This window comes from Rhodococcus sp. NPDC060176, from assembly GCF_042728675.1.
In the GTDB taxonomy this organism is placed as follows: Bacteria; Actinomycetota; Actinomycetes; order Mycobacteriales; family Mycobacteriaceae; genus Rhodococcus_F.
On record NZ_JBHWYS010000009.1, the window covers coordinates 171451 to 222602 of the forward strand.

Annotated in this window: 69 protein-coding genes, 5 tRNA genes and 1 pseudogene (1 of these 75 running past the window's edge); 9 read left to right on the plus strand and 66 right to left on the minus strand. The window is 58.2% G+C overall.

All coding sequences use genetic code 11. The annotated features are described in order from the left end of the window. On the plus strand, window positions 1-146 hold the final stretch of the coding sequence (locus ACFWEM_RS29390) for a glycerophosphodiester phosphodiesterase family protein (protein ID WP_378539245.1). 919 nt of this gene lie to the left of the window's left edge; 146 of the gene's 1065 nt are visible here — the last part of the coding sequence; its start codon lies beyond the left edge, outside the window; it ends in the stop codon at window positions 144-146. A 300-nt stretch (window positions 147-446) separates the two neighbouring features. Here the strand turns inward: ACFWEM_RS29390 and ACFWEM_RS29395 are convergent. Further along, window positions 447-519, minus strand: a tRNA-His gene (locus tag ACFWEM_RS29395). A gap of 187 nt (window positions 520-706) precedes the next feature. Between ACFWEM_RS29395 and ACFWEM_RS29400 the strand changes: the two genes are divergently transcribed. Then, window positions 707-1678 carry a pseudouridine synthase gene (locus ACFWEM_RS29400; protein WP_378539247.1) on the plus strand — a complete coding sequence of 324 codons (972 nt, stop codon included), beginning with the start codon at window positions 707-709 and terminating at the stop codon, window positions 1676-1678. An 85-nt stretch (window positions 1679-1763) separates the two neighbouring features. Here the strand turns inward: ACFWEM_RS29400 and ychF are convergent, their stop codons facing one another. Further along, entirely contained in the window at window positions 1764-2843 is a 1080-nt protein-coding gene (ychF, locus tag ACFWEM_RS29405; protein WP_030536245.1) for a redox-regulated ATPase YchF, read from the minus strand. A gap of 70 nt (window positions 2844-2913) precedes the next feature. Then, the gene (locus tag ACFWEM_RS29410; RefSeq protein ID WP_378539248.1) at window positions 2914-3465 is read right to left on the minus strand and encodes a CD225/dispanin family protein; all 552 of its coding nucleotides are present in this window, start codon (window positions 3463-3465) and stop codon (window positions 2914-2916) included. Window positions 3466-3557: 92 nt separating this feature from the next. Here ACFWEM_RS29410 and ACFWEM_RS29415 point away from each other — a divergent pair, with 92 nt between their 5' ends. From ACFWEM_RS29415 to ACFWEM_RS29425, 3 genes and pseudogenes are all read left to right on the plus strand, one after another. Then, the gene (locus ACFWEM_RS29415) at window positions 3558-5135 is read left to right on the plus strand and encodes an FMN-binding glutamate synthase family protein (protein ID WP_378539335.1); all 1578 of its coding nucleotides are present in this window, start codon (window positions 3558-3560) and stop codon (window positions 5133-5135) included. A gap of 112 nt (window positions 5136-5247) precedes the next feature. Then, window positions 5248-5442, plus strand: a pseudogene (locus ACFWEM_RS29420) (hypothetical protein); the annotation flags it as partial. Between the two features lie 58 nt (window positions 5443-5500). Next, the gene (locus ACFWEM_RS29425) at window positions 5501-6274 is read left to right on the plus strand and encodes a hypothetical protein (protein WP_378539250.1); all 774 of its coding nucleotides are present in this window, start codon (window positions 5501-5503) and stop codon (window positions 6272-6274) included. 16 nt (window positions 6275-6290) lie between these two features. Here the strand turns inward: ACFWEM_RS29425 and ACFWEM_RS29430 are convergent, their stop codons facing one another. Beyond that, entirely contained in the window at window positions 6291-6635 is a 345-nt protein-coding gene (locus tag ACFWEM_RS29430) for a hypothetical protein (RefSeq protein WP_378539251.1), read from the minus strand. A gap of 878 nt (window positions 6636-7513) precedes the next feature. Between ACFWEM_RS29430 and ACFWEM_RS29435 the strand changes: the two genes are divergently transcribed. Then, window positions 7514-7666, plus strand: a complete 153-nt coding sequence (locus ACFWEM_RS29435; protein WP_378539253.1) for a hypothetical protein — start codon at window positions 7514-7516, stop codon at window positions 7664-7666. Window positions 7667-7715: 49 nt separating this feature from the next. Further along, window positions 7716-7910 carry a helix-turn-helix transcriptional regulator gene (locus ACFWEM_RS29440; protein WP_378539255.1) on the plus strand — a complete coding sequence of 65 codons (195 nt, stop codon included), beginning with the start codon at window positions 7716-7718 and terminating at the stop codon, window positions 7908-7910. A 52-nt stretch (window positions 7911-7962) separates the two neighbouring features. Here the strand turns inward: ACFWEM_RS29440 and ACFWEM_RS29445 are convergent, their stop codons facing one another. The 3 genes from ACFWEM_RS29445 to ACFWEM_RS29455 all read right to left on the minus strand — a co-directional run bounded on the left by ACFWEM_RS29445 (window position 7963) and on the right by ACFWEM_RS29455 (window position 9740). Continuing rightward, the gene (locus ACFWEM_RS29445; protein WP_378539256.1) at window positions 7963-8109 is read right to left on the minus strand and encodes a hypothetical protein; all 147 of its coding nucleotides are present in this window, start codon (window positions 8107-8109) and stop codon (window positions 7963-7965) included. Between the two features lie 12 nt (window positions 8110-8121). After that, complete coding sequence (locus ACFWEM_RS29450) at window positions 8122-8688, minus strand: hypothetical protein (RefSeq protein WP_378539257.1); 567 nt, start codon at window positions 8686-8688, stop codon at window positions 8122-8124. A gap of 83 nt (window positions 8689-8771) precedes the next feature. Beyond that, window positions 8772-9740, minus strand: a complete 969-nt coding sequence (locus ACFWEM_RS29455; RefSeq protein ID WP_378539258.1) for a hypothetical protein — start codon at window positions 9738-9740, stop codon at window positions 8772-8774. A 127-nt stretch (window positions 9741-9867) separates the two neighbouring features. On the opposite strand from ACFWEM_RS29455, the gene ACFWEM_RS29460 reads away from it, so the two are divergent. Next, window positions 9868-10449, plus strand: a complete 582-nt coding sequence (locus tag ACFWEM_RS29460; RefSeq protein WP_378539259.1) for a hypothetical protein — start codon at window positions 9868-9870, stop codon at window positions 10447-10449. A 111-nt stretch (window positions 10450-10560) separates the two neighbouring features. On the opposite strand, the gene ACFWEM_RS29465 is transcribed toward ACFWEM_RS29460, so the two are convergent. The 11 genes from ACFWEM_RS29465 to ACFWEM_RS29515 all read right to left on the minus strand — a co-directional run bounded on the left by ACFWEM_RS29465 (window position 10561) and on the right by ACFWEM_RS29515 (window position 22746). After that, complete coding sequence (locus ACFWEM_RS29465) at window positions 10561-10902, minus strand: hypothetical protein (RefSeq protein WP_378539260.1); 342 nt, start codon at window positions 10900-10902, stop codon at window positions 10561-10563. Beyond that, on the minus strand, window positions 10902-11240 hold the full coding sequence (locus ACFWEM_RS29470; protein WP_378539261.1) for a hypothetical protein: 339 nt from the start codon (window positions 11238-11240) through the stop codon (window positions 10902-10904). The genes ACFWEM_RS29465 and ACFWEM_RS29470 overlap by 1 nt, the downstream gene beginning before the upstream one ends. After that, a complete protein-coding gene (locus tag ACFWEM_RS29475) occupies window positions 11240-11914 on the minus strand; it encodes a hypothetical protein (RefSeq protein ID WP_378539263.1) in 675 nt (224 codons plus the stop codon). The genes ACFWEM_RS29470 and ACFWEM_RS29475 overlap by 1 nt, the downstream gene beginning before the upstream one ends. Beyond that, window positions 11914-12900 carry a hypothetical protein gene (locus ACFWEM_RS29480; RefSeq protein ID WP_378539264.1) on the minus strand — a complete coding sequence of 329 codons (987 nt, stop codon included), beginning with the start codon at window positions 12898-12900 and terminating at the stop codon, window positions 11914-11916. The genes ACFWEM_RS29475 and ACFWEM_RS29480 overlap by 1 nt, the downstream gene beginning before the upstream one ends. After that, window positions 12900-13277 carry a hypothetical protein gene (locus ACFWEM_RS29485; protein WP_378539266.1) on the minus strand — a complete coding sequence of 126 codons (378 nt, stop codon included), beginning with the start codon at window positions 13275-13277 and terminating at the stop codon, window positions 12900-12902. The genes ACFWEM_RS29480 and ACFWEM_RS29485 overlap by 1 nt, the downstream gene beginning before the upstream one ends. Beyond that, a complete protein-coding gene (locus ACFWEM_RS29490; RefSeq protein WP_378539267.1) occupies window positions 13278-13544 on the minus strand; it encodes a hypothetical protein in 267 nt (88 codons plus the stop codon). It abuts the gene before it with no gap. Next, the gene (locus tag ACFWEM_RS29495; protein ID WP_378539268.1) at window positions 13541-14344 is read right to left on the minus strand and encodes a peptidoglycan-binding protein; all 804 of its coding nucleotides are present in this window, start codon (window positions 14342-14344) and stop codon (window positions 13541-13543) included. Before ACFWEM_RS29495 ends, ACFWEM_RS29490 begins: the two co-directional genes overlap by 4 nt. 230 nt (window positions 14345-14574) lie before the next feature. Beyond that, the gene (locus tag ACFWEM_RS29500) at window positions 14575-15189 is read right to left on the minus strand and encodes a DUF2744 domain-containing protein (RefSeq protein WP_378539269.1); all 615 of its coding nucleotides are present in this window, start codon (window positions 15187-15189) and stop codon (window positions 14575-14577) included. After that, complete coding sequence (locus ACFWEM_RS29505; RefSeq protein ID WP_378539270.1) at window positions 15189-16829, minus strand: phage tail protein; 1641 nt, start codon at window positions 16827-16829, stop codon at window positions 15189-15191. The genes ACFWEM_RS29500 and ACFWEM_RS29505 overlap by 1 nt, the downstream gene beginning before the upstream one ends. A gap of 13 nt (window positions 16830-16842) precedes the next feature. Then, a complete protein-coding gene (locus ACFWEM_RS29510) occupies window positions 16843-17739 on the minus strand; it encodes a phage tail protein (RefSeq protein ID WP_378539271.1) in 897 nt (298 codons plus the stop codon). 3 nt (window positions 17740-17742) lie between these two features. After that, complete coding sequence (locus ACFWEM_RS29515; protein WP_378539272.1) at window positions 17743-22746, minus strand: phage tail tape measure protein; 5004 nt, start codon at window positions 22744-22746, stop codon at window positions 17743-17745. A 133-nt stretch (window positions 22747-22879) separates the two neighbouring features. Here ACFWEM_RS29515 and ACFWEM_RS29520 point away from each other — a divergent pair, with 133 nt between their 5' ends. Then, a complete protein-coding gene (locus ACFWEM_RS29520; RefSeq protein ID WP_210377264.1) occupies window positions 22880-23242 on the plus strand; it encodes a hypothetical protein in 363 nt (120 codons plus the stop codon). A gap of 369 nt (window positions 23243-23611) precedes the next feature. Here the strand turns inward: ACFWEM_RS29520 and ACFWEM_RS29525 are convergent, their stop codons facing one another. From ACFWEM_RS29525 to ACFWEM_RS29760, 48 genes are all read right to left on the minus strand, one after another. After that, window positions 23612-24028: a hypothetical protein gene (locus tag ACFWEM_RS29525; protein WP_378539274.1), complete on the minus strand. Its 417-nt coding sequence runs from the start codon at window positions 24026-24028 to the stop codon at window positions 23612-23614. A gap of 62 nt (window positions 24029-24090) precedes the next feature. Beyond that, window positions 24091-24531, minus strand: coding sequence for a hypothetical protein (locus ACFWEM_RS29530; RefSeq protein ID WP_378539275.1), 441 nt, complete (start codon window positions 24529-24531; stop codon window positions 24091-24093). Between the two features lie 251 nt (window positions 24532-24782). Continuing rightward, the gene (locus tag ACFWEM_RS29535) at window positions 24783-25229 is read right to left on the minus strand and encodes a hypothetical protein (RefSeq protein ID WP_210377271.1); all 447 of its coding nucleotides are present in this window, start codon (window positions 25227-25229) and stop codon (window positions 24783-24785) included. Continuing rightward, entirely contained in the window at window positions 25229-25540 is a 312-nt protein-coding gene (locus tag ACFWEM_RS29540) for an HK97 gp10 family phage protein (protein WP_210377273.1), read from the minus strand. The genes ACFWEM_RS29535 and ACFWEM_RS29540 overlap by 1 nt, the downstream gene beginning before the upstream one ends. Further along, window positions 25540-25725, minus strand: coding sequence for a hypothetical protein (locus ACFWEM_RS29545; protein ID WP_378539276.1), 186 nt, complete (start codon window positions 25723-25725; stop codon window positions 25540-25542). The genes ACFWEM_RS29540 and ACFWEM_RS29545 overlap by 1 nt, the downstream gene beginning before the upstream one ends. 376 nt (window positions 25726-26101) lie before the next feature. Then, window positions 26102-26494 carry a hypothetical protein gene (locus ACFWEM_RS29550; RefSeq protein WP_210377277.1) on the minus strand — a complete coding sequence of 131 codons (393 nt, stop codon included), beginning with the start codon at window positions 26492-26494 and terminating at the stop codon, window positions 26102-26104. Further along, window positions 26478-26747 carry a hypothetical protein gene (locus tag ACFWEM_RS29555; protein WP_378539278.1) on the minus strand — a complete coding sequence of 90 codons (270 nt, stop codon included), beginning with the start codon at window positions 26745-26747 and terminating at the stop codon, window positions 26478-26480. The genes ACFWEM_RS29550 and ACFWEM_RS29555 overlap by 17 nt, the downstream gene beginning before the upstream one ends. Window positions 26748-26758: 11 nt before the next feature. Further along, window positions 26759-27565 carry a hypothetical protein gene (locus tag ACFWEM_RS29560; RefSeq protein ID WP_277377264.1) on the minus strand — a complete coding sequence of 269 codons (807 nt, stop codon included), beginning with the start codon at window positions 27563-27565 and terminating at the stop codon, window positions 26759-26761. Between the two features lie 179 nt (window positions 27566-27744). Beyond that, window positions 27745-28104, minus strand: coding sequence for a DUF2190 family protein (locus ACFWEM_RS29565; protein ID WP_277377265.1), 360 nt, complete (start codon window positions 28102-28104; stop codon window positions 27745-27747). A 10-nt stretch (window positions 28105-28114) separates the two neighbouring features. Continuing rightward, complete coding sequence (locus ACFWEM_RS29570) at window positions 28115-28732, minus strand: hypothetical protein (protein WP_378539279.1); 618 nt, start codon at window positions 28730-28732, stop codon at window positions 28115-28117. A gap of 145 nt (window positions 28733-28877) precedes the next feature. Next, on the minus strand, window positions 28878-29459 hold the full coding sequence (locus tag ACFWEM_RS29575) for an HNH endonuclease (protein ID WP_378539337.1): 582 nt from the start codon (window positions 29457-29459) through the stop codon (window positions 28878-28880). 32 nt (window positions 29460-29491) lie between these two features. Next, complete coding sequence (locus tag ACFWEM_RS29580) at window positions 29492-30475, minus strand: hypothetical protein (RefSeq protein ID WP_378539281.1); 984 nt, start codon at window positions 30473-30475, stop codon at window positions 29492-29494. Beyond that, on the minus strand, window positions 30465-31805 hold the full coding sequence (locus ACFWEM_RS29585) for a phage portal protein (RefSeq protein WP_378539283.1): 1341 nt from the start codon (window positions 31803-31805) through the stop codon (window positions 30465-30467). The genes ACFWEM_RS29580 and ACFWEM_RS29585 overlap by 11 nt, the downstream gene beginning before the upstream one ends. Before the next feature lie 18 nt (window positions 31806-31823). Further along, on the minus strand, window positions 31824-32432 hold the full coding sequence (locus ACFWEM_RS29590) for a terminase (RefSeq protein ID WP_257230614.1): 609 nt from the start codon (window positions 32430-32432) through the stop codon (window positions 31824-31826). Further along, complete coding sequence (locus tag ACFWEM_RS29595) at window positions 32407-33480, minus strand: terminase (RefSeq protein ID WP_211921263.1); 1074 nt, start codon at window positions 33478-33480, stop codon at window positions 32407-32409. Before ACFWEM_RS29595 ends, ACFWEM_RS29590 begins: the two co-directional genes overlap by 26 nt. 1372 nt (window positions 33481-34852) lie before the next feature. Beyond that, the gene (locus ACFWEM_RS29600) at window positions 34853-35023 is read right to left on the minus strand and encodes a hypothetical protein (RefSeq protein ID WP_378539287.1); all 171 of its coding nucleotides are present in this window, start codon (window positions 35021-35023) and stop codon (window positions 34853-34855) included. 4 nt (window positions 35024-35027) lie between these two features. Continuing rightward, window positions 35028-35300, minus strand: a complete 273-nt coding sequence (locus ACFWEM_RS29605) for a hypothetical protein (RefSeq protein WP_378539288.1) — start codon at window positions 35298-35300, stop codon at window positions 35028-35030. Continuing rightward, window positions 35293-35910: a hypothetical protein gene (locus ACFWEM_RS29610; RefSeq protein ID WP_378539289.1), complete on the minus strand. Its 618-nt coding sequence runs from the start codon at window positions 35908-35910 to the stop codon at window positions 35293-35295. Before ACFWEM_RS29610 ends, ACFWEM_RS29605 begins: the two co-directional genes overlap by 8 nt. 75 nt (window positions 35911-35985) lie before the next feature. Then, on the minus strand, window positions 35986-36288 hold the full coding sequence (locus ACFWEM_RS29615; RefSeq protein WP_378539290.1) for a hypothetical protein: 303 nt from the start codon (window positions 36286-36288) through the stop codon (window positions 35986-35988). Window positions 36289-36308: 20 nt separating this feature from the next. After that, on the minus strand, window positions 36309-36584 hold the full coding sequence (locus ACFWEM_RS29620) for a hypothetical protein (RefSeq protein WP_378539292.1): 276 nt from the start codon (window positions 36582-36584) through the stop codon (window positions 36309-36311). Then, a complete protein-coding gene (locus tag ACFWEM_RS29625) occupies window positions 36577-36948 on the minus strand; it encodes a cyclic-phosphate processing receiver domain-containing protein (protein WP_378539293.1) in 372 nt (123 codons plus the stop codon). The genes ACFWEM_RS29620 and ACFWEM_RS29625 overlap by 8 nt, the downstream gene beginning before the upstream one ends. A gap of 13 nt (window positions 36949-36961) precedes the next feature. Further along, window positions 36962-37423, minus strand: a complete 462-nt coding sequence (locus ACFWEM_RS29630; protein ID WP_378539294.1) for a hypothetical protein — start codon at window positions 37421-37423, stop codon at window positions 36962-36964. Then, window positions 37420-37686 carry a hypothetical protein gene (locus ACFWEM_RS29635; protein ID WP_378539295.1) on the minus strand — a complete coding sequence of 89 codons (267 nt, stop codon included), beginning with the start codon at window positions 37684-37686 and terminating at the stop codon, window positions 37420-37422. Before ACFWEM_RS29635 ends, ACFWEM_RS29630 begins: the two co-directional genes overlap by 4 nt. 34 nt (window positions 37687-37720) lie before the next feature. Then, window positions 37721-38197, minus strand: coding sequence for a DUF6221 family protein (locus ACFWEM_RS29640; protein WP_378539296.1), 477 nt, complete (start codon window positions 38195-38197; stop codon window positions 37721-37723). Window positions 38198-38207: 10 nt separating this feature from the next. Further along, window positions 38208-39650 carry a glycosyltransferase family 2 protein gene (locus tag ACFWEM_RS29645; RefSeq protein ID WP_378539298.1) on the minus strand — a complete coding sequence of 481 codons (1443 nt, stop codon included), beginning with the start codon at window positions 39648-39650 and terminating at the stop codon, window positions 38208-38210. A gap of 256 nt (window positions 39651-39906) precedes the next feature. Next, window positions 39907-40086, minus strand: coding sequence for a hypothetical protein (locus ACFWEM_RS29650; RefSeq protein WP_378539300.1), 180 nt, complete (start codon window positions 40084-40086; stop codon window positions 39907-39909). After that, window positions 40086-40481 (minus strand): hypothetical protein, encoded by a 396-nt coding sequence (locus tag ACFWEM_RS29655; RefSeq protein WP_378539301.1) that lies wholly within the window; start codon window positions 40479-40481, stop codon window positions 40086-40088. Before ACFWEM_RS29655 ends, ACFWEM_RS29650 begins: the two co-directional genes overlap by 1 nt. Window positions 40482-40630: 149 nt before the next feature. Further along, window positions 40631-41869: a hypothetical protein gene (locus tag ACFWEM_RS29660; RefSeq protein ID WP_378539304.1), complete on the minus strand. Its 1239-nt coding sequence runs from the start codon at window positions 41867-41869 to the stop codon at window positions 40631-40633. A 98-nt stretch (window positions 41870-41967) separates the two neighbouring features. Further along, window positions 41968-42195: a hypothetical protein gene (locus ACFWEM_RS29665; RefSeq protein ID WP_378539306.1), complete on the minus strand. Its 228-nt coding sequence runs from the start codon at window positions 42193-42195 to the stop codon at window positions 41968-41970. A 417-nt stretch (window positions 42196-42612) separates the two neighbouring features. Beyond that, window positions 42613-42906 (minus strand): glutaredoxin family protein, encoded by a 294-nt coding sequence (locus tag ACFWEM_RS29670; RefSeq protein WP_378539307.1) that lies wholly within the window; start codon window positions 42904-42906, stop codon window positions 42613-42615. A 17-nt stretch (window positions 42907-42923) separates the two neighbouring features. Beyond that, the gene (locus ACFWEM_RS29675; RefSeq protein ID WP_378539308.1) at window positions 42924-43091 is read right to left on the minus strand and encodes a hypothetical protein; all 168 of its coding nucleotides are present in this window, start codon (window positions 43089-43091) and stop codon (window positions 42924-42926) included. 84 nt (window positions 43092-43175) lie between these two features. Further along, window positions 43176-43592, minus strand: coding sequence for a hypothetical protein (locus ACFWEM_RS29680; RefSeq protein WP_378539309.1), 417 nt, complete (start codon window positions 43590-43592; stop codon window positions 43176-43178). Further along, the gene (locus ACFWEM_RS29685) at window positions 43589-43732 is read right to left on the minus strand and encodes a hypothetical protein (protein ID WP_378539310.1); all 144 of its coding nucleotides are present in this window, start codon (window positions 43730-43732) and stop codon (window positions 43589-43591) included. The genes ACFWEM_RS29680 and ACFWEM_RS29685 overlap by 4 nt, the downstream gene beginning before the upstream one ends. Continuing rightward, window positions 43725-43997, minus strand: a complete 273-nt coding sequence (locus ACFWEM_RS29690) for a hypothetical protein (protein WP_378539311.1) — start codon at window positions 43995-43997, stop codon at window positions 43725-43727. The genes ACFWEM_RS29685 and ACFWEM_RS29690 overlap by 8 nt, the downstream gene beginning before the upstream one ends. A gap of 107 nt (window positions 43998-44104) precedes the next feature. Continuing rightward, the gene (locus ACFWEM_RS29695) at window positions 44105-44575 is read right to left on the minus strand and encodes a hypothetical protein (protein ID WP_378539313.1); all 471 of its coding nucleotides are present in this window, start codon (window positions 44573-44575) and stop codon (window positions 44105-44107) included. 152 nt (window positions 44576-44727) lie between these two features. Next, a complete protein-coding gene (locus ACFWEM_RS29700) occupies window positions 44728-45297 on the minus strand; it encodes a cutinase family protein (protein ID WP_378539314.1) in 570 nt (189 codons plus the stop codon). Next, window positions 45297-45527 (minus strand): hypothetical protein, encoded by a 231-nt coding sequence (locus tag ACFWEM_RS29705; RefSeq protein WP_378539316.1) that lies wholly within the window; start codon window positions 45525-45527, stop codon window positions 45297-45299. Before ACFWEM_RS29705 ends, ACFWEM_RS29700 begins: the two co-directional genes overlap by 1 nt. Window positions 45528-45789: 262 nt before the next feature. Continuing rightward, window positions 45790-45875, minus strand: a tRNA-OTHER gene (locus ACFWEM_RS29710). Between the two features lie 138 nt (window positions 45876-46013). Continuing rightward, window positions 46014-46087: transfer RNA gene (locus ACFWEM_RS29715), tRNA-Leu, on the minus strand. 122 nt (window positions 46088-46209) lie between these two features. Then, window positions 46210-46282, minus strand: a tRNA-Met gene (locus ACFWEM_RS29720). Window positions 46283-46550: 268 nt separating this feature from the next. After that, window positions 46551-46627 (minus strand) — tRNA-OTHER (locus ACFWEM_RS29725). Window positions 46628-47967: 1340 nt separating this feature from the next. Then, on the minus strand, window positions 47968-48189 hold the full coding sequence (locus tag ACFWEM_RS29730; protein ID WP_378539319.1) for a hypothetical protein: 222 nt from the start codon (window positions 48187-48189) through the stop codon (window positions 47968-47970). Next, window positions 48186-48569, minus strand: a complete 384-nt coding sequence (locus ACFWEM_RS29735; RefSeq protein WP_378539321.1) for a hypothetical protein — start codon at window positions 48567-48569, stop codon at window positions 48186-48188. Before ACFWEM_RS29735 ends, ACFWEM_RS29730 begins: the two co-directional genes overlap by 4 nt. A gap of 41 nt (window positions 48570-48610) precedes the next feature. Next, window positions 48611-48889 (minus strand): hypothetical protein, encoded by a 279-nt coding sequence (locus ACFWEM_RS29740; RefSeq protein WP_378539322.1) that lies wholly within the window; start codon window positions 48887-48889, stop codon window positions 48611-48613. After that, complete coding sequence (locus ACFWEM_RS29745) at window positions 48886-49164, minus strand: hypothetical protein (RefSeq protein WP_378539323.1); 279 nt, start codon at window positions 49162-49164, stop codon at window positions 48886-48888. Before ACFWEM_RS29745 ends, ACFWEM_RS29740 begins: the two co-directional genes overlap by 4 nt. A 274-nt stretch (window positions 49165-49438) precedes the next feature. Then, window positions 49439-49801, minus strand: coding sequence for a hypothetical protein (locus tag ACFWEM_RS29750; RefSeq protein WP_378539324.1), 363 nt, complete (start codon window positions 49799-49801; stop codon window positions 49439-49441). Between the two features lie 397 nt (window positions 49802-50198). Then, window positions 50199-50684 carry a hypothetical protein gene (locus ACFWEM_RS29755; protein ID WP_378539325.1) on the minus strand — a complete coding sequence of 162 codons (486 nt, stop codon included), beginning with the start codon at window positions 50682-50684 and terminating at the stop codon, window positions 50199-50201. Continuing rightward, a complete protein-coding gene (locus tag ACFWEM_RS29760; RefSeq protein ID WP_378539326.1) occupies window positions 50677-50925 on the minus strand; it encodes a hypothetical protein in 249 nt (82 codons plus the stop codon). The genes ACFWEM_RS29755 and ACFWEM_RS29760 overlap by 8 nt, the downstream gene beginning before the upstream one ends. Between the last annotated feature and the right edge of the window lie 227 nt (window positions 50926-51152).

The following is a 51152-nucleotide window of genomic DNA, read 5'->3' on the forward strand; positions in this document are numbered from 1 at the left end:
TCCCGTGGACCGTCGATGATCCCGCCACCATGCACGCCCTGATCGACCTCGGTGTCGACGGAATCATCACCGATTACCCCGACCGTCTCCGAGCCGTTCTGGCAGAGCGCGGTATGCCGCTACCTGCGCCTGCGGTCAAGAAGTAGCCTCCACCGCGCGCCGAAGCAGGTACCTGAACAGGTACTACGGCCGATGTCCCCGGGGTCCCGTCGGCCGCATCCTGGACAGGTACTTGCTCGGGTGATCGGAGGTGAACTCTGATGATGTCTTTGAAAGATCAGTTGGACAACTGCGAATACCTACTTGCCGACGCGGAAATGGCGGGTGACTGGAATGCTGTTCGGCGATTCAGGGAATACCGACTGAGGCTCGTTCGACAACTCTGCAGGCAAAGGGCTGCCGGTCTCTGCGCCTAGAGGCCTCACCTCAGCCGTATCTGAACTGAGTCCCTCTGGGCGGTTACGATCCGCCGTCGCCCGAGTCACAGTCGGGTGCTCTCACCAATTGAGCTACAGAAGGTATGGACCGCAGCGCTTTTCGACTGCGATCTTTCTCTGCCGAACCATACGGACCCGCCAGTCGTCCGCGCTACTGATTTTCGACTCGACGATCTAGGCCGACCACCGCTGCGAGTTCGGTTCCGCGTCCCCGCGGGGACGTCTCCGTAGAGGCCACGCCGCATCACCGCTGACCAGCTGTCGATGGGATGATGACCTGCGTGTCCATGTCCCCACCGCTGCCCGTCAAGAACGGGGTAGGCCCGACGCGCCTACGCATCCCGCCCTCTGGGCCGTGGGCGACAATCGCTGAGTACGTCGTGGCCAAGTTCGACCATCTGGACGCCGAAAACCTGTATCGGCGGTTCGAGGACGGCGAGTTCGTGGATATCGACGGCACCTCGATCCGCCGGAGCACAGAACTCAGCGCGCACCGGTTCGTCTGGTACTACCGAGAGTTGCCAGCAGAGGACCCGGTGCCGTTCCACGAGGAAATCCTGCACGTCGACGACGACCTCGTCGTCATCGACAAACCACATTTTCTCCCGACCACCCCCAGCGGGCGCTACCTGCGCGAGTCGGCGCTCGTCCGCCTGCGGGTCCGCCTCGACAACCCCGATCTGACCCCGATCCATCGGCTCGACCGCGGCACCGCGGGCGTGGTGATGTTCTCGGCTCGCCCCGCGACGCGCGGCGCGTACCAGTCTTTGTTCGAGAGGCGTCAGGTCACGAAGGTCTACGAGGCGGTGTCGGCGCGACCGCCCCGGTGGGGCCAGGATGCATCGGGGTTCGCCGAATCCGACGGTCCCCTCGTCTATCGCAACCACATCGAAGCTCGGCGCGGCGAGTTGCGGGTTTTCGTCGACGACAGCCGTGAACCTAACTCCGAGACCATGATCGAGGCGCGAGGGACGGGCGTGAGCGCGTCTGGACGTACTGTGCTGCACACGGTTCTACGTCCGCGCTCCGGACGGATGCACCAGTTGCGGGTGCATTTGGCGGCTCTCGGCGCCGGGATTCTGGGCGACCGGAGATACCCCGACCTGCTGCCCGACGCACCGGACGATCATTCCCTCCCACTCCAATTGCTCGCGAGGGAACTCGAATTCACCGACCCGTTGACGGGGAGAGCGCGGCGGTTTGTCACTCGTCGGACGCTCAGCGAGATGCCAGTGGGGTGAGGACCAGAAGCCGCAGGGCGATTGTGCAGCCGCGAGGATAGTTATCGCTGCGGCTGCACAATCGCCCTGCGGCTGTACGGCGGAATTAGACGTTGAAGCGGAACTCCACCACATCGCCGTCGGCCATGACGTATTCCTTGCCCTCCATGCGAACCTTGCCGGCAGCCTTGGCCGCGGCCATGGAACCCGCCTCGACGAGGTCGTCGAAGGACACGATTTCAGCCTTGATGAAGCCACGCTCGAAGTCGGTGTGAATGACGCCCGCAGCCTGGGGCGCGGTGTCACCCTTGTGGATGGTCCAGGCGCGAGCTTCCTTCGGACCAGCCGTCAGGTAGGTCTGCAGCCCGAGGGTGTGGAAGCCGGTGCGCGCGAGGGCGTGCAGGCCGGGCTCGGTCTGACCGATCGAGTCGAGCATTTCCTGGCGATCTTCCTCGTCCAGCTCGAGGAGTTCCTGCTCGACCTTCGCGTCGAGGAACACGGCGTCGGCCGGGGCGACGGAAGCGCGCAGTTCCGCGACCTTCGCCTCGTCGGTGAGCACCGACTCGTCGGCGTTGAAGACGTAGAGGAAGGGCTTGGTGGTGAGCAGGCTCAGCTCACGCAACAGGGAGAAGTCGAGCTTGTCTTTGACGCTGAAGAGCGTCGTGCCCTCGTTGAGGAAGGCCTGAGCCTTGAGTGCCTCGTCGTGGGCCGGCTTGAGCTCCTTGTTCTTGCGAGCTTCCTTGTCCAGACGCGGGAGAGCCTTCTCGAGAGTCTGCATGTCGGCGATCACGAGCTCGGTCTCGATGACCTCGATGTCCGAGGCCGGGTCGACCTTGCCGTCGACGTGGATGACGTCGTCGTCGGCGAAGACGCGCACTACCTGGCAGATGGCGTCAGCTTCACGGATGTTGGCCAGGAACTTGTTACCCAGGCCTGCGCCCTCGGATGCACCCTTGACGATTCCGGCGATGTCGACGAACGACACGGTCGCGGGGAGGATGCGCTCGGAGCCGAAGATCTCGGCGAGCTTCTGCAGCCGCGGATCGGGCAGCTCGACCAGGCCGACGTTGGGTTCGATGGTCGCGAACGGGTAGTTCGCTGCCAACACGTCGTTGTTGGTCAGTGCATTGAAAAGGGTGGACTTGCCGACGTTGGGCAGTCCGACGATTCCGAGGGTAAGGCTCACGGTCTGTGGATTCTACGGCCTCGCAGCGACGTGACGGGTACTCGCCCCACCGTCACGTCGCCGCAGGTGATCAGTTGTAGGTATACGAGTCCACGGACGACACGATCGCAACCAGGAAGATCACGTAAAACGCGATGAACAGCACCCAGCAGATGACGGCTATCAGGAGCGAGATCTGCCCGAGCTTCTTCACCCGCTCGGATGCGTACTGCGCGCCCTGGTGATCGCCCATCGCCCACTTCGGGTAGATGTCGTGAAGGTGGTTGAACGCGGCGAACGCGATAGGCCAGAAGAAAAGAATCGACGCGACAGCCCACCCGGCGTTGGACTTCGGCGGACCGTACTGCGGCGCCGCGTACGTGGGAGCAGCGCCGTACTGCTGGGCCGCGCTGTACTGCTGACCGGTCGGATACTGCTGTCCGGCTGAGTACTGCGGGTCGGTCGGGTACTGCTGGCCCGGATACTCCTGGCCTGCTGAATACTCCTGGCCTGCTGAATACTCCTGGCCTGCTGAATACTCCTGGCCTGCTGAATATTGCTGCCCGGCTGAATACTGCTGGCCCGACGGATATTGCTGCTCCTTCGGATCCTGCGGGTCGGTCGGATATTGCGGTTCGGTCATCATTCCCCCAAAGTGTCGGATTCGGTTCTCTAACGCAGAACCTAGTGGAGACTTACCGCTGCCGTGTCACAGTGAGCGCCTACGCTCTCGAGGTGACTCGGATGCTGATCGTGCTCTTGATATGGATGGTGGGTCTCGGCTCTGCCGCCCTCGCAATTTTCGTCTCGCCCGGATGGTGGGTGATCGCTGTCGTCACTCTCGCGCTGGCGGCCATGGGCACCTACGACCTCACTCAGAGGTCCCACAGCATCCTCCGTAACTATCCGGTCTTGGGGCACGCGCGATTCCTGCTCGAGAAGATTCGACCGGAGATCCAACAATACTTCGTCGAATCATCCACCGACGGAATGCCATTCGATCGGGAAACGCGAGATCTGGTTTACGAGCGCGCCAAGGGGACACTGGCGGAAGAGCCCTTCGGAACCGAGCGTGACGTCAATGCGATCGGCTATGAGTTCATGACGCATTCGATTCGAGCACGGACTGCCCCCGACACGGTTCCGCGAGTTCGCCTCGGCGGACGCGATTGCACGAAGCCGTACGACATCGCTCTCCTGAACGTCTCCGCGATGAGCTTTGGATCGTTGTCCGCCAACGCAATCGAGGCCCTCAATGCCGGCGCCGCGAAAGGCGGCTTCGCCCACGACACCGGAGAGGGCGCGATCAGTCCGTATCACCGCAAACACGGTGGCGATCTGATCTGGGAAATCGCCTCGGGATACTTCGGATGCCGAACCGAGGACGGCCGATTCGATCCTGACCGTTTTGCCGAGCGCGCCGGCTCCGATCAAGTGAAAGCAATTTCGGTCAAGCTCTCACAAGGTGCCAAACCCGGCTTGGGTGGCGTGCTTCCCGGAGTCAAGGTCTCCCCCGAAATCGCCGAAACCCGAGGGGTACCCGTCGGCCAGACCGTGATCTCACCACCCTCGCACACCGCGTTCAACACCCCGGTCGAACTGGTCGATTTCATCGCGACCCTGCGAAAACTGTCGGGAGGCAAGCCGGTCGGGATGAAACTGTGTGTCGGCTCGCGTCGTGAATTCCTCGGCATCTGCAAAGCGATGATCGAGCGCGGCATCACGCCCGACTTCATCATCGTCGACGGTTCCGAGGGCGGCACCGGCGCAGGTCCGGTGGAGTTCGAGGACCACATGGGCATGCCGTTGACCGAGGGCCTGATGCTGGTGCACAACGCCTTGGTGGGAACTGGTCTGCGCCCCCTCGTGAAAGTCGGCGCCTCCGGAAAGGTGGCGAGCGGTTCCGACATCGTCAAACGCATCATCCAGGGCGCAGACTTCACGATGGCGGCTCGCGCAATGATGTTCGCAGTGGGCTGCATTCAGGCCCAGATGTGCCACACCAACCGCTGCCCGGTCGGCGTTGCCACTCAGGATCCGGCACGCACCCGCGCACTCGACATCCCCGACAAGAGCGAGCGCGTCTACCGCTTCCAGAAGGCAACTGTCGCCAGCGCTCAACAGATGATCGCGTCGATGGGCATCGATTCCTTCGACCAACTGCAACCGGGAATGCTCAACCGCCGCGTCGACGGTCTCACCACCCGAACCTATGCCGACCTGTTCGACTGGCTGATGCCGGGAGAACTGCTCGAGTCCCCGCCGCAGAGCTGGCTCACCGATTGGATCGACGCCGACGCTCACCGATTCTGACGCCGGTCGACTCCCGCGCCTCAGATCGCGCGGATTCGCCCTTCTGGTCCTACAGTGACAGATGGTCCGCTGTGACGGCGGCCACACGTGCACTAGTGGACGGAGTTCGACGATGAGCTTGACGACTGCGCCGGAACCAAATGTCGAGTACCTGAAAACCGATCCTGACCTGCCACCTGTCGGTGTCATCGACAAAACACCCATTTCCACGACTGCGCGCGTCGTCTTTCTCGTTCTCGGACTGGTCGGCGCGGGCGCCTGGTACATGATCGCGATTGTCCGCAGTGAACACATCAGTGCCGTGTGGTTGCACAAGTTCCAATAGAGGTATGCATGCGACAAGCTTTCATACTGAGCGACCTCTGATGACTGAATCATCTGATATGAACATCACCATGAACAGGGCATACATAGGCACCCAATCGACGGTCACCTACGACCCAAGATCGGAAACGGTCACGTTTGAACATCGCGGTCGCAGCCTCCCCAAAAAGAAACGCCAAGCATCCCCATGGACGGTCCAGGTAGGATCAATCGAGGGAATTTCGTGGCGTGAAGCCACAACCACGAAACCCGCCGAAATGCGACTCTTGTTACGTGGACGAGTCGGCTATGACAAGGACAGCCAAGCTGACTTCAACTACATATCAGGTGATGAACCGATTCGGGAACTTGTCGACGCGATTAATGCTGCCGTGCAATCCGCCTCACCAGTAGCGCCACCAGCTGTCGCCGGTGATGCACCCAAAAGGCCAGCAAGTCGACCTGCTGCAAAAACGGTAACAGTTGGCAGCGTGAAACCTCCACAACCAATCACTGAGTTCGGTGGGGTTCAGCTATTCCAAAAAGTTCTAGTGCATCAAGGGCAAAGGTATGCAGTTGCAGGTGCCACGGCTTTTGTGGAGGTAGGCGGTACGCAACGCCGAACTACTGCAACGAGGATGGCAGTCGGTACAGCGATACTTCCAGGGGTTGGCACCATTATCGGCGCTATGGCAAAGAAGAAAACCAACAAGATCTTCTTGACCGTGGAGTTGAGTGACGGTAAATTAATCTTTGTTGAAGCCCACTCTCGGAATGAGGCGGCGGCGCGCAAGTTCGCCGCGTCTGTGTCAGCAGCGGGACGGGCAGGCCACTGAACTAAGGTTGACGCGTTCATTCCCATTCGACATCAGGTGCGCTCACACCAGTAGTATCAAGCAGCTCCTCAAAACTCGCTTTCGGGTTCGCCGCACACAGCAGCACCACGGCCTGCGCCGTCTCCGCCCTCAATATCGGATCATCACCACGCGCATAGGTGGCGAACTCACTCATCTCGCCGGACTCCGTGACATCGAATGTCAGATATGAGTGACCCCAGGAGAAATGTGCAGTGCGGATTGGGTCTTTGCCAGGTATCCGGACTTTCGGCGGAGAGAGGGTGTCGAGTCGCCATCCGAGATCTGTGAGGGCTGTGAATGGGTAGTTGCTTAGGATGCGTGTGTGTGCAGGAATGATCATGGACTGATGATGCATCGGGTCACCGACAAAGAGTTGACCGCGCTTCGCGCTATCACCCTACGGGCGATGGTCTTTTGAAGATCGAAGATCGTTAACCTATCGCCCACTGCGCGTCTTTTCAGTGCAGTGGGCTAGGCCGTCCCAGGGCCATGACTGGGCGGGGTTTGGGGCAGCGCCCCATGATCTATTCCGGTGGAACCACTTCGTGGCTGTTCTTCGGGGTGGTTGTTCAAGACTCGGTAACGCTTAGTGGTAAGTGTAGCTGAGGTTCTATTCATGACTGTTATCTAGATCGCTAATAAATGCAGGTCAGAGGCCGTCCTTCATAGTCATGCATGATCATGAATAAGAAACCGTTACAGATTTGTGATCATCGCAGGTGTTGACATTCCCGTCGAGACACAAAAATAGTGCCCCACCCACACGAAGCAGGCAGGGCACATCGAACTAGTTCCAGCGATCAGTTTGTGGATCCGCCCCCAAGCAATCAGGCGTCCGGATCGTCTCGCCGCACCGCCGGCAGTAGTGGGTTCGATGCCCACCGTTGTGCGCCGTCTTGCAGCCGCATACTTCCCACCCGACGAGGCATGTGTTCGCCGCCAACAGGTGCCCGTTCGGACACTGCTTCGGGGATCGTTCAGTTGACAGCACACCGAAAGTTTCGCACACCTGTTCGACAAGTGGTAGCGTCGAATCCGTTGGCAGGAGACGGAAGGGAAGCCGTCAAAGATCGCCGCACCACAACTGAATAGTTCGATGCCCACCTGACTCATTCGGCAGCACAGGTGGGCATCGGCATTGCTCAGGCTGGATCACCCCACTGGCCATGCACCCGATCAGGTGCTAATGTTGTGTCAACACCAACAAGGGAGAACAACATGAACGCCTACCGAATCACCGACAACACCGGCACCGAATTCCTCGTCATGGCCCGCAACACCACAGCCGCCACCACCACAGGAACCGAAATCCTCGCAGACTTCACCACCAACTACGGTGAACGCAAAGTCGCCACCGTCTCCCCCATCTAGCCGGGAGGCCCCTCCGGGGGCCACCCCTGCTCGCCCGAAAGGCCGCATCGTGACCGCCCGCTACATGTCCATCAAAGACATCGCCGAACACGTCGGCCTGACCGTCAACGCCGTCAAGGCACACCACCTGCGCGGGAACCTCCCTGAGCCCGCAGTGCAGATCGGCCTAGCCCACAGCGTCGGATTCGGATGGTCAGTTGAAGCGATCGACGCATGGAACGCTGTGCGGCCCCGACGATCCTGAAACGACAAAAGACGCCCCACCCTCGCAATGAGGATGGGGCGTCAGTCGTTTCTTACTCCGCGGACTCCACGGGTGTTTCCGGGTGCTTCATGATGATCAGTTCGGCGTCCGGTGAGTCTTTCCAGCGGTACGCCCAGCGCCCGTCAGCGAGTTTTATGGTGCCGGGTTGGCCGGTGTCGGGGTCAGGTTCGAAAGCCATGCCCTGATTGTCTCAGGTCGGACTGATCGCAATTGTTCCGCTCGAATACTTCGACCCGTTGCTCGGTGTCGCATCCACAGCGGCCTGCGAACCAGCAGCCCCGCCTATCTGCACCGCCACGCTCAGTGCTGCGGAGGTTCCATTGATTACAGTTGCGACAGGGGTGACCCCAGCAGGCCACGTGTGCGCGGCCGTTTGCGGTCCTGTTGACACCATGCGGATGAGCAGTGCGTTCGCCACTGTCGTGGTGACAGCAGGTGTGGTGTGAGGTGTTGCGGTCGCTGAGTCGTTGGACGAGATGCTCGACGAAGCGTTGACACCAGCCTGGCTGGTCACCGTCATGGCGATCACTTCAGTTGGGCTGTTACCAGTGAATCCGCTCGCAGAAGTCGTGATCGTCGCAGGATCCCCCGCCACCTTCGTGCGTGTCCACACCTCCAAATACGCGCCGTCATACCAAGCGCCATTGCCCATCCGCTTCGTCCAACCAGACGGAGTTGAACCCATCTGACCCGAGGTGGTGGCCATCGCGATGACCCAAAGGTCTCCGACGCTTGCGTCAGGCAACGTGATCGTCACCGCCGACCCAGTCGTTTTTGAGAACGTAGTGAAAGCGGAAACCCGGATGCCCAGACTGCCGCCTCGAACGAAAATGTGTGGCATCAGGCAAGACCCTTCAACTCAGCAGTAACACCCTTGCCCGGAGTCGTACCAACACCAGTGACATTGATCGTCAGGAAATCTCCAGCCGCAAACGCCCACGAACCTGTAGATGTACCGCCCGCAACCTGATTCGCTGCAGCGATCGTGGTCGAAGTACCAGACACCGCCACACCATTTTTACGAACCTCAACCACCAAGTTCCCTGAAGCATCCGCAGTCTCGCAATGGAACAGCACCTCGGAGAAGGTCACTGCGCGCCGCAGTTTGATTCCTGCCGGCACATCCCCGAGGCCGGTTGCTCGGTTTCCGGATTGCGCCACAAACGTGATGTCGTACGGCACAGTTCCCGTTGTTGGTGTGCGAGTGTCCGATAGGCGCATATCATTGCCCGCAGCAGCAGTCGAACCAGTCGTACCAATCGCCAAACTCGACGTACCAGCACCAATCGCCGAACGCGCCGCCGCGGCATCCGAAGCCTTCAACACATTCCGGCCAACCGTAGTCGCATCCACAATGTCAGCTGAAGATGTTGTCACCGCACCAGTGCGCCCATTCACAGACGACACAGGCGACAGCGGATACACCTTCTCCGACCACGAAGACAACGACGATGCAGGCTCCGCAATCAACTGCCACTCAGTGCCCGTATCAGTGCGATTGCACCAGTCGCCGCGCTCGCCAGTCAAAGCGAGCATCGCAGCCTGAGACACCACATTGCCCAGGAAGTCCGTCACAGCCATCGCAGGCAGCTGGGACTGCAGCAGTTTCCCGTTGTTGTCGAGATCCGCTTTCGTATCGAGATCAGCGTTGATGCCATCCACGATCGCACCAAAAGTTGAACTCACATTGTCGAACGCAGTCTGAGTCGCAGTCGAGATCGGCTTGTCCGGATCAGATGTGTTGCTCACATTGTTGATGCCGAGTTGGGCCTTGGTGACGACGCCTGTGAATCCGCCGACACTGATCACACCGGAAGCCGCATTCTCGGCGTCTTGAGCTGATTGTGCCGCCGCAGCAGCAGAATCTGACGCCTCCCCTGCCTTAGTTGTTGCGACAGTCGCAGAGCCTGCAGCCTCACTGGCCTTAGTGGTCGCCGTGCCCGCTGCCGTTCCTGCTGACGTTGCAGACGCCGAAGCCTCGCCCGCCTTGGTTGTCGCCGTAGAAGCGGAACCAGAAGCAGCAGTGGCAGAACCAGCCGCCGCAGTAGCCGACGAAGCAGCATTCCCCGCAGAAGTAGACGCCTCCCCCGCCTTCGTCGAAGCAGTCGAAGCGGAACCCGATGCCGCTGTAGCCGAAGCGCCCGCAGCAGTAGCCGATCCCGCAGCCTCCGAAGCCTTCGTAGACGCACTTGATGCCGCGCCCGCCGCAGCAGTGGCCGAGCCAGAAGCCGCAGACGCTGAACCAGCAGCCGCAGCAGCAGCATTCGAAGCATCAGACAACGCCGGCACAGCACGAACAATGTCCGCGCCCTCCGCCATGTCAAACACCAAGTTCGTTCCAGACACCGAAATGTTGTCGATGCCGTTGCCGACTTCACCCTTCGGCCCGCGGATCTCGACGCCTTCGCCGATGGCAGGCCAGCTAGTGCCGTCCCAAATGTATCCGAGGCCTAGCCCGTCGCCTTTGACGATCCACAGGTCGCCACGAGTATTCCCCGATGCCGGCAGCGCCGAATAGGATGGTTTCGTTCCGAGGATGGTGATGGATGTTCCGTCACGGCCTTGCACCGGCACGAGTATGCCGGAAGGTATTGCGGTGGAACCGATCAGGATTCCGCCACCTGCCCCGTTAACTACGGTAATCACGCGGCTCCACCCTTTCTACCGCCCCGAACAGGATCACTGTCTCTGTGGTGGGGGTGGTGTCTTCTTTGAAGATCAGTCGGTATCCGCGTTTGTCTGGGATGAGGTCTGCCACTTCCGATTCGATCTTGATGTGTGCTGCGTCAGCTTCGATCACGAAGGGGTATTTGACGAAGTCTGTTTCGCCGCCGATGAGGTAGTACAGTTCGCTTCCGAGTGGGAAGTCTTTGGGTGTTGTTTCGTCCGGTTCGGTGTAGTGGTACACCCATTGGAAGTCGCCGCCGGTGGGGAAAATGAGTGGTTCTTTTTGTGGTTTGATGCCTGCCATTAGGGTGTGTCCTTTACGATTTCGTATCCGCCGGCAGTCTGCAATGCCCACCAAGCCGCCTCATCAATCGACACCTCATGCTGCAACGCATACGAACCAGGCATCTCCACATTCAACGCCGCAGCCTCAGAAGTGCGCATCGGCACAACCTTCACGCACGGACCCATCGACCCAAACCCAGGCTGCACCCAAATCACAACACGCGAATGCACCGCCGCCGACCACTTGCCGTCTACCAGAACACGCCGATGCTCCGCCAACGGAGGATCCAACTCATACACCTGGGCGGGCCCTGGGCAACCGCCCCAATCAGATTCAATCAAAGTCGCTGTAGCCATCACTCGTCCTCGTCATAGAGATACTCAATTACCGTGACGCAACCATTTGCGCCTCTGCCTGCCGGAATACTTGGGGCTTGACCGCCGCCGCCGCCGCCTGATGGGAACCCGCCGGCTGCACCAGATGCGCCGCCTCCGCCTGACTGAAGTGTCTGCCAAAACGCGGGACTGCTTGTACCACCAGGAACAAGAGCAGACTTACCACCAGTGGCACTCCCGCCACCAGATCCGCCGCCGCCACCCGCGAGTAGCGAGTAGCGAGGATTGAAAGCATTGCCGCCAGCCGCACCGGCTTGAGATCCATCGCCGCCAGGGAATGGCGATTGGCCACCCTTGCCGCGAGTTGTGGTCGTAGCACCCTTGCCGCCCTCAGTTTCGAGGATGTCTCCGAATGCCGACCGGCCGCCGTCGCCGCCGTTGCGATCCGAGGAATTGCCACCAAGGCCGCCCGTTCCGACAGTGACCTGCACCGTGTCAGGTAAATCCATCGCCGCGATCCGGCGCTTCGGGGACTTCACAGACGCCCCACCGCCACCGCCGTGACCATTGCCGTTCGCCGCTGGCCAACTCCCACCCCCGCCTCCGCCACGAACAACCAGTTCGATCGAATACAACTTCGGATCCTTCGTCCACGCCCCCGAGGTCGTGAACACTCGGGTGATATTGCGGGACATCAGAACTTCCGTTCGATGATGAAGAGCTTCCCTATGCCGCCGTTGCCGCCGTTTCCGGTCTGGTTGAAGCCGCCACCCATGCCGCCACCCCCGCCTCCGCCGGGATGTGCTCCGTTGCCGCCGTTGAGGCTTCCGAAGTTTCCACCTCCGCCACCGCCACCGCCGGTTGCGATGATATCGGCCGGCGCAGTGCCACTCAGGCCGGGAAGCCCGCCGGGCGACGCGCCACCCGTCCCGCCGATTCCGCCAACACTGGAAGCGCCACCCCCCCCGCCGCCGCCACCACGAAGCTCGCCAGGGTAATTCGACCATCCACCAGCAGTATTCGGCGTGAAACCGCCAACTCCACCGAGGCCGCCAGCAATAAGGCCAGAGCCTCCAGCAGGAGTGGGGTGGTCATTACCGTTAGCGCCGAGACCGCCCTGTCCACCGCCCGCGATGAGGTAGTTCCCGAACAGCACGTTGCCGCCACCGGAACCAGCAGCTTCGCGACCGCCACCGACACCCGCCTGGTAAATCGTGATATTCACCGACGAAGGCAACAGGTTCGCAGGGATTGTCGCTGAAATTTCGCCGCCGCCGCCGCCACCGGAACCACCCTGCCGGTTGCCGATCTGCGTATCCCACTTACCACCACCGCCGCCGCCACCCGCTCCAATCAGAATCAGGTCGACCGACACAATCCCCTCGGACGGGTAGTAGACGCCCGAAGTGGTGAACACGAGGGCCTCACCCTGCAGGATCATCTGCCGGTACGCGTCTTTCAGTTGCGTGATCTCAACTTCGTGCGAATTGGTGATCGAAATCTGCTCCGCCAAAGGGGACTGGATATTTGTGCGAAACGCACCCTGCGCACCAGTCCAAGGACCAGTCGTCTGCCCCTTGACCAGCGCCATGACGCCGTCTTCAGTTCTCGGCACATCCTGGCCGTAACGCGAACCAACGACATACGCCCCATCCGGAGCGCCAATACCAGGAGTAGTCACTACACACCCCCAAGACCATTCACGCGGGTCCGCAGCACCGCATTCTCCGCTTCCAGCTCAGCCAACCGCTCACGAGCAGAACGCTCCGCATGCAACTCCGCACGCAACGACACAATCTCCCGCAACGCCTCATCCAATTGCCCAGCCAAACCGCGCACCTGAACCGAAAGCGTATCCACCCGAGCATCATTCAAGATCCGTGCAGCGGCCTCGATTCGCGCCTGACGTTCAATCCTTCGCTCCTCCATGCTGGACAACCACACAGCAATCGGAGCCGCAATCTCTTTGAACCTAGCCATGATGACCGCGACAGTGGCGAACACTGCCGCAACCACACCCGCCCAGATCACCAAAGGATGCATCTCGGGCGGATTCACTCACACCGCCCGATGCTTCGCCATGACCGGCACAGGCTCAGCAGCCAGCCACGGCACAAAGCGATCGATGAACGCATTCACCTGAGGCAACGCCATCACCTTCGCAACAGCCGTGGTGACAGCGATAACCTGCCCGCCCACCACAGTCAACGAAAGGCCCGACGTGACCAGAACGACCGGAATCAACGTGAGCAGCGCAACGCCGACCTGAAACCCAGTCCGCACCGTCGCCCGCCACGGATACGCAACCTGCGTGACCTCACTCATCCAGCACGCCCCTTAGCCGTATCCGAACAACCAGGCACACCGGACTTCTCACCAACCGCAGCCATCAAGTCGTACACAGTTCGATTTCCGCCCTGCAGGAATCCTGGATAGCCTTCATGGTCATTCCGTGCACCAGTCAACTGCTGACGCACATCCTTGATGTCACTCAGCCCCGGACCCACATACACGGCCAAACACTCGAAAATGATTTCCTTCAAACGGTCTTCCGAAATAGCCAACTCATTCTCCTCACCAGAATCGCCGCCACCAGCAGCGAACAACAACGGCCACGTCTTCGCGCCGACCAACCCATCAACCAACGAGAAACCCTGCGCACGCTGAAAATCCATCACAGCCTTGTTCGTAGCCGCGTCATAAATCCGCGTCACCGGAACCTTCAACCGCTCCTGAACCCGCGCCAAACCGTCAATCCACGCGCTGGACTCGCCCGCGCGACCACTGATTGACTGCTCAGGCCCCGAATACCAGCCGTAGTAATACCCACCAGGCAACGGAAACGCATTCGGATCCAGCTGCCCCACAATCGGACCCGGCAGATACCAGAAATCGTGGAAAATCCGGTCATTCCACGCCCGCGCCCAATACGTGGTCCCGCCACGCACTACAGACCCGAAAATAACCCCGCCAGGGTTGCCCCGAGATTCCGCGTTCACGCCGTCGATCGTGCACGCAACATGCGAATCCATGCCGCCGCCACCATGCATCAAACCCAACTTCACAACAGCATCCGCAGGCACAGCCGCAGCCGACGACGCGTGAACAAGGCCGAACTGGTTCACACCCGCACGCCCGTACTCCCACGAACCCACTCGGAGCGCCTCAGTCGACCCATACCGTGTGTTCATCGGCCGGCCCAAACAGCCAGCCACAGCCGCATAAGCCAAACCAGAACAGTCCGTCGACGCACCCAAATTCGAATCCGAGAACTGTCCGCCATACCCATAACCAAGCCCGTTGCGGGCCCTCAAATAATTCTTAGTCGCTTCTACCCGATCCCGAGTAACAGCCATCACAAACCCCTATTCTGCGGCGCATTCAAAATCCCCTGCCGAGGCTTCTTCGACGCCATCTCCGCAGCAATCACACGCCGCTTCTCCGACAACGGAATCGGAGCCAACAAATACCCATTAACCCCAGAAACCGTATGATCAGCCGGGTCAAACAACTCCGAAGAGTCAACAACCTCAGCCGAATCCGACTCCGCCGCAGCATCCTTCACAACACCGTGATAGCGCAGTTGCTCCGCAACGAACTCCTGCTCATGCCGCGTGTACTCCCCCATATCAGGCAGCGCCACCGGATCCAGCTCAGGCTCATCAATATCAACCCACTGCATCGCACCATTCAAATAATGCTGCTGACCACGGTGCGGAACACGAAGTTTGAGCTTCGGCTGCGGAAGCTGGCTGACATGAATGTTCCCGTTCTCGTCAGCCAACTTCACCAAACTCGGCGCATACACAATCGCCAGCGAATCCCACCGCTTCGACCACGCAGCACGCTGATCAGGACCAGGGGTGTACTCCTGCTTCCCGGCAAACGGCAGCTGCACCGCAATCCACTGCAGCACCTGCTCAGGATCAGACTGATCACAATTCTCCAGCGTAGGAATACGATCCGACACTAGACCACCCCCAATTCTTGAAGCATCCCCAGAAAGTCCTGCAAATCTTCAGCCATACGAGCAATCGGATCCTCGGCTTCACGCTGGCCGATCTGAATCTGCCACGTCGGCGTAGTGTCCCGATCCCACGCAAGCGTCAACTCCGAAACACGTTCCACGAACAAACGTCCCGGCTTCATCCCCAGAACTGAGAACGCCACACGATCGCCGAGGAAGAAATGCCCGTGACCAAGTTGACCGATACGCCACGGCGCACCGTCAGCGACAGTCAAAGTGACACTGTTCGTTTCACGTGTCGACCACATGCCGGACCGCATCGCCAACAGGAACGACAGCGTGTACGCCTTGTCCGCCCCGTCAGCCCACCGCTCGTGATAGTGGTTCTTGCCGAGACGTTGCGCTCGCTGCGGGCTCTTCCACTTCCCGAATGCCATGAACACATCCGTGTACAAAGGCTTCAACACCGCGTCCGCCACGCCACCTAAAGGTGGTACTCCCGGAATCATTGCGGTGAGGTCGCCGACCATCTGCACAGTCGCAGAGATCAACTCGTTGATGCCGGGCATCGAATGCCCACCCGCAACCACGCCAACATCAGTAGCCGGCCTATGGCTGAACTCGGACGCTTGAATGCCCGTGTGCTCACCCTCGCGGTAAACAACACCCGGCATCGACGGAATCGTGCCCTTGTAGCCCGGAGTCAGATACTCGCCAGGAACATTCGGATCATCAACCTGCTCAACATTCTCAGTTTTGCCATCCGCACCGATATTGATCAGTTCATGAATGAGACCACTGAAGATGTTGCCGCCGAACGATGTACCCGTATTCCAACCCGACTTGTCGATCAAATCCCAGACAAGGCAACCGTGACGCACATTCGCGCCCGGCCACGGAGGCGGATCACCCGCCAAGAAGCGCCGCGGCTCCCAAGACAACTGCGCATCCGCAACAATCTTCTTCGAAACCTCGTGCATGTTCTTGAAACGCGAATGCACAAGCGCACCCACCGAATGATCCGGCGTCAGATCAGGTTTGACGACATTCCACCACGTCGACTGATCGAAGTTGAACCACTGCCCCGGATCCATCGGATCGTCAGGCAGCATGAACAACGACGATTCGAGCCGCATAAGATTCACCAGCAGAGTCGTCTTCAGCGCCCAACGAGCGCGCCCGAAGCACACCCACAATCGCGGAAACTGAATCTCAGCTGGCAGAAACGGATTCGACCACGCCAGAATGTGTTTCAGCTCTTCATAGTCGTTCTTGAAGAACACTCGAATAAACTTGCGTCCCTGATCATCTTTGATGATCTTGAACTCGTCCATCCGGCCACCCCAGCGGGAGCCGTCCTTGTCTACCGTGATGTGCACATTCGTCGTACCGCGGCCGTCAACGTCGACCAGCCACTTCGACATGAAATAGTCAAGCGGCATCTCCAACGAACCGATCCCAGTCTCGTTATCGAGATACTGGAAGGATGCGTTGTTCTCGCGTTTCACAATGCCGCGGAGATTCCAATCCCCATCCCACAACCGGACAAGAGGAGGAACCAGCCGGCGTTTCTTCTCGGCCTTTAGGCGATTGGTGATCTCGGCGAACGCTGCATCGTAGTCAGTAATCGAAGGTGCCGTCATCGAACACCCCCAATCATTGAAGCCCCCACGGACGAGACCACGGGCGCGGATAACGCACCTGAATTCCCATACCGGCCGCAGCTAACGTCATCCCCACCGGTAACTGAATCTTTTTCGTGTACGGCGGGATTGGGTAGCAGAACGTGACGCCGTCCATCTGTTGCCAGTACGGGATCTTCAGGCGTGACGTGGCCTGATCAGCTTCCTCATCGGTGTCATACACGATCGTGTCGCCGGCCGTGATCTTTGGCAGCCACAGCTTCCGGTCTGCATCAATCTCGGCGCGCTCGTAGCGGTCGTCACCAAAACTGAAGTCCGGCAACATCGGTTTCGCCGCGCCATGCACGACGTATTTCAGCCAGATCGGGACATCCGTCGGATTCGACACCGACACAGTCCCGTAATTGATCGAGCCGTTGAGAGTGCTCGTTGGCGACTCCCACAGGTCGGTCACATCGTTCTTCTCGTACCACCACGGATCGTTTGCGACACAGGTCATTACAACCTTTTCGATCTGTGTCCCATTCGGATCGTGCTCAGGTTTGAACTCTGGATGCTGAGACATCCGCAATTTCAGATAGCGCCGCGAATCCTCAGTAGTGATCCACAGCTTGCAGTCCTGCTCATACGACCAGCCCTTACGCCACTCAGAGTCATTGAAACTCCAGTTCTTGTCACCATCATCATGGTGTGCGTAAACTCCGAATACGATGTCGCGTTGCAGGTTTCGCTTGCCCCCATACGTTGAACCCGTCTGGAATGCATGCGAATTATGAATCGTTTTGACTGGAGCATCGTAGATACCGTCCACATCAGTACCCAGGACAATGCCACGATCGCCTTGTCCTGGGCCTGCCAATGTGAACCAGTTGCCACGAATGTCCTCCAGCTCGACAAGAGTGTCGGGCATTCGTTACCTTCTTCGTGAAAACGTCAGAGACTGCTTCCTGCGATCAAGGCGGTCCTGCCGCAATGCCGCATCAATATCCCTGGTTTGATAGGTGACGTTCGGTCGGTCAGCATGCTCGACCAGGCGATCTACCTGCGACATCAGCCCAGAGAGATCCAGAGACGCACCGTCGCCACCACGGTTCGTTGCGCCACGCATCAACGCGAAGTCACGAGACAAATTCAGTCGCTCGTCCGCCGTCAGCATCCATTCCTCAGCGCCCGACAAATTCAACGCAGCCGTGCCGTGAGGAACCGGACCACCGCCATCACGCAGGACAGTCGGCATGTTCAAAGCGTCAGCAAGTCGCTTCTGCCAATCATCGCCAGCCACAGAAGCAATAGCCGTCTGCCAACCAGGCGCGCCCGGAGTTGCCGGCAACTGCGCGTCAATCTCGGCCTGAGAGAACGACGGAGCCGCAGCCACAGGCTTCGGCTTAACCCCCATCAGCCCTTCCCAGTCCGTTGTGATCCAACGAGACTCCGAAAGCGCACTAGGAAGTTGTTCGAATGCGGCGTCAACCAGAATGCCGACAACGTCAGTGCCGTAGCTCTTTACGCGATCCTTCAGATTGAAGGTCTTCGCGCCGTCCCCCGTCTTCGCCTTTTCGAGAGCGTTCTGTGCCGAGAACACGGCTATGTCGGCTTTCTCACGATCGATCGATGACGATGCACTGTCCGCGTATGTCTTGTCACGAGCCAGCTGCGCATCAACTACAGCGATTTCAGCGTTCCGTAACGAGATCGCATCATCAGTCATCGCGCCCTGAAGCTCAGGCGCAGGACCAATCGCCTTACCCGCACCCGTACCGTCACGCTTTTGCTCAAGCTCACGAACTTTCAGTTCCGCCCGCTGAACCTTCAACTCAGCTTGCTGCCTGTCAGCGTCAGTTTTCTTCTCGTTCGCGTTGACCTTGTCCTGAGCTTCCTTCGCCTGAATGACCGCTACACGAGCCGATTCCAGCGCCAGAGCATCCTTCTCAGTCCACGGCTCCTTCGCCACACCACCCGAGTACGACGCGCCAGAGCCGCCTGTGAGAGCCATCTGCAATGCCGGCGAAAGCGCCGAATCCGGGAGATGGAACTGTGCAGGGAACTGACTGTCGTCATAGCCGGCAGCGTTACCGCCGAACGTCGAACCGGAGTTACTGCCACCGTTCTCGACATCGACCCGAGACCCGTCCTTGAAGAACAACGTGCCAGCCATATGTTCCTGGCTGACACCGATCCGGAAGTGGCCTTCACTGCCACCAGGCTGCATGCCCTGAAGGTCGCCGCCGAGGATCGAGTATGTCGTCCATAGACGCCGCGGTTGCTGTCCCATGCCTGTTGCTGCGATGTGAGACATGTACATCGAGCAGTCCCACGGCCCGTAGTCGTAACCGATACCAGCCTTGGCGCGGGCAAAGTTGATCATGTTGTCGAGACCGTCAGAGCCGATAGCCCCACCATCCGCGAACTTCCCGACTTTGCCTTGCGCTAGCGCAGCGCGGAATCGGAAGACACCTTCTTGCCCGCCCAGACTGTCAACATCCGCAGTGGTGAGCATGTGCTCGCCAGGCATCGCCAGAATCGGAACAGAGTCCTTACCTGGAATGCCGCCTTCAATCGGTCCACCAAGGGCTCGCCCACTTATTTGCTGCTGGCGAGCCATCTCCGCCCATGCTTCAGGCGAACCGGGCCCATAGGCCAGGGCCACATCTCGGATTGAGTTGTACTGAACGCTGATCGTGACGGTTTTATCCTTGATCCCAGCCAGATCGTCCTTGACCTGCTGCGAATTCGCCAATGCCTCAGCGATTTTCAGAACGACATTCGGATCAGCGGTGGACTTCGACAGCTCAGCAAGATCCTGAGTGGTGATCGCCTTACCCTCTTTGAGCTTTGTGAGGATCACACCCACCTGCGGAGTTGCTTCAAGCCCACTCAGCATTGCGATAATGTTCTCGGACTCTTGCGCGTTCAGTTTGAAGCTCTGATTGTCGAGAGTCAGGAGTGTTGAGATGACGGACGGGATTCCGATGTACTTATCGGCCATCCGTTGCGCCTCATCGCCAACGATCCCCATCGTGGCAATCTGATCCAAAAACGTCTGACGCGAGGCCGCAACAACCGCGGTCGCATCAGCCTGCGCACCAGCAAGATCGCCAACATTCTTCTTCGCTTCGTACGCTGCCTGAGCATTCGCCAAAGTTGCCTGCTGCTGAGAGTTAGTCGCGTCCAAGAGGCGTCGGCCAGTCTCAGTGCTCACGTCAAACGCGCCGTTGACAATCGCACCGACGCCAGCTGCATCCGCGAACGCTGCCTTTGTAGCGTCACTCGCTTCCGCAAGGCGGGATTGCGCCTGCTCTAGCCCAACAGTTCCACCGTTGAAGATGGTCAGCGCATTCGAGAGCGCGGAAAGTTTCTCTTCGGCGCTGCCTGCCATGCCGCCCAGCTTCTGCATTGCATCGCTGAACTGACTGGCAGGTGAACGACCCTTCTCTAGAGCCGCAGCGGCATCCGAAGCGCGCTGCTGGGCAGCAGCAAGGTCGACGTTCGACTTACCGATCTCAGTGCCAAGGTTCGCAGCTCCCTGGCCAGCGGTGTCCATTCCGCCCTTGAGTGCGCCCAACGATTCCATCATCGACGAGTTCGCCGCGCCAGACGCACCCATGTTGCGGTTCCAGTCTTGGATCTTTCCGTTAACTTCGTCGTACTTGCCGGGAGCCCCACCTAGTGCGTCAGTAAGGTCCTGCAAAGAGATGCCAGCCGCTTTGTAGTTCTTCTCTGAATCTCGGTACAGTTCAGAAGAAGTGAGCGACCTCTTGAGATTGTCGTCAATGACTTGGTTCGTGCGACCAAGTGCGTCAGCCTGATTCAGGTGTGCCGCAACAAGGTCAGTCTCAGCGATCCCGTAATCCCTGGCAGACTTGATTGCGCCACTATCCGCAAGTTCAGATGCCTTCTGCTGATAGGTCCGTTCTGTGATCGCGCCAGTCTGCTCATCCAAAGTCCCGATGAGGCTCTTGATTGACTCCTCATGCTCAGCGGCCGCTTGCGCAGCCTTCCGCTGATTCATCGAATAGATCGACAGTGCTGCAACGACACCCATCACAGCGAGACCAGCAGGACCACCCAGAGCGCCCATAAGTCCACCAGCAGCAGACTTCATTACCGATCCCGCTGCAGCAGCAGTACCGGCCGCCCGACTGAAGGACGACGCGCCGACCGCAGCATTAACGAACGCACCTTGCATCCGGGCGATAGTCGAAGAATGATTGCCGAGGCTCTGAATCGATGAACCAAACGAGCCCATCGCGACCCGGCCCATATTTGCTGTGGTAACCACGCCACCAGTGGCGGTTGCAATAGTCCGCAAACCTGCATACCCACTCTGCGCAGCCGGACCGATCCCCTGAATGCGAGTGCCCAAGCCATGTGCGGCAGAAGCCATGCGCCCCATGTCGGAAACATTCCGCGCCATGAAAGCAGAACTGGCCATCGACGCAATCTTGAACGCCACCAACCCGGTCACCACTGCCTGAATTGGGCCCGGCAGTGAACCGAAGGCACCAACAGCAGAAGCGACGACACCAACGATCGGGGTCAGCACTGCGAGCGCGGTCGCACCAACGCCAGTCGCCAGCGAAAGCGCGCCCTGCAGCGTATCGAGCGCGCCACCTGAAGTGGTTGCGCCTTCGGCGATCTCAACAAGCCCGTCGCGAATACTCAGGGCCATCTCGCGCATCGAGTCGCCGGCGCGAACAACATTGTTGAACGTCCCCGACAGCATCGGCAGATTCGTCAAGGAACCCGAGATGACCTCGTTGAAACCCTGGACCACGCCGCCCGAGTTACCAAGCGCCACATCGAACTTGTCCAGTGCACCATCTGCCAAACCAACGGCCGTGTTGCCGAACGAGGTAAGTGGCCCGTCAATCAGGTCATACAACTGCAGCTGCAGTCGCTCGGATGTGTTCTCGATCTTCTCGAACACGCCAGGCAAGCCCTGATTCTGCGCAGCAGCGAGTTCAGCCGCGGCACCCTGCCGGCCGATAGCCTCCCGCATCAAGTTCCAGCCATCGGATCCCTGCTCAGCGGCGACGCCAGAAAGGCGCATGGCATCCGAGCCGAAAAGCGTTGCCGACGCCTGCTGATAAATCTCGGGAGTCAACTCGGCAGAAGCGTCCTTCAACTGCCCGAACAGTGACTCCATGCCAACGAAATTGCCCTGCGTGTCATACACAGTGAGGCCGAGAGTTTCCATCGCAGCCTGAGCTGGCTTACTCGTGTCAGTCAAAGACAGAAGCGTTGACTTGAGCAGCGTTCCTGCGTCAGATCCCGTGATGCCGGCATTGGCGAGAACACCCAGAGTTGCAGACGTTTCCTCGATCGAAAGCCCAAACTGGTTCGCGACGGCACCCGATTGCTGCAATCCCGCGGCGATATCAGTGATCTCAGCGCTCGACGCGTTCGCGGCATTCGCCAACACATCGGAAGCTGTTGCGGCATAACTTGCATCAAGTCCGAACGCCTGCAAAGCCTGGGACTGAATTGTTGCCGCCTCAGCAGCATCAATCTGCGCTGCAGCGGCAAGCTGCAAAGTGCCTTTCGCTGCTTCCATCGACTGGTCGACAGAGAACCCGCCCTTGGCGAGTTCCGTCATCGCAGCAGCAGCATCATTAGCTGAGGTGGCGGACAACTCAACATCGTTGCCGAGTGCCATCGCCTTCGCCTTGATGGCGTCCATCTGCTCGCCAGTAGCGCCGGAGACACCAGACATCGCGTTCAGAGTTCGCGTGAACTCGTTACCTTTGTCAATGATCGACCCGAACGACACAGCAGCACCTGTGAAGGCGAGTACTCCGGCGATCTTTCCCGCGAAGTTCGATGCGGCCTCGCCTGCACCTTCAAGGCCTTGTTCGAACTGAGAGTTGAACTCGGACAGGTCTGCTGCGACCTCGACATCAATGCGACCACCAGCCACGGCCACCTCCTATGGAAACGCCGGTAGCCCGAAGACTCGAAGTCTTCGGGCTACCGGAAATATGAATATTCAGTTGTCGCTCAGCGCGTACAGAGTTATCTGGCTTGAGAAGACCGCATGAGATGATCTGAATATGAAAATGAAACTTGCCTACGTACTGGCAGCAGTAGCTGTAGCGATTACTGGGTGCGGATCAGAGCAGGAACAGCCCGTTGAGCAGGCCCCCACGGCGACGCAAGATCCTGCGACCGCCGCTGCAGAAGCTGCGTGTATCAAGCGGATGAGCGATCTCGCAGAGGCGGCGAAAGATCCTGTCTATTCCGAGGTGACTACTAGTGACCATGGGAACGGGCTCTATTACACAACAGGTCGCCTGCAAGGGGTGTTTTCATCGACGGTCGGTGCGTTCGACTACTCCTTCAACTGCGCCACCACCCGAACCGGCGGCACCTATAACGCCAACCTGGATGTCGACTACACAAGCGGAAATCCGTAAATCCTCGGGATCAGCCGACCTGCCATTGTGTCACCAGGTTCGCCAAACTCGGTTTGGGCTTCGGCGGCTCAACCACAGCACGCTTCTCCAAAAACTCCGCCACCAACAAAGACGTATCCGACACAGACCGCTTACCCACCGGAGGTAACACAGGCAGAGGCGGAGGCTTAATACCCTCACGCTTCCGCCTGTCCCGCTCCCTCTGAGCATCCTTGTCATCAGGATCCGCGATCCAATTCGCGTACTCCGAGTTCAACCAGTAATCATCGCGATCCACCAGCATCGCGAGATTCTCAGAATCCCGCTTCTCCGCCTCAAGCCACTCCATCACCGCACGAATCTTCAACGCGCAATCCCGAAGTGGCTCCCTCAAGATTTCGCGGAGGCCTCGACCGTAGTAGCGTTCGCATCCTGTGAGGGCAGCGCTCCATCCATCCCGCGTAGTGAGGCAGGCAAGAGCGCCAACGCTTCCCCCGAAGTCAGCGTCGAAATGTTCCCGAGCTTGTTGATCAGCTTCACAGCCTGCTCAATTGAACAGTCACCGAGATGTCGTGCAATCGCACTACCACCTTCATCGCCTGCGATCAGCTTCATCGCCAACTCGATCTGATCGGCACGCAAATAGGCACCAAACTGAATCGACTCTTCACCGCTATAGCTTCGCCGGATGTCGAACTTCGCATCCTTCAACTTCACCGGAACAGGTGGAAGATCTTCAGTGTCCAACACGGACAGAAGGTCAAAAGCATCATCGACCTCATCTGTAATCACCTCAGGCTCAACCACAATGGGCTCAACCTTCGAAGCAGACTTACGGGGTGCGCCAGGCATACAAACAACTCCTCAAATCAGGGAACGAGCGGATTACTGCTAGTCAGAAGCTGAACCGGAGCCAACGCCAGCAACTCCATCTCAAAGCCATCGATCTTGTCGCCACCAAGCGAACGCGGAGGCGGAGTGAACAACGTCGCCCGCTCGCAATACAGCACCTGCTTGTCGTCCTCGTCTTCGAGGCGCAGCAGGATCGCGAACTCCTCCGAATCGCCGATGACCCACTTGTGGACCTCGTTGGGGGCTGTGCCAGTGGTCACGATCTCGCCGCCCTGCAGCAGCGTGAGCACAGTCGCCTTCGAGTAATCGACAGGCTTCAGCTTCAGACGATCAGAGCGCGGGCCGCGAGCAATCTTGTAAGACGACTGGCGGTAGTTCCAGATCGGCAATTCCTTGGTGTCCTGGCTGGGGTTCTGCTCGAACCCAGCCTCAATGCCGCCGAACGCATCCCACGTCACACCAGGCGCAGTGCCAGTAACAAGAACTGGGGCAAACGGATTAGTCGGCACAGCAGTGCCAGCAGGAGCGCGGAACGCGTCACCATCCTGCCAAACATAAGCCTTATTCGGATCTGCATATGTACTCACAAAAAACCTCCAGAAAAGCCCACACCAAGCGCAGGCAGAAATAAGTGAGTCCCACCCCGAATGCGCCTGGCGCGGCAAACATTCAGGGCAGGACAATTGAGACGCCACACATCGGTGGCGAGTTAGCGGACGATCATCTTCAAGTCCCAACGCACAAGCGCACGGAACAACAGATTCTCGGGGCCACGTTCTTTGTCGACATCCGTAATCGGGCCGTCAATCCACGTAGCCTTCCAAGAGCCGTTCCGGAACCGGCGCTGCGACGACGGAGCCTTGTGCACCAACCGCCCAGCAATGTCAGCAATGTTCCATGCCAACTCTTCCGGATCCGTATCCCCGCCCAAGATTTCAAGTTTCGGAACCCACACATCGCACTGAATCATCGGCCGGCGCAACATCGGATCCTCCCCATAATTACTGGGAGCGGACAAGGTCACGAACGGACCAGTCAGAGGATCAGGGATGTCCCGCGTCGAAATGTTTACCGCAGGAACAAGTGCAGTGAACTCGGCATTGTTGATCAGGAAGTCGCGGATAGCTCCAGGAGCAAACGGTGTGAAAGCAGTCATCAGGCCCTCGATCCCCGAGGTTTGAACCCGGAATACTTGCCGTGCTTGCGGGCAGCGTTCGTCATCGCCGCAATGCCGCGCATCCTCGACGTTCCGTACTCTTTCCAGAACGCCTCCGGATCGTTGTCCTCAACGAACACACGGTCACCTTCCACTACCAGCGCCGAACCCCCAACGAACTCCCCTGTGCGCCTCGGAGCTGTCGCATCGAACTCGGATTTGATCTTCTCCGCGATTTCCTTGCGACCCTCGGTGGACAGTTCCCGAGCCTCCCGCTGCGCGTTGTCACGGTAGATCGTGACCCGCGCCATTAGCTGACCTTGAGGTCAGACTTCACATCCGGCTTCGAGACAGGCTTCACAGGTTCCGGCTTCGACGTCTCCGCCGGCCTCCCCGCAACCTTTACGGCCACAGCCTTCAGATGCTTTTCGTACGTCTTCGAGAATTCATCGGTGAAATGCACACCGTCCTCGTCGGTATAAGACACAATCGCCATAGTCACTCCTGGTAATCAGTTGAACTCCGCACAATCGCGGAAATGTATGCAGGCCTGCGTGACCCACGAACCGGACGCCTAACCCGAGGGCGGCCGACAACCGTGAACACAGTCCCATCAGGGCCGCGGAACTTATCACGCGGCACAGGGTGCGGATTGAGGCCCGGATCAAGCAGCAGCACATAAGAACTCACCACATGGCCGTCCACGAACTCCACGTTGCCAGCATCAACAGATGAGGACGCCAACTGCCTCTGCTGCAGCAAACCTGACCATGGAACCTCGGTCGGGGCGCTCGGACGTCGATTTCCGGTGGACGGATCGAGCGTGGGTGGGTTGTCGCGCAACAGCACCCACGGTTCAGGTAGCCGCCGCATCAGCCCGGCACAATCGTGAAAGCGCCACCGAATTGAACTCCCACCGCTGGATCGAGCACAGCCAGATCATCAGCGGAGAAGAAAATCAGCGACGGATCGACATCCACATACGTGGTGCTGATCTCCGGGTACTGTTCCGAACGGACCCGCAACCCCACTCGCATAGCATCTACAGCGCGGGCCACCGCAGTGACCAGGACACCCGTAACGAGCGCAGGACTCAGTGAGCCCTGCGCGATACGGGTGTCAATGTCCAGCGGATACGCACGCAGTCGAGCCGACGCGAAGTCGATCAACGACTCAACCTGAAGGCGTTCAGCGTCATCGAAGGTTTCCCCCAGACGAAACTGAACGTCTTCAACTGTGATGAGCGGGCTAAGCGGTGCCGTCACTCGATGCCCCTGCGGGCTTCTTGGGGGCCGCCTTTGCGGGAGTTGCCTTCACAACAGGCTCAACCTTCTCGGTCTCGACCGTCTCAGCCTCAACCGTTTCGGTTTCAAGCTTCTCGATCAGGCCACCCGCAGCGAGACGCGCAACATCCGCTTCCGACACATCAAGCGGCACAACCGCATCCTGATACAGGTACTTCAGCTTTCCATCAGCACCATTCACCCCGACAAGGGGCGCAACAACAACATAGGACATACTCAAACCCCTCAGATTCCGGTGATCTTGATAGCAGCACCAGGCTCATTCACATACGGAACACACACACGCCGGCCACGAACACGCCACTGATCGTTGTCCTCGTCACGAATCGACTTCGTCTCAACGATGGCACCGGCATAACCTTCACCCAGCTTCTCGTCGCCGATACCACCAAGAGCGTTGGTGTCAATGATCCAAGCGCCAGCAGCGGGCAGATTCGGGGTCGGGAGAATCGTCAGACCCGCAATTGTACGGAATTCGCCCGAGTAAACAGCATTACCCTTGTCCTCGCGGGCCATCAGGGTGGACAGCTTGTCGTCAGATGCGAGGATCGCCCAAGTAGCATCGTCGACAACGATCACGTCAGGGTCATAACCCTTATTCAGGCCGGTGACCTTAGCCTTCGCGAGCATGATGTCACGAAGAATCTTAGGATCAACACCGCTCCAAGTGGATGCGGCAGCCTGAGTGGCCGTGACCTGAGAGGCAACCAACGACAAAGACAACGAGTCAATTGTCTTCACAATCTGATTGACAATCGTGTTGAACGCCTTCTCAACCGGGGAGAAGTTCGACCGCTTGATCTTCTCATCCGTGATCGGCACGTCCTGGCCCCACTTGGTGACCCGAACAGCCTGCGGGGTACCCGAACCGACACCAGCCAGCGGGTACTCAGCGCCAGGCGAAATCGCCTCAACCGGACGATCAGTGTAAAGCGGGTCATCCTGATCGAACACGATCGCGCCACCCGACACATCCTGGCGGGAAGTCAAAATGAAATCAGAGATGAAACGCTGATTCGCAATCTCATTCACCCGAGTCGCCACAGCCGTGGGGCTGTTCAGGAACCGGTTGATCGTTGCAGTGTCCGCAGAGAAAGTGGGCGGACCAGCGGGATAAGTAATAGCCAATTTTCGGCCCTCCAGAGCCTAAAGAAGCCCACCACGAGAACGTGAGGGCTTCGAAGAATGAAATAAGAGAAAAGGAGCGGCACTCAGCGGAGCGCGACACGTACCTTGCCGCCAGCAGCAGCGGAAATCGCAATTCCCACAACCTGATCGAACGTGCCAGCGCCAGCAGTGGCGACAGCGCCAGCAGCAGCAGTAATCACATTCGCGCCGGCAACAATCGGGCCCGTTGCAGTCAACTCGTGAACACCGCCACGATGCACAGTCACCGTCTCGCCGACAGCAGCATCGAACGCCGCAACACCAAACCAGGCAGCAGACGCGGCACCTGCAGGAGCGACAGTGCTGTTACCGGAAATGGCAACCACCTGCCCGCCAGTCACAGCAGCAGACGTAGCGATCGGCACATCAGCGCCAGGCTTACGGATCGGAGTATATTCAGCCATAAGTTTTGTCTCACTTTCGATTCGGAGCAGACCCGTAGACCTGCTCGTAGAGGAGTTGATCCTCAGTTTTGGTCGGACTGGGCTGCGGTCCCGGAGACGGAACCGGAGCAGGAACGCGAGGTGCGTTCGGATCGACAGCAGCCACCGGGGCCACCAACGTCGGCTGCAGGATCGCCCAGTCAGCCGCAAGTTCTTCAGGAGTCGAGCCTTCGAGGCGATTCACCCATTCCTTGGGGACGCCGTTGTTGTAAGCGAAGTTAAGACGCAGATTCTCCTGCGCTTGCTTCTCCGCCGCAGCGGTCGCTTCAGTCGCAATCTTCTGCGCCCGTTCAAGTTCCGACAGCTTCGCATCCTCAGCCGCCTTCGCATCAGCAGCAGCCTTATCGCGCAAAGCCTTCAAATCTCGTTCAGCCTTTTCTGCACGCGCACGTTCGGCATCGAGCGCCTTCTTGCCGGGGTCACCGAGACCCTCGGGATACTGAGGTTCAGCCGTCGCGGCCGGAACAACAGGAGCAGTCGGCACAGGAGCTGCAGGCACAACAGGTACAGCCTCAGGAGTGACACCAGGAACCGGCGGCACAACATTCGGATCAGAAACAACGGGAACAGCAGGGGTAACTTCAGACATAGGTAGAACGCCTCCATCGCGGGGGAATTGGCCCGCACCGGATCGCCCGGACGGGAATAAGAACAGCCACAGACCGTGGCCAAAAGAATTTGGGTACAAAAATGGCCCCGGAGCAGAAAGCTCACAGGGCCTCAAAGATTGGGATCTAGCCAGTTAGGCATGGAATCGAATCGTTCTTCCGGGAGTTGCACGAGTGGTGCGCCAGTTGAACATTCGCGTACGAGTGTTCCCCGCCCCGCGACAACGGGATGATGTGATCGAGTGTCCTACTTTGCCTATGCGGCCACTCGATCTCAGGATCAATTGCTGTGTCACAGAGTTGGCACACACCACCATCTCGTTGCCACACCACCTGAAGGTCGACATCCTCGACAAATGCATCAAGTAGACGGGCGCGGCGGCGCTGGTTCTTTGCGCGGACCTTCTCGGGATGCTCCAGTCTCCACGCCTTGTACTGCGCGGAAATCTTGTCAGGGTTGGACTCTCTCCACTGCTCTAGTAGCCCCCGGTGGTTTGCAAGTAATTCAGGATCCGATCGCACCTTCTCCCAGTGTCTTCGGGAGGCTTTGGCCTGTCTCAACTTAAGCGCCGGATCATCCTTGTGCCTTGCGTACCATTCACTGGCACGAAGACGGTCACCAACCTTCTTGCACTCTGAAGAACATCGGGATGGAACAGGACCAGATCGTGCAGGTTTCGGGAAATCCTTACCGCAAACTGCACACACCAGCAATGTCAAAAATCAGTCTCCTCACGTCGCTACTGCATGTAGCCGTAAAGTTTGAGCAGCCGAAGTGCATCAGCACGATCCTCGGCAAGCGCTAGAATGCTTTCCGGCATCAACCTGGGTGTACTCGCCTGAAAGTAACGTCGTCCGCGGACATCAGTCGATCTGCGGGCAGACCCCGCGTTCGACATTGCCCGGTAAGCGACACCTCTACGAGTCACACCTTCGTGAGTCGCGAGCAGCTCCTCGCCGAACACCTGCGCCGTGGACATCCCCCGACGTGCATTCACAACCTGACTAATGTCAGCACCATCGCGAATCGCCTGAGCGCCAGCAACAGTGAACTGCCGGTTCTGCTGCTCCACAGAAAGGGACTCGAAATACTCGTTCGGATCGGTGGTCAGATCACCGGAGCGGTTTTCCGTCGATGGGATATGCCGGCAATCGCATCCCGGGTGCCTAAGGAACCCCACGTTGTACTTGTAAAACTTGCCCGCCAACACTGTGCACCGCGGACACGACGGCGGATTGAGCATTCGCACGTACCCGACCCGTCGCCTCGACGCGATATGCAGCGACGTTGCAGCGCGAGACGCATCCGCAACCTGCACCTGCAGCCTCACAAGCAACGCAGAAAGCCCCGACGCCCACGCCTGAGCAGTAGACGCACCCTGAGCAACCTGGCCCTTAGCAGTGACCACAGCGCCGTACATCAACGACTCCAGCGCACGCCCATCAGAGGCCACACCGACCAAGCCATCAAGATTCGGCACCGCATCCGGTTGAACGCCAATACCCAACTCGTCCAGCACATCAGCGACATACACACCCGACCCGGCCATCGCCCGACCTTGACCAGAAGCCACCAACTGCATAAGCATCGGCAAATTCCGGTCAAACCACGCATCGAAATCGGAAGGCGGTCGAGAACCCCACATATCGGCGGCGATCCCCAACACCTCAGCCGTAATCCCCCGCTGCTCCGCGTAATGCGCGGCCGCAGCATCAGGCAGCATTCGCCTTCACAATGCCGGCAATCTGATTCGCAGGAGAGGTTTCCTCATCCATCTTCCGCATCTGCTCCCGCTGAGTAGCGCTGTATCCCAGATCGATACGCGTCTGCTCCAACGGAACCAAACCAGACTCATACTTCTTCACCGCAGCATCAGCAACCTGCGCCACAGTCGGTGTCGATGGATCACGCCACACCGTCTCCAACTGGTAATCGCGATCCTCCAACTCAGGCTTCCCTCGCATGAACATCAAGTTGATGCGCTGAACGTCCTCCCACGCCCCACCGAGGAACGTGTGCTTCCGCTCAACCTTCTTCACCAACTGCGACTCCGAAGAGCGCATCGCATCCGCCGAAGGAGGGTTGTCACTGTTGAACCCCATGTAATGAGGCGGCAGCGCAGCCATCTGGGAAGTCAACTGCGCCAACAGTTTGATCGTGCCGTGGAAGTTCGCGAGGTCGGCCTCAGGGAAGGTGCCAACATTGACATCTTTGTTCTCCGACGCCCACAGTCGCCCCTTGATCTTCGACCACGAACTCACCGGATTGCCCTGACGGTCAACGAAGTCGCTCGCCTTCAACCCGAACGCCCACCGGCGCGGCATCGCATGAAACTCAGCCGAAGTCATCATGTCCGTAGCCATCTTGTTCGCCGCATCAGCTAACGGAATGATGTCCCTGAACTCCGTCATCCCATCCGGACGTAACAGACGAGGCTTATTGACCAGCGGCACAACAGGAACAATCCCAAAGTTGTGCTTGTCCTCGAACCCGTCCTGTTTCCAGTCGCCACCGTCTTTGACGAACTCCACTGTCTCAGCAGGCGTGTACACGAGGACATGCTCGACCTTGTCCAGATCTTTCCACTTCTTTATCGCCGCATTCACCTTGCGAGTCTTAGGATCGCGCTGCGCCCACACCTGAAACGGTGACTCGACCGTATTCCGCGGCGGCTTGTCCTTCTCCTCATTCGAGGAAATCAGCACATAGGCTCGCGACAACGCCAACGAATCCAGATGCCCCTGCTGAGACTGCTCATCCATGTCGTTGTACTGCCAACACGCCCACAGATCTGCATCCTCCGTGTCCGAGTCCGCATACCGGAAACCTTCGACATCCAAACGGTTCTCATACGCATCAGCAACCAGACGAGCCCAGTTCAACACCAACTCGACAGCGGTGTCACCAAGCTCTTCCTTCATCGCCTCAGACATGTACTTGAGAGGCTGCTCGCCCTCCAAATAGTTGTCCCACTTCGTCAGATTCGCCAGATCAGCCGTCAAACCCTTTTCAAGAACCGGGATCAGGTCAATAGCGTTCACAGTGTCGGCCATCGGCACAACCACCCACTTTCAGAAAACGATCATTCGGCTACTCGGAGCATCCGACCAACCAGCCTCACGAGCATCAGCCGCAGCCTCATGAGCAAGAATGGAAGCCATTGCAGGATCAATCTTTTGATGATCCGCCGGCTTACCCAACACATACTTCTGACCCGGCTTCGCAACCTTCCGACAATTCGCCATAGCGATCGCCGTAATCGGGCAACCATCCTGAGTGATTCGCCCACTAGCCAGATCCGTCTCAAAACGCCTAATAGCGTGAAACATTCGATCAATCTTGTTCGTCGGCCACTCCGACACATGCCCATCACCATGAGCAAGAGACCAATCACCGATCTCCGAATACCAGTCCTGCGGGTCACAATAGAACCGGCCAACACGCCACGTCGAAAAGATCTCATCCACAGCAGCATTCACCTCACCACGCGGAATCTGATCACCCCAATCAACAGGCTTCCAAATCGTCGGCAACCGATCAGGCCCATACAACGGCGTGAACTGAAAACCATCACGCGTCTCAGCCCGAATCGCAGTCCAGTCATTATTTTCCGACCCGTCGAAACCCAACGAAATCGCAGTTCCAGGAGCAGGATTAGGCAACGCCTCTTTCTTCGACACCAGCGAACCTCGACTCCCACAAACCATCACGAAGCCAAGACCCCTGGCCATACACCAGCCGATTACCGAAGAACCGCTCAGCCTGAGCGGGATCACGCTCCAAAATCTCGGCCGCATCAGCCTCGATCGAATCCAGATTCACCCACCACGAACCCTCGTAGACATACTGGTGAATCTTCCTACGATCACGCTTATTCCGATACGACAACCCAGCCGGCGGCTTCCGATAGAACCGGAAAATGTCCTGCACCTGAGACTCATACGTAGCCTGCGCAACCGAATTCTCGGACGGATCCCAACAGTTCGTGGTCTCCAAGGTCCGACCACCCATACCAGCAGCACCACGACGTTGCGTATCAGCAACATTCACCATCTTATTAGTCTTGGTGTACAGACCGGTTTCATCCTGCAACGCGAAACTAATCGGATTACCAAGACGCGAATTCGCCGACGCAGTCACAACATCGATACGGTCACCATCATCATCGCCAGACTCACCAGCAATACGAATGAAACCCTCACGCGGATACATCAAATCCGACAACGGACCCAACTTGATCATCGCCACCAGCGGGCGATACACATTCGCAACCTGATCCTCAGACGTAGCCGTCAACTGAATCAACGGCGAAGGATGACGCATCCCCATCGGCTCACCAGGCAAATACGGGTACTCCCAACCACACCCACAACCCCAATCGGAGCAGGCATAGCCATCACCCTCACCAGCCCAACCAGCAAACAAACTCGGACCAACAGCCTCCACAGCCACAATCCCCGCCGACCACGGACCCTTACCCGTCTTCTGCGGAGCCACAATCTGCGAACGCCGATACGTAAACGCCTGATTCAACAACGGATTCTCAGGAACCCACTCAGCATCCGACCGAATCCTGTAATGGTTAGCAGTACACCAAAACTGCCAATCAGCCATCTCAAACGGCTTACCACGCTGAAACCCATTCGGGACACGACAATGCTGCCGCACCCACCCATCCTGCAAATCACCCAACGTCGGAAAATCAACCACAAACTCACTGCCCGACATCAACAGCCCGCAACCGACGCTCAGGAGGACCTACCGCAACAACAGGACCAGAACTCTCCTCACGAACAATCCCAACCTCATCCGACGCGATCGACCAACCATTCTCACGCAACCCCGCCGGCGACATCCCCACCTGATCCGCCAAACGAAACATCGCAGTAGCCTCCCCCGGACCAGCATCAGCAGACTCAGCACGAACCTTCCACCGAACCCACATCGCAACCGTCTCCCAACGCCACGACTCCCTAGCCCACGCAGCAGCCTGAGGCGACTCCCACGCCTTCCCCCACACCTCAAGCTCACGAGCAGTCCCAGACCCAAACGGCCAATCAGGCACCGGCCCCGAATAACCCTCAGCCGGCAACACCACACCACCACCCACACCACGCCGATCAGAACGACCAGAAGTCGGATCAGGCTGCGGCCCAGACCTACTACGAGCACCACCACGAGCCACCACAACCACCACCTTCAGCAGCATCGCGCCGCATCAAACCAAGCCAGCATCGCGCCGACCTGAAAACTTTTGAACTATTCGCACCATTGCGCGCCCTCCCCCGCGGTGATTTTCGTTTTCGCGTTTGGGGGTTTGCCCCCACCCCTTGCGTTGGTGCAGGTCAGCTTGGTCGTTCGCTTTGCGTACGGTTTGCGTTTGTGCTGGTCAGAGGCTTGGCCGGCTGCCTGCTTTGGTGCTGTTGCATGCCCGGCAGAGGACTTGGAGGGGTCCTGTTGGTGAGCCTCCGTGTTGGATGTCGTGGATGTGGTCGGCTGTGAGGTCGGTGCTGGGGTGTCCTGGTCTGTTGTGTCCTGGGCACCAGTTGCCTTCGCGTGCTCGGTGTTCGGTTACTGCTGTGGCTCTGCGTTTCTGCTCGGCGGCTGTGCGTGTGCGCTTGGTGGGTGTGGTTGCCCATTGGTGGGCGTCACGCTGCGCCCTGTGCTGCTTGCACTCTGGCTCTGGTTGCATGTGGTGACATCCGGGTTGTGAACAGACGCGTGTGCGTGCTCGTGGCATGGGTGCTCACCTCGCATACTCATCGTGTCGTTGGAGTGTCTGTTGCTGTTGTCTGCGTGGGGCTGTCTGGTTCCCCTGTGTGCGGGGCTCCTGTGCCCTGTGTGTACGTGTGCGACGCGTATGGATGCTGAGTGCTGTTGTGTTGCACCCGTTGGCTGCTGGCCTGTGTGCTGGCCCGCTAGCCGGTGTGCATGTGTGTCCGTGTGGGGGGTGTGTCTTCTCGCCGGCTTCTCCGCGTTTGGTGAGCTGCCTTCCTCGGTTTGCTCACCGTGCTGGCCATGCTCGTGCTGCCAACTGTTGCCCGCGGATTCTGTTTCAGAAAAAATCTGATTAGAAAAAATCTGATTGAGAAGTTTCTGTTTAGATTTGTTTCTGCGTTTTAGATGCGCCGGCAGTTTGTTTCGGCCACCCGAGTTTGTCCGTGATGGTGTCCACCTGATCGAGCGTGGCCTCTGCTTGTTCCGCTGTCAGCCCGTAGCCGATGAGGTCGGCCTTCGCTAGCGTGCGGATCCCGTCACGCATTGTGGTCACGGGATCACCTGCTGCGTTTGAAGTCTCGGCGCATCCACGAGTCGCGAGGGATTCTGATGCGGACGGACTCGGTCATGATGTCGTCGCCTGCCGCGTTGAGCTTCAGTTCGCCGTTGCCGTCTTCGATGATCTGGTCTGCCTTGAGCCATCGTCTGCTGATTTGTCGGACGCGTTCGTCGGCGATTCGTTTGGATCGTGTGGGTCCGAGGATGCGTGTCACTTCGTCGTAGTGCGCTGTGTGTCTACGTACCCATGGATCTGTGTCTGGTTTATTCACTGCAGCACTCCTCGGCCAGGGCGCACTTCGCCGCCGATAGATTCTCGTCTGCGGTGCGTCGAGGATCGAACCATGAGGTTTGCTCGGTACCCCGGAGACGTTCGTAAGCCGCGGCCCTCTGCCATTGCGCCACTCGGACTTTGCGTTCGAGTGCTTCAATCCGGCTAGCCTTCACTGCGAATGTCTGCAACTGCTGTTGCCGGCGCAGCATCGAGGATAGATCCGACGGTGCGATGTTGATGTGGATTCTGGTGTCGCGAACACCTTCAGAGGTAGTGGGCTTCGCGAGAACAGCCTCAACGATCCTCTCAGCATCACCAGACAACGGTGACAGCGAGTACTCCGACCATCTATCCCACGTCGAGCTACCCAACAGAGTTGTGTCCCAACCCTTAACGCTCCGTTCAACTACGTAGCTTAAGGTCACGCCATTGCCTTCGATGATTCGAGCGATAGTTGCATCGTCGGGCTTTACGTTGCCGGCAGCTCGGTCTACTCGGATGACGAAGCCTGGTCGGCGCTGAACCGGATCATGAATAGACGTACGTGACGCAATGTCGTGGGTTGCCTGGAGATCAAGTGCTGTGGTGTATAGCTGGATTGTTGCCATGTGGGGTGAAGTCTCCTGTAGGTGTTTACCCGCGGGTGAGGGAAGTTGCCTCACCAGCAGGTATCCGAGCGATCCTCAAACCAGCGCCGGCAAATCCAACTCGACGTTGTTTCGGTGACTGACCTCGCGTTGCCCCGCCTCCATCAACTGGCACAGCTCAAGACACTGATCATCCGTATCAACGTTCCACCCTTGCCCGATGGTGTTGGCCGGTCCTCGAATCTTCTTCCGCCAGTCAATCACTGTGTAACTCAGCGTGCCTTTGGGTTTAAAGTCGGCTTGCCGCGTGAGCACGGTGAAGTTTTCGGTTTGTGCGCGAACTGTCCACTTCTTCTTCGAGTCGCCAGTGAGAACGATACGTTCGCCTACTGTGGTCATCAATGCTGCTCCTATGCTTGTCATTCGAGGTCTGCCTCTTCCGTCTGACCGATCAACTCCGGGATCTCGCTCAACAGTCCTTTGATGGAATATGTGAGCGGCCCACCGAAAGGCAAGGCCAAGTACTGGGTTGAGTCGACGGTGCCTTCGTCTGTGAAGCGTTGCTGCCCAACGACGAGTGCGTAGTGGGAGACGATCCAGGCTTCTTGTGTGCCTTCGGCTTCGTCGGCTGCGGTGGTGAGTTCTTTGATCGCGGCGTCGAGTTGTTCGTATGCCCGGGTCAGCCGTTCACTCACGGGCACCTCCACCTATCCAGTTCCGCACCTGCGAGTCAGAGCCAGTTCCCCAGAAGTTGCAGCCGTAGCCCTTCAATGTCCCAGCAGGAGCGTGCGCCTCTATGAAGCCGAGCATGACTTCCTCGCCGTCTTCATTGGCTGTGTGCACGTACAACTCAACCGGCCAGAAGTTGTACTTCTGCATCCAGTAGAGGACGGGCATCACTGTGTCGGTGGCATACCCGAGGTCATGGTCGAGGGACAGGCAGTCGATCGGCTGCCGCAGGAGTCGGTGCGTTCGAAGCGTCTCGATCGCGGCTTCCGCAGTCATACGCAGCACCCAGCCGTCGGGCGCGGGACGCTCGTCATCTACGAAGAGCTTCACGGGCACCTCCAGGTCATCGCTTTATGGAGGAGCTAAACGCCGCTAATGCTTCTTCGAAAGACGTTTTGACAATCGCAGACGGCGACGGCAACTCGTGCCCGCCAACATTCACCGCCACACGAGTGTCCGGCCGGTAGGTAAACTCCGCCGTGCCAGGTTCTCGCGTGTAATAGTTTTCGCCGAGGTAGTTGATGACCTTGCGGTCTTCGCTGATACAGAATCCGTTGCCCGGCTGATCCTCAGCGTTGAGAGGGGTGGATGATCGAACACCCAAACCTTGAGACCGCACAATCGCGTGTGCAGCATCCATCACCAGATGATCAATCACATCGGGGTCGAACCGTGCTTCGTCCAGCTCGTCACGGTATGTGGTGAGCGCTTGCGCTGTGGTGGGTTTCAACTTGCTCCCTGCCTGGTTTTGGGCACAAAAAAGCCCCACCAACCCGAAGGCTGGCAGGGCAATTTCACGATTCACGCAGTCAGTTCAACGCTCGCTTGTTCTTCCCATTCAGCTGCAGCCTGCAACAGGAACTCTGTCACTGGGGCAACCACATCCACTTGTACATCGATTTCGCCTGTGCCGTCTCTTGGTGTTGTGGTGATCGGGAAGGTGAGGTCGCCGGATCCAGTGAAGATTGTGGTGCGGCGTTTGTTCCAGCGTTTCGGCCCGATTTTCACTATCAACTCGATTGGGTAGTTGATGGTTGACAGTTCGGTGTCGGGGTTTGTTTCACTCATACATCCATCATGACAAGTGAAGGGACAGACCGGTTTACAGCGGCCAGTCCGGATCGAAGTCAGGATGATCCGAGTAAGCGGCCGTCAACAACTCCAACGCCCGCTCAAGTCCGTTGCTCTCACCGTTCAGTATGTCTTCGTACCCACCGTATGTGTCATGAGCCCTGATATCGGCGTCTTCGTAGGCCTTCACAATCGCCCGCTTGGCTGCCACCTCGCGAAGAATTCGAGCAGGATCATGACGAGCAATATGCGTACCGTCATCCTCGTCCACAGCGGGCAGGCAACCCTCATGATCCATCGTCACGTACCGGCCATACGAGACATACGGCTTCTTCTGCGCCGGTCCAAGCCACTCTTCGGAGCGGGAGTTCGCCCACACAACCTCATTACCGGTTTCGTTGTCGTACTCGGCGCGGTACAGCCATTCCGCCTCAGAACCACCGGCCTTCAACGCTACTGCTTCGTCTTCAGCCAGCCGCGCTTCGAGGAACTCAACAATCTCAGACAAACTCACTCCCCTATTTATGTTTCCACCACGAATGATCATTACGCTCATCAGCCTTGAACACCGTATTCACATGCGGACCGAACGACAACCGATCCGCGAACCGAGTCCACGCCACAAAATTGAACACACCCATATCGCCAACACCCAACGACTCGGCATCCTTCTCATGAAACAACCGCGCCTCATGATCGAAATACTCACGAATCATGCTGTGCAGGAACTCCATCACCGTTTCACGTGACCCGCCCGTTAGGCCGGCGTTCAGCAGCGGTCGAGACGGATTGTCGCCGAAGAAGTCCTGCAGAACAGTCGCTTTGTGGTTGTCGATCATCCACCGACACCCAACAACCTGATTCTCAGACCCGACATAGAGCACACCGTCTTCCATGTGCCGCCAGGGTTCGTTGAGCATCTCCACGTCAGTTCCGTCTGTGCACCACACCCATCTGGTTTCTGGATGGTCTCGTAGCCACTGCCAGATGCTCAGCCATCGCTGAAAGTAGATCGGGATGTGGCATGGCACTTGCGCGAGTTCGGCGGAGTCGAAAGTGAGCTCTTCATTGTGCAGAACCACTTTCCGGATGTCTGGTGAGACTTCACTGATGCTGTGGGCCCAGGATTGGAGCAGTGCCGAGTCTGGTTTCCATGTGGTGCCGCGCTGCGTGTCAGTCACGCCAGTGAACAGTGTGGTGATGACAGTGTTTCGCGGTTGCCGGTATTCGATGTAGTCGGCGCATCCGTTGTCTCTGCGCCTGTTGCAGATTTCTGCGTTCTTCGCGACAAGCGCCTGACGCTCCGCTGCTGGTACAGCTCGTTCCACGGCCTCATGCTCATCTAGACTGTGAATCATCCATTCAGAGCCGATAACGTCCGCGTACCGCCATGAGGTCAATCCAGCGTTGTGGATTCGGTTTGACCAGTCCACGTGCTCATATCCCCAGACGCCGAAGATTGGGTCCATGCCACCGATCCGTTCGACCACGGCACGAGTCACATAGAGGAGGCAGCCTCGAACACCTGTGTAGGCAACATGTTCAAGGTCTCGATAGACCTGCTTGATGTCGCCGAGTTTGCGTGTCGTCAAGTCCTCGAACAGATACATCAAGTGCGGTTCCGGGCTGTCGATGTACGGCTGAAACCAATTGTCCACGATCGGATAGCAGTCGTCATCGAATAAGAACAGTTCGTCGCATCCGGTCTGCATGAGCAGTTCGAGGCACTTGTTTTTGGCTTGCGCGATTCCTGCCTGTTTAGGGAATCGGTGGTCTGCTTTGGGGACTGGTGTGGTGGATGCGTCGTCCACGATGACGATGTGGGCGTTTGGTGTGTGTTTGCGGATGTATTGGAGCGTTGTGGCGAGTGTTTCTGTCCGGTTTCGGGTTGTGATGCCGATGCCGATTGTTGGGGTTTGGTTTGGGATGTAGGTGATTCCGTCGATTGTTACTTCAGGCATGCACCCTCCAGTGTGGTTGTGTCGCAGCAGCATGAGTTCGCTGAGCAACCCTCCCCCTCATGCCACATCGGCCGCGGACGGTTAATCACAGCCAAGATCTGCTCGTTCCTCTCTGCCTTGCGGGCACTGATCACATACGGCGGGCAACCTGGTTCCAGCGGGATGATCGCCCCATCTGGCCAGATTCCTTCGATACGTCCGCCTGTTGCGTATGGCGGATTCTGTTCGTTAACTTCCCGATTCGAAAACACGCCCATCAACCCCTCCCTGCCATCCGATACGCCCACCACGCATCGGCCAAGATCTCGTCCATCTGAGCCGTCATGTCCGGAATTCTGAAGACGTCCATTAGTTGTGCCATGGATTCGCGGAACACTCGCGGGATTGCGACCGCCTCCACCACAGCCGAAAGGTCACCCTCAAACGGATAATCCATCAGCGCCCCCGACTTGGCAGCGACATCTTCCACTGAGCAAGTTCCTCAATCACCCGCCGGTGCACACGGTCATCGACAAACGCAGCAGAAATCCACGTACGTCGACCATTCGGGGATCGAACAAACTTCACCTGGTCGAGGCGTCCCAACCAACGCTCACCATCATCGACTGTTAGCCACATCAGCCCACGAATACAAGACTCTTGCAGCATTCGAGCAACGGGATCGGACCATGGCAGCACCACAACCTCAGGCTCATCAATCCGCCAACCCGCTTGTACTACCCGCACCAAATTCCAGTTCTCATCCCACAACCGAACCCAAGGCAACTCCTCCCCGCGTTCGATGGTGGTGACGCCGGCACTATCTACAACAAACACGTCATGCGCGTTCACGTTTCTCCCTTTGTCAACGAAAAAGGGTTGACTCCGAAGAATCAACCCCACAGATTTGACTAGACATCACGGCTCGTCATACCAACACCAAAAGAGGGTGAGCAGAACTGTCAACGTCCACACCACAGCCGCTAAAACCATCCCAGCGATCACAGCACGCTCAGATCTGACCAACGTCGCTCCGTATGCTCACCAACCAGCATCCCCAACATCCCCGGCTTCGACCACACCCCATACTGATTCAGCATGTACTCGGAGGATCTCTCCGCTTCGAGGGCAGGCATCCCGAACAGAGTGCGGCCCTCGAACTCATTCGTGTAGAAGTGGTGGTAGTGAGCCATGAACCAGAGTGGGACATTCCCCAATGTGTCAGTCCGACCGAGAATCTGACGTTCAATTGCGGACTTCGTGCGGATTTCCGTTGATCCGCCCTTACCCTTCTCGATGTAGCCGTGTGAGAAGTAGCAGTCAACCCCTGACAGGTTCACCAGGACTGCTGGATCACCGTCGCCAATTGTCCAGTCGATGTGTGGCCCGCCGAACGCCTCAGTCTCGGAAAACAGTTTTTGCACCTGCCGAGCGATATGAGTCGACGCATTGTCACCCTGCGAAGTAACCGGGTCCTTGGATCCGTTCCTAGTCCACTCGCCGTGGTTCGATATGACCGATGACGCGCTGATCGGCAACCCCAGTTCCGCTACCTGCTTCAATGTCCACACGCGGAGATCGAAGTCGAGTTCCAACTGCTTCGACAGGTTCAGTTCGACTGTGTGCGGCTGATTCCCGTAGTTGTTGCACACACCTTCAGTCTCGTCACCCATCCATGCCACATGCACAGCGGATGGTGATCGGTTCTGGTTTATCAGCGTTCGGATCGCATCACAGTGGCCGGTCACACCCCGCTTCCAGTTCTCGACCGCCTGCCCGGTGTTCTTCTTCCCGAGTTGTGGGTCCGCGATGAACATGATGTACGTGTTCGGGTATTTGAGGCCGGGGGTCGCAGGCCGGACGATGGTACGGAGTGAGTCGCGCCATTCAGCTACAACCGATTCCGGTACCCGCTCTGTCGAGACTCGTTTGAATCGGGCACTGTACTTCCATGCCTGCAAGTCGATTACGTCACGGTCGCCGTTGTCAGTGCGTTTCGACTGCTGCCACTGCGATAGTCGAATCGATACGGTGTCGTCGATGATTTCGAAGTGGTTGGGGTCGAGGTTGAACTTGTGGAAGATGGGCGTCCAGTCGGTGCCGATGTCTTCGAGCATGGTGACGTTTTTGAATTCGCCGCCGTCACTGTTGAGTAGGCAGTCACCCTTGGTGAGTGTTGGTTCTGGTGGCGGTGTTTCGGTGTCGTCATCTTCACGTATCAGCTGTGCGAGTGCACCCATCTAGTCTCCCCTTGCTTCCAGCAGATCGAGAACGTCCCGCCATTCCTCAATCAATGCGTTGATCGTCTCGGCAGGCACCTCAGTCACGAGCCCCTCGCTCACACCCATATGCTGTCCCGCTTTGTTGTACGCTCCACATACTTGTCCATGAGCCTGTCGATGATTCCCTGATTAGTTTCGTTCCTACTTGCACTGATCTGAGCGACATTTCGATATCCCCACCAGTACTTGCGCGGCTTCATCAACGCGACCAGGCCGATGAGTTCACTGCCAATGTAGGCGGCATGCAACGTCTTCAGTTTCCATCCTTCAGGCAAGTCACTCACAGCAGCATCTCCCCTGGATGTGATCCTTAACCGCGGTCAACCCACCCGTAAACCCAGCCCGTACGCACACTTTGAAGAGTCGCGCCATGCTCCCTGGCCATGTGGTGAATGCGTCGCGGTCGTCGTCATCGAGTGTGTCGAGCCACGCCCCAGCCTTACAAAACATCAGACCGCCTCGTAGATCTCGGAGAACTTCTCGTTGTCGTACACGCGAAAGTTGCCTTCAAGATCGCGAACGACCCAAGAACCGTTCGGGGCTCGATCTCCATTCGCAACTAAAGAATTGACTTCCTAATTGAAGGACGGGGCGTCAGGTGCATTGCTGCCCTTGCCTATAGCGACCAATTCTTGGATCGAGTCATCAGTCACCCGAAGTGCATCGACTTCGATTGGATGTGTCTTGTAGCGGTACATCAGCTACCCCTTGTCTTCGGTGTCGGTGCGGTCCTCAACACCCGCAGACCGGTGAACCTCACGTTCCGCCGGCGCAACCTTCAACCCATTCAACTTGTCTGGCGAATACCCGTGATAATGCTCCCCGTTCACCTCAACGACGGGTGCAGACTTGTATCCCCATGCCTCAAGTTTCGCCGCAGCTTCAGCGTTCTGGGACACGTCGATCACAGTGTGTGATGTTTCGTTCTTGATGAGCTTGCGGATGATTGCCTTACAAGGTTGGCATCCGGGTTGTGTGTATACGGTTACGTTCAAAACTATTGATCTCCTTGCTAATCGACCGTTATGGCCATGAGAAATGAGAATGGGAACATCACGCCGACTGCGATGCCTGCTGTGACTAATCCGGCGACAACCCAGAACGGGCTCGTTGTACCGGCGAACACTGCAACGGTTACGCCTGCAACCATCAGGGCGATGGATCCGAACGTCGCTGCCACCCAGCATCGTGTTCTCGTGTTAAGCATCGTGTGGGTTTCCTAGTCCTTTGAAGATGATGTGCAGGATCATGAAGATGACCCCAATCACAACGACTCCTGAGAAGGCTGAACATTTCCTTGTTCATCGAACTGCTCCAACCACTTTCGGTAGTCGTCGCGCACTGCATTGTGAAGCACACGCTGCAACCTGCTCTGCTCCTCAGTTTCGTGATGGAACCCGCCTCGATTGGTGCGGGTGACGTAGACGCCAATGCCTCCGAGCCAGAACAGTCGAAAGGCGGAGGTGGAAGTCAGGACTTGGGTGGCCATCCCCAGGCGGTTGGTGCCGTAGCGGAGCCGGAAGTTGCCGTCCTTACTGAACATCCGTTTCGGCCCCTCCCACGTGAGCGAGCTGAAGACGTAACCGACAAGCAGGATGAAGGCGACCACCACAAGACCTATGGCCCCGATGATGAGGATCAGAGACGGGATGGACAAGGCCCCCTTGGCGTATTCGCTCATTGCTGTCCCCTTTCAGAGGGATTGGCAGCGGTGCCGTGTTCCTCCGCTTTGGTGATCAGTTCGTCGGCCTGCTGTGGCGTCAGCCCATAGGCGATGAGGTCTTGAACTACGAGGTGCCGGATGTCCGGGCTATCACCCATCGCCATCACCCGCAACGACCGGGGCCCATTCACTGGCCTGAACAATGCGGGAAACAGCGACAGGATCTTGGGTGTACGCCGACCACTCCTCGGCAACCTGTTCTGCTTCTGCACGATTCAGCATCGGCGCGACTTTGCGGTTGGTGTAGTTCCACCCATCCCAGATTCCACGCTCAACACCCCACTCAGTCCAGGTTTCGATTGCGACTGCGGGATTGTCCACTGTGTCTCCCTCGTTTTGATACAAAAAAAGTGCCCCAGACATCGCCTGGGGCTACTACTCAAATTTTCATCTGAAACAACATGAACTTCACAAGCCAGTCGTAATACGTTTCAACCAGCCACTCCCACAACCGCTTCAAAGCATCTCCCTCATCTGACTGCGCGTAGCTCGAGAACTTGCTCTAGCCACGACCGGTAATGACTTTCGGATGACTGCGGTGGCCGTAGTCCACGGCTCGCACGATGCACCACACGCTTCCGAGTTGCAGGCGGCGAATAGCGCGGGAACTCCTGAACCGTCAACACATACGACAACAACTCGCCATGGTCATACTTCACGTCACCGATACCAGCGATGGTCCCTATACTTCGGCGTCCGTCCTTGAAATCCATGACCACCGGGCAGCCCACCAGTTTCGACTCAGCTTTCACCTTGGCGAACCGCGCAAAGGTCCCGTCGTAAACTGCCTGCATCCACGGATCGTCTGGAAACACAGGCTCAGGAGAGTAGCCCGCTACCTCAAACTGTTCAGTTGCGGCGTGGAATACCTCTTGATACGTGAACTCGCCACGCTCATCCTCAGGCAACTCTTCATACGGGAAGATCATCCGACCAGACACACTCGCTCCTCAGCTTGTTTGCGCGCCAACACATACTCTTCCCGCCACGTCTCCGACTGCCGCTGAATCTCCCCGATACGCCGCATCGCGTACTCGTGAGTCGGAAAGCTTAAGTTCGCCAACCGATCAGACCTCCGAAACATCAACGCACCTCATTCGAAGTAGCCGGTATGGACCTTGAGGTAGCCGACGATCGAACCCACCGGATCATCGTTACTCCAGTCGCAGACACCGTCGCCAGGGATGCAGTGTGACTCCACCGGAACCGCGAAAACCTCACGCTCACCAGACATCAACGCACCCGGCAAATGAAACGGCAGTTGCGTCTCGATGCCCGCGCCGGCCTGCCTTGGGTCGGAGTACAGAACCCCTTCAACGCCAGGTTTCTGTTCCTCAGTGAGAACATCACCGACAATCCGGCTTCCCTGGCTATAGCCAACCACAAGCGTGTCCTCAGGGGCTTCCGCCAACGCCTCACGCAACGCCTGCTTACCCGCATCCACACTCCGGTTGTAACTCGGCCATAACACAGTTCCCGGATACACAATGTTCGTGACAGTGTCCCCAGGCTGGATCTCGGGTGCGTGGAGTACGGCTCCGTCTCGTCCTGTTCCGTCGACAACGATCACGTTGCGGGCTTCAGCGTTGGAGGCGAGGATGATTGGGGCGAACAGTGCGCCGACAACGATTCCGATTGTTGCTGCGGCGATTGCCCTACGCATCAATCCTCATCACCATCTTCGCCTTCGTCTCCGGACAGCGTGACCGCGAGACTGTACAAAGACTGCTCAGTTCCCAATCCGTGCAACATCTTCAGAACACTGACTGCGTCTTCATACTCGACTGTCACTTTCACTGGGTGGCCGTCGAATTCGGCGCTCATCGTGAGGATTGCGGGTCCGTCATCGTCACGGATAGTTGCAGGTTCGGGCTGGACGATCGTGACGCTCACAGATTTCTCCTTGGGTTTGGATTGTGTGGGTGTGAGATTTGAAGGCTCTCAAGCCTGCATGCCAGTGCAGAGGCAGACGAGAGAGCCAGACGCATCACCCGCTTGGGGAGAGGCGTACGCGGAAGATTGACGAATCGAACGCCATGCACGTCACCGTGCACCCATCGCTTTCAAGGCGAGTCCCGGCCCAGCCGAGTTAATCTTCCAGAGAACCCTCACCGCATCACCGCTGAACGGGAGGGGCACCCTGTGAGGGAATACGTGTCTCGTGCAGGAGTCGAACCCGCCACAACAGGTACACCCGAGGACCGGTCTGGTGCCTGCGCTCTGCCGCTGAGCTAACGAGACTGAAGGCAAGGTGGTGGCCTGAACCAGACCACCACCCGCCAAGGCGGACCACGGGAACCACCCACAAGCTCACCGGATCAACACCAACCTGCCGCGACTGGCCAACGCCCGCAGATTCTCACACCGACATGTGAGCTGTGCCCGCCCCGAGACTCGAACTCGGAACACCAAGATTTTGAATCTTGCGCCTCTTCCAATTGGGCCAGGCGGGCAAACTATCTGTGCACTCAAAGGTTTCGAGGCGGCGCACCGTGCCTAGACTGACCCTGCCCACCCACAGGACATGTCAGCTGCTTTATGACCTGCCAGCTTCTATGGCAGTTGGGTCATGTTGTGGCGGTGGTGGGACTTGAACCCACGACTTCTGGGTTATGAGCCCAGCGAGCTACCAACTGCTCCACACCGCTAAGAGCTACTTTTGTTGCCGTGTTTCAGACGGTCACCGAGAGCAGCTAGCTCGGCGCTCCACGATCCCCTCGCCAGATCGTTTCGAAAAGTTCCCCAGGCGTCCGTGTGCAGCGTTGCCTACGAGAGGGTAAGTCGGCCTTCATACGGGTTGTAGTCCGACGCGGATCATTTGCCCCTGCAAGGGCTTCCCGTTGCGCAGTCAGTGGGCAGGATTTGAACCTGCATACCTGTGCCACTCTCACTGAACTGCCGGTACCAATGGCATCGTTCCCCTGGTTGGTTTTGAACCAACTACCTCGTCCTGGTGCACCAGTCCGCGCTCTAACCGATTGAGCTACAGGGAAAGTCCAATATCTACGCGTCGGGGCCGTGAACCTGGTCCCTGGCACGTCGAAGCACCGTAATCGATCGATTCACACCGGATCGATCGAAGCGAGTCCCGTTGATGTACGGGCCGGGCTCAGGCTCTGTTCCCGCCGCACCCCAAGCAACAGTCACCACCGGCTGACTGCCGTCGCCTTCTACAGCTTCTGGTCGATAAAACTTTTCTGCTGGCATCTCGCACTCATTTCTGCCCGTCTCGGGCATCGCCCCAACCTGTTGTGGGGGTGGTCAAACGCTGCAACAGCACCTGATAAGTCCGTTACAGCCGCGCTCTCTCGACCGGGTTCGAACCGGCATCTCCGCCATCACTGACGGTGCTCTCTCCCTCCTCTGCCGCTACCCTCCGACGGGGCGATACTCGGGACTCTTGAGCTACGAGAGAACTCGGACGAAACCACAATTGGGACTACCTCACCTGAGGTGTTTACATCCCGGAGAGATCCGAAGGTGCATCAGTTCGGCGGGTAGCGATAAATATCTGAGACACCCGGCTGCGAACCAACTACAACCACAACACTAACTGCCCACCATCCCGAACCGGTTTACGATGCCCACGCCCCGGACCCGCCAACTCAAACCCACGCCGATTCCGAAACTGCAACTGCGAACCCCGCTGACGCTCCTCCGCACGTTTCTTCGCCGCCATCAAAGACGCCAAGTCATAATGCAGTTCACCCCGCCCAAAGTTACTGCGCCCAACACGTAGCTTGCCTTGAGACGCCCACCGCTGGATAGTTTTCCTCGACCGTCGCGTCTCACGGCACGCATCCCAAATGTTGACCCAAACAGTTCCCATAAAACCCCCGAATCGCTCAGAAAAGCACCGGATCTAACGACTGTGGAGATTCAGGCTCAGATGACCGCAAGAGTGAATCAAGTTCCTGCCACGCCATCCTGTTGCCGTTGCGGATACTGCGGACTTCTTCCATGAACCCATCGGGAGGCTCAAACTCAGGTCTCGAACACAACCAGGAGACGATATCCCGAACAGCCGTCAAATCGCCATACAAAACCCCACGCGGCACACCCTGAACACGCCACACCCAACCCCGATGCGGAATCCCCAACACATCAGCCCACCGAAACAACACAGCAGCCTCAGCATCAGCGCAATCCAACGCATCAACATTCAACGGAGGCTTAGACTTCGGACGCGCACCAGTCGACACACGCTCCGCATCCTCCACACGTTCAACATCCGACTGATCCCGACCCGCAGCAGCGCTACTGTTTGCGTACGCTTGCCGGCGAAGGAACTCGATCACGTCCGGCGTATCCCGAACCAACTCCACTAGCTCACTCAATTGGCCTCCTCCACAGTGATATACGCCTTCGCTGCTGGGTTCACAGCGCCCAGATTGATATGCCACGACCCGACTCCAGGAACGTCCACGCCGATCCACCACGTGTTGTTGCTCATCGCCTCCAAGTGAATGCTCGCGTTGTTGGCGAGGAATTCATCAATCTCGCCGTTGACTTCACGAATCTCAGGGTTTGAGGCGATCGCTAGGTCACCAGTCACGGACGGTCAACATCAGGGATGATCACCTCAGGCTTGAAAATCACCCGATAGTGATCCGTACTCACACTCGCACCCTCAAGCTGCTCAACGAAGTACGAAACATTGTCCGACAGGCCAAGGAAATGCTTCTTAAACCCGCCGCTCGTCTTGCATGTCACATCGAGCTTCCCGCCATCAGGCTCAATCGAGCAACGGCCTTCGATGGTGAGGAGGTACTTGTCGGTGATGCCGTTGAAGAACACGATTCGGCGATCAATTTCGAACTGGTCGGCAGCTTTGGACAGGTTTTTGGATGCGACTTCGGCGTCTGTGGAGCAGCTGCTCAGTCCGATTACGGCGAGGGCGGCTGCGCTACCGATTGCGATCTTCTTGCGGGTCATGGTTCTCCTTGTGTGTGGTGCGGGAATAGTTTTGGGGGTGGTCATTTGACTCGTCGTGTTGGTTTGAATGCTGTTCTACGGGTGTGGGCTGGATCGTTCGCCCACATCGGTGGGGATTGCTTAGGTTTCGACGCTTCGGTTATCGCCTGCAGCTGCGGCAGCGCGGTCTCAATGGCTTCCGTCCACACCTCACCCATTCGCCTGAACACTTCACCGAGTTGTTTGCCCATCCGGTCCAATTCGCGCCGTGCCACGTAACCGCGGACATCGGGCAGTCCGCACAGTCTCCGCATCTCGTCATACGGAATCTGCTCGCTCATCCCGCATCCCCCGGAGTGAAGAGGACGGCGCTTGGTGATACCGCCCACGATGCGAAGGTGTACGGACGCGGATCGCCGACCGCCAACACGTATCGGAACCCTGATCCGTCAGAGGAAACAACACCAACCATGCCGTCTTCGTCTCGCAGTATCGTGCCGTCAGGTTCAGCCTTCAACTCGGTCGCGCTGTTCACCGTGCGAGGCTTCGACCAACCAGCGTCTTCCAGGCCCATTGCGATTCCGTGGGCTATGACGTTGCGGTCCGATGTGCCCACTTCGGCGACTCGCGTAAGTAGGTCGAATACCTTCTCGGCCAGTTCGTCCCTCGCGGGTGTGGCCTGTGATCGGATCTCACTCGCAACGACTCCTTCACTTGTGTCTCGTGCTCGTGGTATTTGGTGAGGGCTTCGGCTTTGGTTCTGCCGTCGAAGTACTTGTCGCACCAGAGGCATTGCAGGATGTGCCGTTTGCCGAGGTTCCTGTATCCGTCGCCTGTGTCTGCCCAGGCGTCGATGTGTTGCTGGGCGTTTTCGATGGTGGTGTCGGACATCAGTTGTCCTCACTGCTCACGTACAGGCCGAGCGGTTGTCGGACGCCTGGGTATTTGGCGTTCGCTTCGGTTTGGCGTTGGATCTGGAAGTCGATGCGTAGTCCGGTGGCGTTGACGTAGTAGTCGGTGATGGCGTTCTCGTTGAAGTGGCGCAGTGGGTCAGCATGCGGCCTCGGAAACAGTGCGTCGAAACGTTCGTCCGAGAGAATCATCCGTACATCCACGTCCCGATAGTCGGGCCGTGTCATGCATGACCCGACGAGGTATGGCGTGTCCTCGAAGATTTCACGGACGAGGACAGATGCGAGATCCAACTTGGTCAGCATCGGTGCGTCGAGATGGCACCATGGGTTCTCACTCATTGCTGTTCCCCTTCCAAAGCTGCGCGCCACCTCTGACGCATCAATAGGGCCTGCCTCTCGGAACTGTTCGGTCCGTAGTCCCTCGACCCAAAGCAAATCGGGCAATCCTGTTGCGGTGGTGAGCTGTTGCATTCCGGGCAGTAGCCGCGACGGAGCCGCCAATGTCCACGTAGACGCTGCAAAGCGGACAACTTCCGTGCTGGCAGATCAGGGCGAAGGTCGTACCCGTCCCAGCCGCAACCTTCACACGGCTGTTGTTGAACTAGGTGCAGGTCGGCGAACGCGCAGTGCGGATCAGGTAGCTCCATCGCGGGCAGTGGCGCGGGATGCAGGAACCAGTACCGTTTGCGTAGCCACTGACTGGGTTCAGTGGTCCCGAACGCGTCGTCTCCCAGGCTCATGACTCCCCTTCCAAAGCCGTGCCGATGAGTCGTGCTGCCCCCCACTGCGCTATGAGATTTCCGCCTTGCTGAAACAGGTCCCTCTGCAGTTTCTCCACCCTGGCGATCGTGGCCTCGGCCTTCTCGGCGCGGGCACGTTCACGTCCAACCTCCTGCTGGGCGATGCCGATCATTTCCCATACTGGTTCAGGTGGCCGTTCCGGTTCGTCCCAGCATTCGATCTCGGACTGCACCATGTGGCCGATCATGTGCTCTAGCGCGGCATACGTTGTGGGGCGTTCGTAGGTGAAGCCGGTCGGAGTCGTCTTCGGCCATTCGTGCCGCCCGTTCGTGTGCTGCTCCACCACCGACGCCACTTCTCGAGCTCGGACGCGCCATGCCTCCTGCCGGTGGTACGGGAGAAGGTCGAACGTGTCGATGCTGTTCGGGCTACTTCGCACCAATGCTGCTGCGATGAGGTCGGTCAACCCCGGATCAGGCATCACGAAACCCTTCCGCTCGTCCTGCTGCCTGGTATGGAAACTTGACGATCTGGTCCGGATGGTTCACGGTCAGCATATCCACGACTTCCTGGATGGCTTTGTTTGCAGACCAAAGGGTTTCAGTCCGGATATAGCGCGGGTTCCCGATACCCAATATCTCCCTGCGCTTTTCGACTATCGTGCCGTCTGCGAGCTGAACGCTGACGGTTACGTAGTTCCTTCCCGGATCAGGCGCGGTCACGACGACACCCCTGGCTCGCCGGTTTGGGCAGTGCAGTGGCACGCAGCGATGTCGAGATGGCCGCGTGAGTAGTGGTGGTCATGCACCGACCTCGGGTCTGTGCAGCCAATCAGCGTGCATCCCTTAACTTGCGGCGCGGTCACGACGACACCTCGGCTGCTCGGTGCCATCCGCAGTGCGGGGCGGGTTCGTTGACGGGCTTTCCGCAACGGCACCTGTGGATTCCG

What these genes read in the sequence shown, in the direction of transcription:
- ACFWEM_RS29400 (WP_378539247.1), top strand. Translation starts at nt 707, where the DNA reads ATGATGACCTGCGTGTCCATGTCCCCACCGCTGCCCGTCAAGAACGGG.
- ACFWEM_RS29410 (WP_378539248.1), bottom strand. Translation starts at nt 3,465, where the DNA reads ATGACCGAACCGCAATATCCGACCGACCCGCAGGATCCGAAGGAGCAG.
- ACFWEM_RS29425 (WP_378539250.1), top strand. Translation starts at nt 5,501, where the DNA reads ATGACTGAATCATCTGATATGAACATCACCATGAACAGGGCATACATA.
- ACFWEM_RS29430 (WP_378539251.1), bottom strand. Translation starts at nt 6,635, where the DNA reads ATGATCATTCCTGCACACACACGCATCCTAAGCAACTACCCATTCACA.
- ACFWEM_RS29435 (WP_378539253.1), top strand. Translation starts at nt 7,514, where the DNA reads ATGAACGCCTACCGAATCACCGACAACACCGGCACCGAATTCCTCGTC.
- ACFWEM_RS29445 (WP_378539256.1), bottom strand. Translation starts at nt 8,109, where the DNA reads ATGGCTTTCGAACCTGACCCCGACACCGGCCAACCCGGCACCATAAAA.
- ACFWEM_RS29465 (WP_378539260.1), bottom strand. Translation starts at nt 10,902, where the DNA reads ATGGCAGGCATCAAACCACAAAAAGAACCACTCATTTTCCCCACCGGC.
- ACFWEM_RS29470 (WP_378539261.1), bottom strand. Translation starts at nt 11,240, where the DNA reads ATGGCTACAGCGACTTTGATTGAATCTGATTGGGGCGGTTGCCCAGGG.
- ACFWEM_RS29475 (WP_378539263.1), bottom strand. Translation starts at nt 11,914, where the DNA reads ATGTCCCGCAATATCACCCGAGTGTTCACGACCTCGGGGGCGTGGACG.
- ACFWEM_RS29490 (WP_378539267.1), bottom strand. Translation starts at nt 13,544, where the DNA reads ATGAGTGAGGTCACGCAGGTTGCGTATCCGTGGCGGGCGACGGTGCGG.
- ACFWEM_RS29505 (WP_378539270.1), bottom strand. Translation starts at nt 16,829, where the DNA reads ATGACGGCACCTTCGATTACTGACTACGATGCAGCGTTCGCCGAGATC.
- ACFWEM_RS29510 (WP_378539271.1), bottom strand. Translation starts at nt 17,739, where the DNA reads ATGCCCGACACTCTTGTCGAGCTGGAGGACATTCGTGGCAACTGGTTC.
- ACFWEM_RS29520 (WP_210377264.1), top strand. Translation starts at nt 22,880, where the DNA reads ATGAAAATGAAACTTGCCTACGTACTGGCAGCAGTAGCTGTAGCGATT.
- ACFWEM_RS29535 (WP_210377271.1), bottom strand. Translation starts at nt 25,229, where the DNA reads ATGACTGCTTTCACACCGTTTGCTCCTGGAGCTATCCGCGACTTCCTG.
- ACFWEM_RS29540 (WP_210377273.1), bottom strand. Translation starts at nt 25,540, where the DNA reads ATGGCGCGGGTCACGATCTACCGTGACAACGCGCAGCGGGAGGCTCGG.
- ACFWEM_RS29545 (WP_378539276.1), bottom strand. Translation starts at nt 25,725, where the DNA reads ATGGCGATTGTGTCTTATACCGACGAGGACGGTGTGCATTTCACCGAT.
- ACFWEM_RS29555 (WP_378539278.1), bottom strand. Translation starts at nt 26,747, where the DNA reads ATGTCCTATGTTGTTGTTGCGCCCCTTGTCGGGGTGAATGGTGCTGAT.
- ACFWEM_RS29565 (WP_277377265.1), bottom strand. Translation starts at nt 28,104, where the DNA reads ATGGCTGAATATACTCCGATCCGTAAGCCTGGCGCTGATGTGCCGATC.
- ACFWEM_RS29570 (WP_378539279.1), bottom strand. Translation starts at nt 28,732, where the DNA reads ATGTCTGAAGTTACCCCTGCTGTTCCCGTTGTTTCTGATCCGAATGTT.
- ACFWEM_RS29580 (WP_378539281.1), bottom strand. Translation starts at nt 30,475, where the DNA reads ATGCTGCCTGATGCTGCGGCCGCGCATTACGCGGAGCAGCGGGGGATT.
- ACFWEM_RS29585 (WP_378539283.1), bottom strand. Translation starts at nt 31,805, where the DNA reads ATGGCCGACACTGTGAACGCTATTGACCTGATCCCGGTTCTTGAAAAG.
- ACFWEM_RS29595 (WP_211921263.1), bottom strand. Translation starts at nt 33,480, where the DNA reads ATGTCGGGCAGTGAGTTTGTGGTTGATTTTCCGACGTTGGGTGATTTG.
- ACFWEM_RS29610 (WP_378539289.1), bottom strand. Translation starts at nt 35,910, where the DNA reads ATGGCAACAATCCAGCTATACACCACAGCACTTGATCTCCAGGCAACC.
- ACFWEM_RS29615 (WP_378539290.1), bottom strand. Translation starts at nt 36,288, where the DNA reads ATGACCACAGTAGGCGAACGTATCGTTCTCACTGGCGACTCGAAGAAG.
- ACFWEM_RS29635 (WP_378539295.1), bottom strand. Translation starts at nt 37,686, where the DNA reads ATGAGTGAAACAAACCCCGACACCGAACTGTCAACCATCAACTACCCA.
- ACFWEM_RS29645 (WP_378539298.1), bottom strand. Translation starts at nt 39,650, where the DNA reads ATGCCTGAAGTAACAATCGACGGAATCACCTACATCCCAAACCAAACC.
- ACFWEM_RS29650 (WP_378539300.1), bottom strand. Translation starts at nt 40,086, where the DNA reads ATGGATTATCCGTTTGAGGGTGACCTTTCGGCTGTGGTGGAGGCGGTC.
- ACFWEM_RS29660 (WP_378539304.1), bottom strand. Translation starts at nt 41,869, where the DNA reads ATGGGTGCACTCGCACAGCTGATACGTGAAGATGACGACACCGAAACA.
- ACFWEM_RS29680 (WP_378539309.1), bottom strand. Translation starts at nt 43,592, where the DNA reads ATGAGCGAATACGCCAAGGGGGCCTTGTCCATCCCGTCTCTGATCCTC.
- ACFWEM_RS29685 (WP_378539310.1), bottom strand. Translation starts at nt 43,732, where the DNA reads ATGGGTGATAGCCCGGACATCCGGCACCTCGTAGTTCAAGACCTCATC.
- ACFWEM_RS29690 (WP_378539311.1), bottom strand. Translation starts at nt 43,997, where the DNA reads ATGTCTGGGGCACTTTTTTTGTATCAAAACGAGGGAGACACAGTGGAC.
- ACFWEM_RS29700 (WP_378539314.1), bottom strand. Translation starts at nt 45,297, where the DNA reads ATGCGTAGGGCAATCGCCGCAGCAACAATCGGAATCGTTGTCGGCGCA.
- ACFWEM_RS29735 (WP_378539321.1), bottom strand. Translation starts at nt 48,569, where the DNA reads ATGACCCGCAAGAAGATCGCAATCGGTAGCGCAGCCGCCCTCGCCGTA.
- ACFWEM_RS29740 (WP_378539322.1), bottom strand. Translation starts at nt 48,889, where the DNA reads ATGAGCGAGCAGATTCCGTATGACGAGATGCGGAGACTGTGCGGACTG.
- ACFWEM_RS29750 (WP_378539324.1), bottom strand. Translation starts at nt 49,801, where the DNA reads ATGAGTGAGAACCCATGGTGCCATCTCGACGCACCGATGCTGACCAAG.
- ACFWEM_RS29755 (WP_378539325.1), bottom strand. Translation starts at nt 50,684, where the DNA reads ATGCCTGATCCGGGGTTGACCGACCTCATCGCAGCAGCATTGGTGCGA.